The sequence below is a fragment of the Micromonospora sp. HM5-17 genome (assembly GCF_003762835.1).
Classification (GTDB): domain Bacteria; phylum Actinomycetota; class Actinomycetes; order Mycobacteriales; family Micromonosporaceae; genus Plantactinospora.
Window position 1 is genome coordinate 57,672 of the sequence record NZ_RJWA01000009.1, and the last position, 57,671, is coordinate 115,342.

The 57,671-nt window shown below is 73.3% G+C and carries 44 protein-coding genes, 1 tRNA gene and 4 pseudogenes (2 of these 49 cut by a window edge); 31 read left to right on the plus strand and 18 right to left on the minus strand.

The window, feature by feature from the left end; genetic code table 11:
• A protein-coding gene (locus EF879_RS22370; protein ID WP_233604668.1) for an MFS transporter crosses the window boundary here: on the plus strand, positions 1 to 466 show its final stretch. 1,025 nt of this gene lie to the left of the window's left edge; 466 of the gene's 1,491 nt are visible here — the last part of the coding sequence; its start codon lies beyond the left edge, outside the window; the stop codon is at positions 464 to 466.
• A gap of 48 nt (positions 467 to 514) precedes the next feature.
• Here the strand turns inward: EF879_RS22370 and EF879_RS22375 are convergent, their stop codons facing one another.
• The 4 genes from EF879_RS22375 to EF879_RS22390 form a co-directional block, all read right to left on the minus strand.
• Positions 515 to 2,116, minus strand: coding sequence for a glycosyltransferase family 39 protein (locus EF879_RS22375; protein WP_123561789.1), 1,602 nt, complete (start codon positions 2,114 to 2,116; stop codon positions 515 to 517).
• Positions 2,117 to 2,335: 219 nt separating this feature from the next.
• A complete protein-coding gene (leuA, locus tag EF879_RS22380; protein WP_123561791.1) occupies positions 2,336 to 4,087 on the minus strand; it encodes a 2-isopropylmalate synthase in 1,752 nt (583 codons plus the stop codon).
• Between the two features lie 406 nt (positions 4,088 to 4,493).
• Positions 4,494 to 5,039, minus strand: coding sequence for a nitroreductase family protein (locus EF879_RS22385; RefSeq protein ID WP_123561793.1), 546 nt, complete (start codon positions 5,037 to 5,039; stop codon positions 4,494 to 4,496).
• Positions 5,040 to 5,117: 78 nt separating this feature from the next.
• Positions 5,118 to 6,143, minus strand: a complete 1,026-nt coding sequence (locus EF879_RS22390; protein ID WP_123561794.1) for a hypothetical protein — start codon at positions 6,141 to 6,143, stop codon at positions 5,118 to 5,120.
• Positions 6,144 to 6,494: 351 nt separating this feature from the next.
• Here EF879_RS22390 and EF879_RS22395 point away from each other — a divergent pair, with 351 nt between their 5' ends.
• Positions 6,495 to 7,760 (plus strand): aspartate kinase, encoded by a 1,266-nt coding sequence (locus EF879_RS22395; protein WP_123561796.1) that lies wholly within the window; start codon positions 6,495 to 6,497, stop codon positions 7,758 to 7,760.
• A 6-nt stretch (positions 7,761 to 7,766) separates the two neighbouring features.
• Positions 7,767 to 8,831 carry an aspartate-semialdehyde dehydrogenase gene (locus tag EF879_RS22400; RefSeq protein WP_123561798.1) on the plus strand — a complete coding sequence of 355 codons (1,065 nt, stop codon included), beginning with the start codon at positions 7,767 to 7,769 and terminating at the stop codon, positions 8,829 to 8,831.
• A 100-nt stretch (positions 8,832 to 8,931) separates the two neighbouring features.
• Here the strand turns inward: EF879_RS22400 and EF879_RS22405 are convergent, their stop codons facing one another.
• Positions 8,932 to 10,368, minus strand: a complete 1,437-nt coding sequence (locus EF879_RS22405; protein ID WP_123561800.1) for a diguanylate cyclase — start codon at positions 10,366 to 10,368, stop codon at positions 8,932 to 8,934.
• Between the two features lie 549 nt (positions 10,369 to 10,917).
• Between EF879_RS22405 and EF879_RS22410 the strand changes: the two genes are divergently transcribed.
• The 5 genes and pseudogenes from EF879_RS22410 (at position 10,918) to EF879_RS22430 (ending at position 14,406) form a co-directional block, all read left to right on the plus strand.
• Positions 10,918 to 11,367 carry a hypothetical protein gene (locus EF879_RS22410; RefSeq protein ID WP_123561802.1) on the plus strand — a complete coding sequence of 150 codons (450 nt, stop codon included), beginning with the start codon at positions 10,918 to 10,920 and terminating at the stop codon, positions 11,365 to 11,367.
• A gap of 51 nt (positions 11,368 to 11,418) precedes the next feature.
• Positions 11,419 to 11,907, plus strand: a complete 489-nt coding sequence (locus EF879_RS22415; RefSeq protein WP_123561804.1) for a GNAT family N-acetyltransferase — start codon at positions 11,419 to 11,421, stop codon at positions 11,905 to 11,907.
• A 287-nt stretch (positions 11,908 to 12,194) separates the two neighbouring features.
• A complete protein-coding gene (locus EF879_RS22420) occupies positions 12,195 to 12,521 on the plus strand; it encodes a hypothetical protein (RefSeq protein ID WP_148086522.1) in 327 nt (108 codons plus the stop codon).
• Between the two features lie 475 nt (positions 12,522 to 12,996).
• A pseudogene (locus EF879_RS22425) lies at positions 12,997 to 13,257 on the plus strand (LuxR C-terminal-related transcriptional regulator); the annotation flags it as partial.
• Positions 13,258 to 13,485: 228 nt separating this feature from the next.
• A complete protein-coding gene (locus tag EF879_RS22430; RefSeq protein WP_123561808.1) occupies positions 13,486 to 14,406 on the plus strand; it encodes a peptidoglycan-binding protein in 921 nt (306 codons plus the stop codon).
• 169 nt (positions 14,407 to 14,575) lie between these two features.
• On the opposite strand, the pseudogene EF879_RS22435 reads toward EF879_RS22430, so the two are convergent.
• The 3 genes and pseudogenes from EF879_RS22435 to EF879_RS22445 form a co-directional block, all read right to left on the minus strand.
• Positions 14,576 to 15,250: pseudogene (locus EF879_RS22435) on the minus strand (XRE family transcriptional regulator); the annotation flags it as partial.
• A 334-nt stretch (positions 15,251 to 15,584) separates the two neighbouring features.
• A tRNA-Pro gene (locus EF879_RS22440) sits at positions 15,585 to 15,661 on the minus strand.
• Positions 15,662 to 15,884: 223 nt separating this feature from the next.
• Positions 15,885 to 16,778 (minus strand): metallophosphoesterase, encoded by an 894-nt coding sequence (locus EF879_RS22445; RefSeq protein ID WP_123561810.1) that lies wholly within the window; start codon positions 16,776 to 16,778, stop codon positions 15,885 to 15,887.
• Between the two features lie 25 nt (positions 16,779 to 16,803).
• On the opposite strand from EF879_RS22445, the gene EF879_RS22450 reads away from it, so the two are divergent.
• Complete coding sequence (locus EF879_RS22450; protein WP_123561812.1) at positions 16,804 to 17,262, plus strand: GatB/YqeY domain-containing protein; 459 nt, start codon at positions 16,804 to 16,806, stop codon at positions 17,260 to 17,262.
• 205 nt (positions 17,263 to 17,467) lie between these two features.
• Here the strand turns inward: EF879_RS22450 and EF879_RS22455 are convergent, their stop codons facing one another.
• Positions 17,468 to 19,918, minus strand: coding sequence for a transglycosylase domain-containing protein (locus tag EF879_RS22455; RefSeq protein ID WP_123562029.1), 2,451 nt, complete (start codon positions 19,916 to 19,918; stop codon positions 17,468 to 17,470).
• A gap of 409 nt (positions 19,919 to 20,327) precedes the next feature.
• Here EF879_RS22455 and EF879_RS22460 point away from each other — a divergent pair, with 409 nt between their 5' ends.
• Positions 20,328 to 20,645, plus strand: a complete 318-nt coding sequence (locus EF879_RS22460) for a WhiB family transcriptional regulator (protein ID WP_123561814.1) — start codon at positions 20,328 to 20,330, stop codon at positions 20,643 to 20,645.
• A 20-nt stretch (positions 20,646 to 20,665) separates the two neighbouring features.
• Here EF879_RS22460 and EF879_RS22465 read toward each other — a convergent pair whose 3' ends face one another.
• From EF879_RS22465 to EF879_RS22475, 3 genes are all read right to left on the minus strand, one after another.
• Positions 20,666 to 21,814 (minus strand): ArsA-related P-loop ATPase, encoded by a 1,149-nt coding sequence (locus tag EF879_RS22465; RefSeq protein WP_123561816.1) that lies wholly within the window; start codon positions 21,812 to 21,814, stop codon positions 20,666 to 20,668.
• Positions 21,815 to 21,986: 172 nt separating this feature from the next.
• Positions 21,987 to 22,979, minus strand: coding sequence for an ArsA-related P-loop ATPase (locus EF879_RS22470; RefSeq protein ID WP_123561818.1), 993 nt, complete (start codon positions 22,977 to 22,979; stop codon positions 21,987 to 21,989).
• Positions 22,980 to 23,005: 26 nt separating this feature from the next.
• Entirely contained in the window at positions 23,006 to 23,434 is a 429-nt protein-coding gene (locus tag EF879_RS22475; RefSeq protein ID WP_233604669.1) for a hypothetical protein, read from the minus strand.
• A gap of 1,060 nt (positions 23,435 to 24,494) precedes the next feature.
• On the opposite strand from EF879_RS22475, the gene EF879_RS22485 reads away from it, so the two are divergent.
• The 8 genes and pseudogenes from EF879_RS22485 to EF879_RS22520 all read left to right on the plus strand — a co-directional run bounded on the left by EF879_RS22485 (position 24,495) and on the right by EF879_RS22520 (position 33,160).
• Positions 24,495 to 24,650: a DUF4177 domain-containing protein gene (locus EF879_RS22485; protein ID WP_123561824.1), complete on the plus strand. Its 156-nt coding sequence runs from the start codon at positions 24,495 to 24,497 to the stop codon at positions 24,648 to 24,650.
• Positions 24,647 to 25,108: a RidA family protein gene (locus EF879_RS22490; RefSeq protein ID WP_123561826.1), complete on the plus strand. Its 462-nt coding sequence runs from the start codon at positions 24,647 to 24,649 to the stop codon at positions 25,106 to 25,108. The genes EF879_RS22485 and EF879_RS22490 overlap by 4 nt, the downstream gene beginning before the upstream one ends.
• Positions 25,109 to 25,148: 40 nt before the next feature.
• Positions 25,149 to 25,970, plus strand: a complete 822-nt coding sequence (locus EF879_RS22495) for an MBL fold metallo-hydrolase (RefSeq protein WP_123561828.1) — start codon at positions 25,149 to 25,151, stop codon at positions 25,968 to 25,970.
• A pseudogene (locus tag EF879_RS28885) lies at positions 25,967 to 27,541 on the plus strand (adenylate/guanylate cyclase domain-containing protein); the annotation flags it as partial. The gene EF879_RS22495 and the pseudogene EF879_RS28885, both read left to right, overlap by 4 nt.
• Positions 27,542 to 27,667: 126 nt before the next feature.
• Positions 27,668 to 29,686: pseudogene (locus EF879_RS28890) on the plus strand (adenylate/guanylate cyclase domain-containing protein); the annotation flags it as partial.
• A gap of 320 nt (positions 29,687 to 30,006) precedes the next feature.
• Positions 30,007 to 30,459 (plus strand): hypothetical protein, encoded by a 453-nt coding sequence (locus EF879_RS22510; RefSeq protein ID WP_123561830.1) that lies wholly within the window; start codon positions 30,007 to 30,009, stop codon positions 30,457 to 30,459.
• A 61-nt stretch (positions 30,460 to 30,520) separates the two neighbouring features.
• A complete protein-coding gene (locus tag EF879_RS22515; RefSeq protein ID WP_199736571.1) occupies positions 30,521 to 32,260 on the plus strand; it encodes a serine/threonine-protein kinase in 1,740 nt (579 codons plus the stop codon).
• A 120-nt stretch (positions 32,261 to 32,380) separates the two neighbouring features.
• Complete coding sequence (locus EF879_RS22520) at positions 32,381 to 33,160, plus strand: transporter substrate-binding domain-containing protein (RefSeq protein ID WP_123561834.1); 780 nt, start codon at positions 32,381 to 32,383, stop codon at positions 33,158 to 33,160.
• Between the two features lie 342 nt (positions 33,161 to 33,502).
• Here the strand turns inward: EF879_RS22520 and EF879_RS22525 are convergent, their stop codons facing one another.
• Both EF879_RS22525 and EF879_RS22530 read right to left on the minus strand, forming a co-directional pair.
• The gene (locus EF879_RS22525) at positions 33,503 to 34,381 is read right to left on the minus strand and encodes a DMT family transporter (RefSeq protein ID WP_123561836.1); all 879 of its coding nucleotides are present in this window, start codon (positions 34,379 to 34,381) and stop codon (positions 33,503 to 33,505) included.
• 209 nt (positions 34,382 to 34,590) lie between these two features.
• Entirely contained in the window at positions 34,591 to 35,268 is a 678-nt protein-coding gene (locus EF879_RS22530) for a Crp/Fnr family transcriptional regulator (RefSeq protein ID WP_123561838.1), read from the minus strand.
• A gap of 352 nt (positions 35,269 to 35,620) precedes the next feature.
• On the opposite strand from EF879_RS22530, the gene EF879_RS22535 reads away from it, so the two are divergent.
• The 6 genes from EF879_RS22535 to EF879_RS22560 all read left to right on the plus strand — a co-directional run bounded on the left by EF879_RS22535 (position 35,621) and on the right by EF879_RS22560 (position 41,673).
• Positions 35,621 to 36,367: an adenosylcobinamide amidohydrolase gene (locus tag EF879_RS22535; protein ID WP_123561839.1), complete on the plus strand. Its 747-nt coding sequence runs from the start codon at positions 35,621 to 35,623 to the stop codon at positions 36,365 to 36,367.
• A gap of 285 nt (positions 36,368 to 36,652) precedes the next feature.
• A complete protein-coding gene (locus tag EF879_RS22540) occupies positions 36,653 to 37,714 on the plus strand; it encodes a CapA family protein (RefSeq protein ID WP_123562030.1) in 1,062 nt (353 codons plus the stop codon).
• A gap of 202 nt (positions 37,715 to 37,916) precedes the next feature.
• The gene (nth, locus tag EF879_RS22545) at positions 37,917 to 38,735 is read left to right on the plus strand and encodes an endonuclease III (RefSeq protein WP_123562032.1); all 819 of its coding nucleotides are present in this window, start codon (positions 37,917 to 37,919) and stop codon (positions 38,733 to 38,735) included.
• 50 nt (positions 38,736 to 38,785) lie between these two features.
• Complete coding sequence (locus EF879_RS22550) at positions 38,786 to 39,553, plus strand: redoxin domain-containing protein (RefSeq protein WP_370375547.1); 768 nt, start codon at positions 38,786 to 38,788, stop codon at positions 39,551 to 39,553.
• Positions 39,550 to 40,317: a CoA pyrophosphatase gene (locus tag EF879_RS22555; protein WP_123561841.1), complete on the plus strand. Its 768-nt coding sequence runs from the start codon at positions 39,550 to 39,552 to the stop codon at positions 40,315 to 40,317. Before EF879_RS22550 ends, EF879_RS22555 begins: the two co-directional genes overlap by 4 nt.
• 177 nt (positions 40,318 to 40,494) lie before the next feature.
• Positions 40,495 to 41,673 carry a MarP family serine protease gene (locus tag EF879_RS22560; protein ID WP_123561843.1) on the plus strand — a complete coding sequence of 393 codons (1,179 nt, stop codon included), beginning with the start codon at positions 40,495 to 40,497 and terminating at the stop codon, positions 41,671 to 41,673.
• Positions 41,674 to 41,728: 55 nt separating this feature from the next.
• Here the strand turns inward: EF879_RS22560 and mycP are convergent, their stop codons facing one another.
• Together mycP and eccCa are read right to left on the minus strand one after the other, a co-directional pair.
• The gene (mycP, locus tag EF879_RS22565; protein ID WP_370375548.1) at positions 41,729 to 43,027 is read right to left on the minus strand and encodes a type VII secretion-associated serine protease mycosin; all 1,299 of its coding nucleotides are present in this window, start codon (positions 43,025 to 43,027) and stop codon (positions 41,729 to 41,731) included.
• Positions 43,028 to 43,173: 146 nt separating this feature from the next.
• Positions 43,174 to 47,136: a type VII secretion protein EccCa gene (eccCa, locus tag EF879_RS22570; protein WP_123562038.1), complete on the minus strand. Its 3,963-nt coding sequence runs from the start codon at positions 47,134 to 47,136 to the stop codon at positions 43,174 to 43,176.
• 290 nt (positions 47,137 to 47,426) lie between these two features.
• On the opposite strand from eccCa, the gene eccD reads away from it, so the two are divergent.
• Complete coding sequence (gene eccD, locus EF879_RS22575) at positions 47,427 to 48,857, plus strand: type VII secretion integral membrane protein EccD (RefSeq protein ID WP_123561847.1); 1,431 nt, start codon at positions 47,427 to 47,429, stop codon at positions 48,855 to 48,857.
• 134 nt (positions 48,858 to 48,991) lie between these two features.
• Here eccD and EF879_RS22580 read toward each other — a convergent pair whose 3' ends face one another.
• A complete protein-coding gene (locus EF879_RS22580; RefSeq protein WP_123561849.1) occupies positions 48,992 to 49,498 on the minus strand; it encodes an inorganic diphosphatase in 507 nt (168 codons plus the stop codon).
• Between the two features lie 834 nt (positions 49,499 to 50,332).
• On the opposite strand from EF879_RS22580, the gene dacB reads away from it, so the two are divergent.
• From dacB to EF879_RS22600, 4 genes are all read left to right on the plus strand, one after another.
• On the plus strand, positions 50,333 to 51,784 hold the full coding sequence (gene dacB / locus EF879_RS22585; protein ID WP_233604672.1) for a D-alanyl-D-alanine carboxypeptidase/D-alanyl-D-alanine-endopeptidase: 1,452 nt from the start codon (positions 50,333 to 50,335) through the stop codon (positions 51,782 to 51,784).
• 109 nt (positions 51,785 to 51,893) lie between these two features.
• Complete coding sequence (locus tag EF879_RS22590; RefSeq protein ID WP_123562040.1) at positions 51,894 to 52,964, plus strand: zinc-dependent metalloprotease; 1,071 nt, start codon at positions 51,894 to 51,896, stop codon at positions 52,962 to 52,964.
• Positions 52,965 to 52,972: 8 nt separating this feature from the next.
• Complete coding sequence (gene tilS / locus EF879_RS22595; protein ID WP_123561853.1) at positions 52,973 to 53,989, plus strand: tRNA lysidine(34) synthetase TilS; 1,017 nt, start codon at positions 52,973 to 52,975, stop codon at positions 53,987 to 53,989.
• 250 nt (positions 53,990 to 54,239) lie between these two features.
• Entirely contained in the window at positions 54,240 to 55,883 is a 1,644-nt protein-coding gene (locus tag EF879_RS22600; protein ID WP_123561855.1) for a gamma-glutamyltransferase family protein, read from the plus strand.
• Between the two features lie 75 nt (positions 55,884 to 55,958).
• On the opposite strand, the gene EF879_RS22605 is transcribed toward EF879_RS22600, so the two are convergent.
• Positions 55,959 to 56,954, minus strand: a complete 996-nt coding sequence (locus EF879_RS22605) for a GlxA family transcriptional regulator (RefSeq protein ID WP_123561857.1) — start codon at positions 56,952 to 56,954, stop codon at positions 55,959 to 55,961.
• Positions 56,955 to 57,141: 187 nt separating this feature from the next.
• Between EF879_RS22605 and EF879_RS28540 the strand changes: the two genes are divergently transcribed.
• Together EF879_RS28540 and hpt are read left to right on the plus strand one after the other, a co-directional pair.
• The gene (locus tag EF879_RS28540) at positions 57,142 to 57,276 is read left to right on the plus strand and encodes a hypothetical protein (protein WP_255420934.1); all 135 of its coding nucleotides are present in this window, start codon (positions 57,142 to 57,144) and stop codon (positions 57,274 to 57,276) included.
• A gap of 102 nt (positions 57,277 to 57,378) precedes the next feature.
• Positions 57,379 to 57,671 carry the 5' portion of a hypoxanthine phosphoribosyltransferase gene (gene hpt, locus EF879_RS22610; RefSeq protein ID WP_123561859.1) on the plus strand. Its footprint extends 283 nt past the window's final position, so 293 of the gene's 576 nt are visible here — the first part of the coding sequence; it begins with the start codon at positions 57,379 to 57,381; the stop codon falls past the right edge of the window.

Below are 57,671 nucleotides of genomic sequence, written 5' to 3' on the forward strand. Positions count from 1 at the left end.
CGGGCCGGTCCTGGCCGCCGCCGGGCTGCTGCTGCTCCGCGAGGTCCGACGCGGAGCCTCGTACTGGACCGACGTTCTGCCGGGGATCGGACTCTTCGGGCTCGGCATGACCCTGGTGGTGGCCCCGTTGACCGCCTCGGTGCTGGCCGCCGCGCCGGACCGGTTCGCCGGTGCCGCCAGCGGACTCAACAACGCGGCCTCGCGAGTCGGCGGGCTGCTCGCCGTCTCCGGACTGCCGCTGCTGGTCGGCCTCTCCGGCGGCGGCTACCGGGTGTCCGGGGATCTCGCCCCGGCGTACCGGGCCGCGCTGCTCTGGTGCGCCGGGCTGATGCTCGCGGGTGCGCTCCTGGCCGCGGTCCTGGTGCACCGCCCCGGGCGCCCGCCGCAACGCTCCCGGCCCTGTCCGGGACTGCCGGCGCCGCTGCACCCCGAGCCGGGCCCGGTCGGCCGCCCCGGCGACCGGTAGCGGAGGTGTGGGGCCGGACGTTCCGGGCGACGGAACGGAAAGAACCTCTCATCGTTTCCGGACCAGCTCCAACACCCGGATACGGGGAAATTCCGCGACCCGTGCCACGGTGAAGCGGTCCCGCAGCAGCTGACCCCGGGCACCGGGCTCCCGATCCAGCGGGTTCGCACCACCCCGGACGGTGACCAGCCAGATCCGCTGCACGTCACCGAGACACTCGGCCGAGCGGGGGCACTCCCGGTCGTGGTACCAGCCCCGTTCCCGGGCGGGCACCGCCAGGAAGACGTCGATCGGCCGGGGGTGGTGGCGGAGTTCGTACGCGATGGCCCGGCGCAGGTACCGGTACCCGCTGTACGCGATCCCGTCGCCCGGCCGGGCCTCGGCACGGATGAAAATGGCGACCTGTCGGAACGCGTACTCGTCCTCGACCAGGTCGTGTCGGACCGCCCGGTGTTCGGGCAGACCGAACCCGACCGCCACGGCCACCGCGACCGCCCCGGCCAGCACCGACCGCAGCACCGGCCGGCGCAGCGGTGCCGTGGCGGGCGTGCCCAGCCGGGCGACGAACAGCGTTCCCGCGGCAGCCAGCAGCACCCAGGCCGGCATGGTGAACAGCAGGTAGCGGGGGTAGAAGATCTGCATCTGGTCGGAGACCAGGTAGGCCGTCACCGGTGCGGGCAGCGCCCAGGCGGCCAACGCCAGGCCGGGCCAGCGGGAGACCGCGAGCCCGGCGAGCGCCAGGCAACCCAGCACGGTCGCCACCTCCCGGCCGCCGAGAAGGGCGCCCGGCAGGCGGAGCAGGTCCAACGGCTCGGGGCGGGGGATCCAGTCGATCTGGTGGCGCTGCTGGCCGGCCTGATAGACGAGGGGCGCCACCACGACGCACCCGGCGGCGGCCGCCACCAGCCACGAGCGGAACAGCCGAAGCACGGTCCGGCGCTCGTGGGCCCGTACCTCGGCGAGCAGTAGAACCGCGTGGGCGGCGAGCACGGCGAGGGCGACCAGGTGGCTCAGGCCCACCGCGGCGACCCCGAGGGCATAGCCTGCCCAGCGCCACCGGCCCGGCCGGTCGACGGCACGGAGCAGGAGCAGCGTGGCGCCGATCGTGACCGCGACGGTCTGGGCGTAGGGGCGGGCCTCGGCGGCGTACCGGGAGACGGTCGGCAGGACGGCGAAGAGCAGCCCGGCGACCAGCCCGGTCGGGGCGTCGTAGAGCCGGCGGCCGAGGAGCGCGAGCAGGGCCGCCGCGACCGACATCCACAGCAGCGACGGAAACCGGAGCGCGAACGCGGAGTCGCCGAAAACGGCCGTCCAGATCCGCAGGTAGCCGTAGTACGGCGCGAAGACGATGTCGACGTTGCGGAGCAGCGCGACCAGTTCGGGGATGGTCAGTTGGGTCGTGGCCCACCAGGTCGCGTGCTCGTCCCGCCACAGTTGGCGGTCGCCGAGCCCCACGAGCCCGCAGACCAGGGTCAGGAGCGCCGGTGCGCCCGCGACCAGCAGTGACGCGGATCGGCGCTGCCCACGCCCGGATCGGCCGGCAGCCGGCGCGGCGGGCGGGGTGGAGTCCTCCGATCCGGAGGGTGCCGAAACGGGGACGTCGGCGCTGTCACGGTCGGTCTTCCGTCCCCGCACGGCGCCGCTCGGCATCGATGCTCCTCGCCCTCGTCGGTCCGTACGCCATCATCGTGGTCGATGTTATGAGCGTACGGTGACGCGGAGAAGCGATCACGGCGCGTGAAGATTACGCACCCCTGCCAAGGGGGGCGATTGGTACGGGTCGCACCGGGGCGACCGAGGTGGCGGCGCCCTCGGGTCGTGTGGGATGCGCGGGCCGGCCGGGGTCACCGGCCGGCCCGCGCCGCCGACTCAGCGCAGGGCCCGGTTGACCGCGCTGGTCACCGCCCGGATCGAGGCGGTCACGATGTTGGCGTCGAGTCCGACGCCCCAGACTGTCTTGCCGTCCACCTCGCACTCGACGTACGCGGCCGCCTGGGCGTCGCCGCCCGAGGACATCGCGTGCTCGTGGTAGTCGAGAACCCGAACCTGGACGTCGACCGCGTGCAGCGCGTTGACGTACGCGTCGATGGGGCCGTTGCCGGTCGCGGTGAGGGTGCGGCGTTCGTCGCGGAAGTGGGTCTCCGCCTCGATCTCCACCTTGCCGTCCCCGGTGCCGATGGTGTAGCCCTCCATCCGCAGCACCGGCTGCGGCTGCTGGTCCACGAGGTACTCCGTGGCGAAGAGCTCCCACATCCGAGCCGGCTCGACCTCGCCACCGGCGTCGTCGGTCACCCGCTGTACGACCCCGGAGAACTCGATCTGGAGCCGGCGCGGCAGGTCGAGGTGGTGTTCGGTCTTCATGATGTACGCCACGCCGCCCTTGCCGGACTGCGAGTTGACCCGGATCACCGCCTCGTAGCTGCGGCCCACGTCCTTCGGGTCGATCGGCAGGTACGGCACCGCCCAGGGGTAGCGCTCGACCGGCACGCCGGCCGCCGCGGCGTCCGCCGCCAGTGCCGCGAAGCCCTTGTTGATCGCGTCCTGGTGCGAGCCGGAGAAGGCGGTGTAGACCAGGTCTCCGGCATACGGGTGCCGCTCGTGCACCGGGAGCTGGTTGCAGTACTCGACGGTCCGCTTGATGTCGTCGATGTTGGAGAAGTCGATCTGCGGGTCGATGCCCTGCGAGAAGAGGTTGAGGCCCAGGGTGACCAGGTCGACGTTGCCGGTCCGTTCGCCGTTGCCGAAGAGGCAGCCCTCGACCCGGTCGGCGCCGGCCAGCAGGCCCAGCTCGGCGGCGGCGACCCCGGTCCCCCGGTCGTTGTGCGGGTGCAGGGAGAGCACCAGGCTCGCGCGGCGTGGCAGGTGGCGGTTCATCCACTCGATCGAGTCGGCGTAGACGTTGGGGGTCGCCATCTCCACCGTGGCCGGCAGGTTCACGATCAGCGGACGGTCCGGGGTCGGGTCGACGACCTCGATCACCGCCGCGCAGATCTCCAGCGCGTAGTCGAGTTCCGTCCCCGTGTAGGACTCGGGGGAGTACTCGTAGTAGATGTCGGTGTCCGGGGTGTGGATCTCGGCGTACTTCTGGCAGAGCCGCGCGGCGGTGGTGGCGATGTTGGTGATACCGGCCCGGTCCAGGCCGAAGACCACCCGTCGTTGCAGGGTCGAGGTCGAGTTGTAGAAGTGCACGATGGCTCGTCGCGCGCCGCGCAGCGACTCGAAGGTGCGGTCGATCAGGTGCTCCCGGCACTGGGTCAGCACCTGGATGGTGACGTCGTCCGGGATCAGGTCCTGCTCGATCAGCTGGCGGACGAACTCGTAGTCGGTCCGGCTCGCCGAGGGGAACCCGACCTCGATCTCCTTGTAGCCCATCTGCACCAGCAGCTGGAACATCCGCCGCTTGCGCTCCGGCGACATCGGGTCGATCAGCGCCTGGTTGCCGTCACGGAGGTCGACGGCGCACCACCGGGGGGCCGCCTCGATACGCCGGGTCGGCCACTGCCGGTCCGGCAGGTCGACGGTGAACTGCTGGTGGTACGGCTGGTACCGGTGGTACGGCATCCGGCTGGGCCGCTGACGAGCTATCGGATCGGCGGCGGTGGCACCGGCTGGCTGTGACATGGTGGAGAACTCCCGTGGTCATGTGGCGGCGCGGCTCGGTCGCCGCGTGAACGGCGACGACGGGTCGGGCGCCGGGTCAGTGGGTCGTGAATGTGTGAGTGACGTGACTGGCCGCAACGGGGATCGGCCGGGGAAGAAGGACGGCGCGCATCAACTCCGCGACGAGGTGCCGGTCCGGTTGGCCTCGTCGCGGCAGCGAAGGAGGAGCGCCTGCCACATGACATTCGGGACCTTACGCGTTCTGCCTGCCGACCGGGAAGCGTAGTCCGCAATATGGGAAGTGCCCAGGTCGCGGCACCTGTCCGCCGCCCCGCGCCGCTCGGCTGACGGCGTACTGCCGGCCCGCGAGGCCCGCGTCGGGGAGACGGACCGGGCGTCCCGGCATCGCCGCCGACCGGATCGGCGCTCAGCCCAGCATCAGCTCGGCGACCGGGCGACGCTGGCGTAGCCCGACCTCCCGGACCCGCAGATCCTCGGGGAGCGAGTACGGGTCGCCGAGCCGGCCGATCGCGACCACGACGTGGGGGTGTACCTCCGGCGGAAGGTCCAGGTCCGCGCGGAGGCCCGCCTCGTCGAACGCGGCGGTCTGGCGTACGTGCAGCCGCAGCGAGGTGGCCTGGACCGTCAGGTGGGCCACGGCCTGGCCGAGGTCGTACGCGGCGTACGTCAGCGGGGCGCCGACCGCATCGGCGGTGACGTGCGCCGCGAGCAGCAGTGCCGAGGCCCGACCGGCCCACCGTTGGTCGGCCGGGGAGACGTTGGTCAGGATCCGCTTGTACGCCTCGTCGTCGCGCCGGCCGAGCAGGAAGCGCCACGGCTGGCTGTTGCCGTGGGAGGGAGCCCAGCGGGCCGCCTCAAGCAGCGACGCCACCTCGGCGTCGGTCAGCTCGGCGATCGGGTTGAAGGCGTGTGGACTCCATCGGGCCGCCAGTAACGGAGAGAGCTGGGCCATGGTGTCGAGTGTGCCGTATCGGCCAGGATGTCCGTTCGGCGGGGTCACCTGACGTGATCGGACACACCCGTACCGTGATCAACTGGTGGGCTCGGTCGGAGCGGCGATCGACAGCGGGACGCGGTCGACCAGCGGTCCGGGCAGCGCGATCGTCGCGGGCGCGGGCGCCGGCGCGCCGACCAGGCGGAGGTCACCGGCGGGGAGCCGGGCGGCCGTGAGCGTGCCGTCGGGTTCGTAGCAGTAGATGCCGGGGTCCAGCGGCGGGCTGACCGACGCGGACGTGACGTCGACGGCGAAGCAGTGGCCGCGGGCGCCGGCCAGCTCGGCCGTCGAGACCGCGAGCGGTGCCTGGCGGTCGGTGAAGACCTCGGGCCAGTCGGTGAAGAGGTGCTGGAGCCGTGGGTCGATACCGGGGTCGAGCGGCTGTCCCAGGCCGGCCACCCGTACGCAGCCGGCCGGATCGGGGCTGCCCGCCGAGGCGAGCTGGCACTGGAAGAGGCCCTCGGCGGTCTGTGCCATCGACACGTCGGCCTGGCCGCCGAGTGCCCCGCCGGGGATGTCCACCCGCCACGAGCCGTCCATGGCCCGGGTGACCGAGATCGTGCGGTCCGGCCCGTCGGCGACCGAGAGGACGTACGTCGCGACCAGCCGGCGGTCCTGGGCAGCGGCGGCGTACGCCGCGAGCTGGTCGCGCGGCTCGGTCGGCGGCGCCGGGACGCCGGGAGTGGTCGGCGGCACCGTCGGCGTCCCGCTTCCGCAGCCGGCCGGCGCGGCCACCGCGGTGAACAGGAACAGGCCGAGCGCGCCCCGGACGACCAGGAAGCGGCGCCGCCGGCCGCGGGTCAGGGCGGCGGCCAGCCCGCGTGCGTGACCGGCGGCCGTGCCCCGGTCCGCGACCGTGGAGTGGCCCCTGGCCGTGCCCCGGTCCGTGACCGTGGGGCAGACCGCGGTCGTACTGCGGTCCGTGACCGTTGGGTGGGCCGCGGCCGTGCCGTCGCCCGGGGGAGTCGTGTGCCCTGCCGGAGCCTCGGGGTGGGGAGGACCACCACCGGGCCGCCCGAGCCTGCCGAGGCGTGCGGGGAAACGGCACGTGATTCCGGGCACAGGCCGACCGCTGACCCGCCGGGGGTGAACGGCGGGGTGAGGAGGACTCACGGGGCGCATCCGGCCATTCTCCGGGCGAATCGCCGAACCAGGTGGTCAGCCCAGTTGCCGTCGCGTGTCGGGCCGGCGGTCCGGACCGCCGGCCCGGACCGCCGGTGGCCGGGTCGCCGTACCGGCGCCCGGACGTCTGCTCCGGCCGGCACTGGTCGGATGGTGGGAACGCCTGGTCGGAGCGGCAACGCCGGCCGGTACCCTGAGGGAGTCTCACAGAGCGCCGCCGGCCTCGACCGGCGGCGTTGGCACGCTCAGGGCCGGTGCGCGTGTCCGGCCTGCGGGAAGGGGTGGACCGTCGTGGCACTGGTGGTGCAGAAGTACGGCGGATCCTCGGTTGCCGACGCCGAGCGGATCAAGCGGGTAGCCGAGCGAATCGTCGCGGCCCGCAAGTCCGGCGACGACGTGGTCGTGGTGGTCTCCGCGATGGGCGACACCACCGACGAACTGCTCGACCTGGCCAACCAGATCACTCCGCTGCCTCCCGGGCGCGAGCTGGACATGCTGCTCACCGCCGGTGAGCGCATCTCGATGGCACTGCTCGCGATGGCCATCCACAACCTCGGCTACGAGGCACGGTCGTACACGGGCTCCCAGGCCGGGGTGCTGACCACCTCGGCCCACGGCCGGGCCCGGATCATCGACGTCACCCCCGGCCGGCTGCGCGGCGCGCTCAACGAGGGCGCGGTGGTGATCGTCGCCGGCTTCCAGGGGGTCGCCCAGGACACCAAGGACATCACCACCCTGGGCCGCGGCGGCTCGGACACCACGGCCGTCGCGCTGGCCGCCGCGCTCGGCGCGGACATCTGCGAGATCTACACCGACGTGGACGGTGTCTTCACCGCCGATCCGCGGATCGTCTCGAACGCCCGGCAGATCAAGACCATCACCTACGAGGAGATGCTCGAACTGGCCGCCTGCGGCGCGAAGATTCTGCACCTGCGGAGCGTGGAATACGCCCGACGGGCGGGGTTGCCGATCCGCGTCCGTTCGTCATACTCGACCAACACCGGAACTCTGGTGACCGGATCGATGGAGGACCTACCCGTGGAGCAGGCACTAATCACCGGGGTCGCCCACGATCGGAGCGAGGCGAAGATCACGGTCGTCGGCGTTCCGGACGAGCCGGGGGCGGCGGCTCGGATCTTCGAGACCGTGGCCAGCGCCGAGATCAACCTCGACATGATCGTGCAGAACGTCTCGACCGAGGGAACCGGGCGTACCGACATCTCGTTCACCCTGCCCAAGGCCGACGGGCCCACCGCGATGGCGGCGCTGAGCAAGGTGCAGGAGCAGGTCAAGTTCAAGGGGCTGCTCTACGACGACCACGTCGGCAAGGTCTCCCTCATCGGTGCGGGGATGCGCTCGCACCCGGGCGTGGCGGCGAGCTTCTTCGCGGCACTGGGCGAGGCCGGGGTCAACATCGAGATGATTTCGACCTCCGAGATCCGGGTGTCGGTGGTCTGCCGCGACACCGACCTCGACGTCGCGGTCCGGGCCGTACACGAGGCGTTCGACCTGGGCGGCGACGAGGAAGCGGTGGTCTACGCCGGGACCGGGAGGTAGCTCGGGATGGCTTCGCTGCCCACGCTGGCGGTGGTGGGGGCCACCGGCGCCGTCGGCAGGGTCATGTGCGAGCTGCTCTCGTCGCGCAAGAACGTCTGGGGCGAGATCCGGCTGATCGCCTCCGCCCGCTCCGCGGGGCAGACGCGGATGTGCCGGGGTGAGGAACTCACCGTCCAGGAGCTGACCGCCGAGGCGTTCGACGGCGTCGACGTCGCGATGTTCGACGTGCCGGACGAGGTGGCCGCCGAGTGGGCGCCGGTGGCGGTCGCTCGCGGCGCGGTCGTGGTCGACAACTCCGCGGCGTTCCGGAGCGACCGGGACGTGCCGCTGGTGGTGCCGGAGATCAACCCGGAGCAGGTGCGCAACCGGCCGAAGGGCATCATCGCGAACCCCAACTGCACCACCCTGGCGATGATCATCGCGGTGGCACCGCTGCACCGGGAGTACGGCCTGCGGGAACTGGTACTCGCGTCGTACCAGGCGGTCTCCGGCGCGGGTCAGGCCGGCGTCGACACCCTGCACGACCAGCTGTCCAAGGTCGCCGGCGACCGGGTGCTCGGCTCCCGGCCCGGCAACGTTCGGCAGGCGATCGGCGACGACCTCGGCCCGTTCCCCGCCCCGATCGCGCTCAACGTGGTGCCGTGGGCCGGCTCGTTGCGCGACAACGGTTGGTCGTCGGAGGAGCTGAAGCTGCGCAACGAGTCGCGCAAGATCCTCGGCCTGCCGGACCTGAAGGTCTCCGCCACCTGCGTCCGGGTGCCGGTGGTGACCGGTCACTCGGTGGCCGTACACGCGGTCTTCGCCACCGAGGTGGACGCGGAGGACGCCCGGGAGGCGCTGCGCAACGCGCCCGGGGTGATCCTGGTCGACGACCCGGCGGCGGGCGAGTTCCCGATGCCGATCGACGCGGTCGGGACCGACCCGTCCTGGGTCGGCCGGATCCGCCGCTCGGTTGACGACCCGCGGGCGCTGGACCTCTTCGTGACCGGCGACAACCTGCGCAAGGGCGCGGCGCTCAACACCGCGCAGATCGCCGAACTCCTCGCCGCGGAGCTTCACGCGGCCCGCTGAGCCGGACCCGGACGGGCGTCGGCTCGAAACTCCGCCGCTCCCGCCCCGGCCGTACCCGCCCCGGGGCGCCGGTCCGCCCGCCGGTACCGGGTGCGAGGGCTCAACCGGCGGCGAGGCCGACGCCGTCGCGGCCCTGCCGCTTCACGCTGTAGAGCGCCTCGTCGGCCCGGCGTAGCGTCCGGTCGGGCGACTCGCCGTCGCGGCGTACCGCCACCCCGACGCTGATCGTCCGGCCGGTCCGCCGGGCCGCCTCGACCAGCCGTTGCGCGATGCCGACCGCCTCGTCGGCCCGGAGCACGTCGACGACCGCGACGAACTCGTCGCCGCCGGTACGGTACAGCTCGTCACCGTGCCGCAGCGCCCCCTGCAACGCCCGGGCCAACTCGACCAGGGCGCGGTCGCCGGCCTGGTGGCCGTACGTGTCGTTGATCGACTTGAAGTCGTCGACGTCGATGGCGAGCAGGGCCGTCCGTCCCTGCGGCCGCAGGTCGGCGATCCGCTCGCCGAACGACCCCTGGTGCCGCAGTCCGGTCAGCGGATCGGAACTGGCCCGTTCCCGCAGTTGAGCCAGACCGCGCAGGCGTTCGAGACAGATCCACGCCTGGGCGGCGAGCAACTCGACCAGGTTGACGGTGGTCGGGTCGGGATGCAGCGTCCGGGTGTCGCCGACCAGCAGCACGCCGCAGGACTCCGCCGGCCCCAGCGGTACCGAGATCAGTGTCCGGACTCCGGCCGCGATCAACAGGTCCTGGTCCGGCGTGGTCGGGTGGCCGTCCTCGCCGAGGGTGTAGGAGGCACCGTGCCGCTGGGCCTGGGCCCGGAGTCGTTCCAGCACCGGTCGTCCGGCACCGACGAGCGCGGCGTGCACCCGCGACTCCAGCCCGTCCGGTACGACGCTCGGGGTGGCCAACCGAGGCCCGGTCGGGCTGTCCAGGACGAAGACCGCGGACGCGAGCCCGGAGACGTCCCGGGCCGCCTGGACGGCCACCGTCATCAGTTCGGCCTCGGTGGTGGCGGCGGTCAGCGCCGAGGCGTGCCGGAGCAGCTTCTCGCTCCGGGTCTCCGCGGGGGGCCCGCCGAGCGCCGTGATCCGGGCACCGAGCCGGCCGGCGATCCGTTCGGCGGTATCCCGCCAGGCGTCCAGGTCGACCTCGGCGGTCCACTCCAGGTCGAGCACGCCGACCGGTCGGCCGCCGGCCGAGTCGACGATCGGGACGCAGAGTTCCGCCAGCAGGTCGGGTCGCAGGGCCACGTGGTCCGGATCGAGCCCCAGCACCGGGATCACCTCGGTCTTGCCGGAGGCGTAGACCCGGCCGACCGTCCCGTGGCCGGCGGGCGCCGAGGCGAAGACCTGCCAGGAGCCGGTGGCCGCGACACAGCGGAGCCGGTCATGCACCCAGAGCAGGACGGCGATCCGGGCCGGGGCGTGTCGGGCCAACGCCGCCACGGCCGCCCGGCACGCCTCGACGGCGGTCGAGGCTGTGGCGAGTCGGGTGGCGACGTCGCGGACGACACGCGGGTGATCGAGGGGAGACACCGTTCCGATCCGGGGAAGAGGGTCCGGGAGGTGCCGGGCCGAGGGGTAGGTAGGGACAGGGGTCGGCCGCCCGGCGCCCGGGCGGGTGGCGTCGCTGCGCCCGGCGGCCGGGCGCCTCCGTCCCCCGGCCGAAGCCGGGGAACGCCTCCGGCGGTGGCCGGCGGAACGCCTGTCCAAGATTACTCAGTGTGTCGAGAAAACGCTGGACACGGCGTGTGGGAGCTGTCCCCCGCCGTCGCCTTTGGCGGCTGACGCGGCATTTCCGGGGCGGTCCCGCTCATGTGATACGTGCCATCCCACCGCCGCCCCGGTCACCATAGAACGTCGCGAGGAGTGACCGCACGGCATGAGCGGTCACCCCTCACCGCCGGAGCCGTCCGCCCGGTCGTCCGGCGCTACGGAATCTGACCGATGGATGTTGCTCCCCGGTCATGGCGGGACGACCCAACACGCCGGCAGAAACATCGGGAACGCCGGTACGAACCGGGCTAGGATCGCCGAGGTCTGGGCGATCATGGTGACGGAGCCGGAGACGACGGAGAGTCGAAGATGACGAGGCTGCCCGACGAGGTGGTGGCCGCAGTTGGTCGCGTCACGATCGCGGCTGGCGACCTGGAACTCATTCTCGCCTGGATCGGGGCGGACCAGGCTGGCGGCAACGCGTTCGAGGTCCTGGCCCGGCCGGGGGAGCCGGTCCGGGCGGCCCGGGACTCGGTGGAGTTCGCGGCGCCGCACTATCGCGAGGCCTACCAGCCAATCATCGAGATCGCGGCGAAGCTGCTCGCGAAGCGGCACGCGGTGGTGTCGGCGATGTGGGTCAGCGAGGCGCCCGAGGAGTCGGCGCAGCGCTGGGAGCTGCTCGACGAGAAGACCCACATCCGACAACTCGTCGACCCCCGGGCGTTGGACGAGCTGGCCCGGCAACTCCTCCAGACGCGCAACCGCCTGGTGGAGATCGTGACCGCGCAGCTCAACAACGAGCCGGTCCCGGCGTCCTGACACCTGCCCGACGTTGACGCGGCCCGACGACCCGGCACGGGGGAGGCGTACATGCTGAGGGACATCCGCATCGAGCAGGTCGGACCGGACCGGTGGACGACGTGGCGTGACCTGCGGCTGCGGGCCCTACGCGGCGACCCGGACGCGTTCGGCTCGACGTACGACCGGGAGGCGGGGTTCGACGAGGCGACCTGGCGCTCCCGGGTCGACGGCACGACCGGACCCGCGCTCCTCGCGTACGCGGCGGACCAGCCGGTCGGGATGGGCGCGGGCCGGTGCGACGAGCCGGGCTGGCTGATGGTGGTCGCGATGTGGACCGAGCCGTCGTGGCGCGGCCGCGGGATCGGCCGGCAGATCCTCGCCCACGTGACCGGCTGGGCCGGTACGCGGGGGCTGCGCTGCCACCTGTGGGTCGCCGACGGGAACCCGGCCGCCCGTGCGCTGTACGAGCGGTACGGCTTCCGCTCGGACGGCGAGACGATGCGGCTGCGGGAGGACAGCGAGCTGACCGCGCACCACCTGGTACTCGCCGCCGGGTGAGGCGCCCCGCTTGGGTAACCGGCGTCGCCGACGGGCGGCGTTGAGCACGTCAGACGCTCTGTCGGGCGAGCGGTCCGCGCGGCGATCCTGGGCGCACCAGCGGATGCGCCTGGGAACGCGTCGCACGGGGTCGCTGGGGTCACGCGTCCGAAACCGACGGCAGGCGGCCTGTGCACCGGGCCCTGCCGCGGTGCCGGTCGCCGGCGGTCTCCCGGGGACAACGCCCACTCCCAGGCGCGGGCAACGATGCGCCCGGAGGAGGAGCGGCACGTGAGACGACGTACACGATGGAGCGGGGCGCTCGCCAGGTGCCGCCCGGCTACCGGAACGCCGCCGCGGCGCCCCCGAAGGCGGGTACGGCGGCGACCTGTTCGGTGAACAACGAACCGGATCCGCTGGTCCTGAACAGTTTCGACTGGGTCTATCTGGACCGGGGCTACATCAACGCGACGGCCGACCCGGAGCGGGGCTGCCTCTTCGTCGTCTCCGGGTGGTACCTGGAGTCCCGCTCGGCGCGTACGCCACCGTGCCGTTGGGGCTGCGTTCGACCGGTGGTTCGTCTACGACACCGGCGGTGGCGGCCTGCCGTTCCTGCCGTGGCCGGCGGTCGGTGACATCGTCTTCGGTGCCAGCAACGGCTCGGACCTGACGACGAAGGACTCGCTCATCTTCCTCACCGTCTGGCCCGGTCGGCAGCGGCTCGCCTACGCCGGGCCGCGCGGTCGGCCCGATTCCGCCGGCCCGATTCCGCCCGACCGTGCGGTCGCCGGCGCCCCTCACGGGACCGGCCGTCGTTCCCCTCCCGCCAACTCGTCCGATCGGTTGAGTGTCCGCCCATCGAGTTGTGGCAATGTCGAGGTGGTCGGGTGGCCGCGGGAGGTGCTCGCTGGATGCGACAGTGGCCGTTCGAGGGACGTGAGCCGGAGCTGGCGGCGATCGAGGCGGCCTTTGCCGGGTTCACGAGCAACGCCGTTGTCGTGACCGCGCCGGCCGGACTCGGCAAGACCCGGCGCGGGCCGCCAGTCCGGCGGCGCGGACGCCCCTGTTGGCCGACGACGACCTGGCCGGCCTGCTCACCCCCGGGAGCGGCAGATCGCGCTGCTGGCCGTCCGGCACACCAGCCGACAGATCGCCGAGCGGCTCGGACCGTCCGTCCGAACGGTCAACAACACCCTCGCCCGGGCGTACGCCAAGCTGGGCGTCACCGGACGGGCACAACTGCGCACCCTGCTCGGCATGGCGGACGACCGACCGGCCGCGACAGTGGGTGACCAGCAAGCCGGGGCCGGCATCCCGGGCAGGTCATCGGCCCCGGGCCGGCACTCCCCGGGCAGGACGGCCGAGCCGTGACCCACGACCTCCGGCCCGCGAATGTCGCTGGTCAGCGCCGTAACGCGTATCCGCCGGCCGCCATGTCGCCCCAGGTCCCGGCTCTGCTGCCGGCCGGCTCACCGGCGGGATCATCCGCGCGTACGCGGGGAGCACTCATCCGGGCCGCATCGCCGCGCCGCTGTCAAGTGATCACCGGCAGGGTGGCACGCCGGGTGCTGATCGTCGAAGTCCTAGGAGGAGGGCCTGATGCCGACGTACGCGCAGCTCCAGGCCGAGCGGTGGTGGGGCCGGGAGGTCGTCACCGACGAGATGGACTGGCTCGGCGACGAACTCTGCCGGCGGACCGGCCGGCCCCGGGCCGCGGTCGGGATCAAGGGCGACAACCTGCACCTGCGGGGGGCGCACCGGTCGCAGGAGTGGATCCTCAGGTCCCGGTACGCCACCTCCCGGACGTACACGGTCCAGTCTGGGCTGACCGCGACCCAGGCCCGGCACATCGCCGGCCTGGACTTCAACCCCGGCAGCACGTCCGAGATGATCCGCCAGTCCACGCGGATCATCGCCGCGATGAAGGCCGGCCGGCTGGACGAGATCGTCGAGTTCTTCGGCACCACCGATGGCCGGACTGTCGACGGCTGGAACACCCGGAAGAACCGGAGGCTCACCGCCGACTCCAGTCATCTGTGGCACTGGCACCTGAGCATTGATCGGCGGCACTGCGCCGATCGGCGACTCATGGAGCGGATCCTCGCGATCGTGCTCGGAGACGACGACCCAGGAGGAGACGACATGCTCGGAGTCAGAAGAGGCGACCAGGGAGACCGGGTGCTGGCGCTCCAGCACACGCTGATCGAGGCCGGATTCGACCCGGGGAAGCCGGATGGCGTGTACGGGGAACGGACGGCCAAGGCCGTCTTCGAGATGCGGAAGGCGGCTGGCAGTGTCGCCGCCAAGGACGGCAACGAGATCACTCCCGCGACGTACGCGCAGTTGCTCAAGATGGTGGCGAGGCGGAACGGCGCCGGGAGGCAGGGGCCTGCCGGCCCGCAGGGTCCCGCCGGCCCGCCGGGGCCGCGGGGCGAGCCCGGGCCGCCGGGCGAGATCGACTACGTACGGCTCGTCGATGAGCTGCTGCGCCGGCTCGCCGCGCAGTCCGGGCAGGAGTGACCGTGGATCCCCGCCACCTGATCGGATGACCGGCCCGGGGCTGGACTCCGCAGGCACCCCGGGCCGGCGGGGCGCCGGTCGGCTCGTACACGCCGACCCGGCGCCCATCACGGAGGACCGTAGAGGTGATCACGAAACGCCACAGGGACAAACCGTCCCCCCGGGGCGGCTACCCGTCGAGGCCGATCGCGAGCGCCAGCTCCCGCGCGTCCTCACCGACCGTGCCCCGCCGGCCGGCGAGCTCGAGTACCGCCATCCGGGCGTGCGGCCGATGGCGGACGGTATCGACGCTCTCCCGCAGGGCCCGGCCGAGGAGGTGCACGGCCGCGACGTCCTCGCCGCGCATCAGGTACGCGCGGGCCGCATCGATTAGGTGGGTCGCCCGGCGAGTATGGGACGGCAGGGACGAGTAGTCGGTGGCGGTGGCCCGCCGGATGGCCTCCCCGGGGCGCACGAGGTCGATCTCCACCGTCACGCCGTAGGCGGCAACGGCGGCGGGCCCGAACATCAGCCAGGGGTGGGCGTACCTGTCCCCGAGCCGGGCCGCCGTTGCCTCGGCGGCGTCCCACGCCCGCCACGCCTGCCCCGCCCGACCCGCCTTGGCGTGCCCCAGCGCCAGGCCGAGGTGGAGCTGTCCCCAGCGGGCAGCCTGCTCCGGACCGCCAGTGGGGTCGAGCATCGAAGCAGCGTCGGTGAGCACCTGCTCGGCGGCGTCGACCTGGTTCGACGCCCGGTACACGTGGGCGTAGTACCAGGCCGCGACCGCGATCGCGCCCGGGTCGTCCGCGTCCTGCGCGGCGATCATCGCCCGGTCGGCGGAGAGCCAGACTTCGGGGCGGGGCCGCCACTTCGGACGGTACACCGCCCGGCCCGGCGTGTAGAGCTTGTAGGCGTACGGCTCGCGGCCCACGCTGGACCGGTCGCAGCGGCCGGACGTATTCGATCCCTTATCGAGGCTTTACCGCCACTTGGCGCTTGGGTGATCTTAGCCTTACGTTCCGTCAATTTCAAACGTGTGTTCGATCGGATCTTGATCGCAGCCCATGGGGACCGAAGTATCCGATCTGTGGCAACCAGTCGCGCTTGCGTCACTCGGGCGGTGACTCATGGCTGACTCACGATCTTGTAGGAAGATCAAGAAAGCCCCAGATCAGAAGGCTCTGACCTGGGGCTTTTGCTGGTCGGGGTGGCCGGATTTGAACCGACGACCTCTTCGTCCCGAACGAAGCGCGCTACCAAACTGCGCCACACCCCGAAGCGTGCTGAGTCATAGTAGCCCACCCGTCCCGTCGGGCAAATTCGGTATCCCGCCCGCTGCGACGGGTCCCACACCAGCCCGCCCAGCAGCCCGGTCGACGGCGGCCGACGGCCCAGCTGACGACGGCGACCGGCTGCCCCGATGGTCCGGCCGGGCGGCCGCGCGGCTCGGGCGGGGCGATCGGCGAAGCCGCCCCTGCCCGGCCGCGTCGGCGTGACGGTCAGCGGGGGATCAGGGTCAGCAGTGACGCCTCCGGCCGGCAGGCGAACCGGACCGGGGCGGTCGGGTGGGTGCCAAGCCCGGCGGAGACGTGCAGCCAGGCGTCCGACCCGGGCCAGCGGTGTAGGCCTCGGGCCATGGACCGGGGCAGGCCGCAGTTGGTGGTGAGGGCACCGACGAACGGCACCCGGACCTGGCCGCCGTGGGTGTGCCCGGCGAGCAGCAGGGTGAAGCCGTCGGCCGCCATGTCGTCCAACACCCGGGGCTCCGGCGAGTGGGTAACCCCGATCGCCAGGTCGACCGCCGTGTCCACCGGCCCGGCGACCGCGCCGTAGTCGTCCCGGTCGACGTGCGGGTCGTCGACGCCGACCAGCTCGATCGTCCGTCCGCCGGCCTTGATCGTGGTACGGGCGTTGTTGAGGTCCGCCCAGCCCGCCCCGACCAGCACCTCTCGGAGATCCTCGACGGGCAGCTCGACGCCCTGGACGTACTCGCGCTCGGGCAGGAGGTAGCCGAACGGGTTCTTCCAGACCGGCCCCCGGTAGTCGTTCGAGCCGAAGACGAAGGCACCCGGCAGGTCGAGCAGGGGTTGCAGCGCACGCAGGGCCCCGGGGACCGCCTCGGGGTGGGCCAGATTGTCCCCGGTGACCACGACCAGATCCGGGTCGGTGCCGGCGAGCGCCGCCACCCAGTTCTGCTTGCGCCGCTGGTCGGGCATCATGTGCATGTCCGACAGGTGCAGGATGCGCAGCGGTTCGGCGTCGGCGGCGAGTACGGGTACGTCGTACCGGCGCAGGGTGAACATGTTGCGCTCGATCAGCGAGGCGTACGCCAGGGTGGCTCCGCCCGCCACGACGGCCCCGGCGGCGAGCCGGAATACAGTGCGCTTTCGCATGGTGCTCAGGGTAGTTTGGCCATTCATGAGCACCTTGAAGGACCTCCTCACCGCCGACATGCGCAGCGCGTTGAAGGCCCGCGACGAGTTGACCACCTCCACCCTGCGGATGGCGCTGGCCGCGATCGGTAACGCCGAGGTCGCCGGCGCGGAGAAGCGGGAACTCTCCGATGACGAGGTGCTGGCGGTGCTGACCCGGGAGGCGAAGAAGCGCCGGGAGGCGGCCGCTGCCTTCGCCAACGCCGGCCGCACCGAGCAGGCGGACCGGGAGCGGGCCGAGGGCAAGGTGTTGGAGCGCTACCTGCCCAAGCAGCTCTCCGATGAGGAGTTGGCCGAGGTGGTGGCGGGAGCGCTGGCCGCCGGCGGGTTCACCGGGCAGCGGCAGATGGGCCCGGCGATGAAGGCCGCGCAGGCCGCGGTGGCCGGCCGGGCCGAGGGGAGCCGGGTGGCCGCCGAGGTACGCCGCCAGCTCGCCGCCGGCTGAGAGCTGCGGGGTACGCCACCGGCGGACGGCCGGCTCGACAGCCGACGGCCCGGGTTCGGGCCACGACACGAGGCGACGACCGAGGCCACGGAACCAGGCCAGGGAACGAGGCGGGCGGGCACCCAGTGCGGGTGCCCGCCCGTTCGTCGTACCCGATCGGCGGCTGGCGGTGCGGTGACCTGGCGGCGGGATCCGCCGGTTAAGCTCAGCGGCCCGGCGGTCGGGGACCCCCGGGTCCGCCCGGTCCACCGGGACCACCCGGTCCGTTCGGTCCGCCCGGTCCGTCGCCGTCGGACGGGCTCTGCCCGTTGCTGACCAGGATCGTCACCGGCCCGCCCTTGATGGTGCGGCCATCGGGGCTGGTCCCGGCGGCCGTGCCGGCCGGGCACCGGGAGTTGACCCGGGTCGGGGAGATGTCGACGTCGAAGCCGGCACCGCGCAACCGCGACCGGGCGGTGTCGATGGACTGGCAGGTGACGTCGGGAATCGAGCGCTGCTCCCCGTTGACCAGCTTGCCGCTTGGCGGGGTGAACTCGATCGCCTCCTTACCCTTCATCGCGTCCCGCAGCGTCTGGTAGACGGCGTGGTTGACCCCGCCGGGCTCGTTGTGGCCCATCCTCTGGGTCGTGTCGGCCCAGTCCGGGTCGGCGAGGATGCCGGCGACCGCGAGCTGCTTGGTCATCACCACCAGCGAGGCGGTCTTGTCTCCGTCGGTGGTGCCGCTCTTGCCGGCGACCGGCTTGCCGACGATGCCGCGGACGTTGCCGGCGGTGGCGCCGGCGCACCGGCTGGTGGCGGAGCGGTCCCCGACCGGGCAGCGGGCGGCGTCGACGGCGGCCCGGGCCACCTCGGTCTTGATCCTCTGCTCGCAGCGCGGGTTGGCGATGTCGAGCTTGTTCCCCTCCTGGTCGCGAATCTGCTGCACCGGGATCGGTTCACAGTACTTGCCGTCGGCGGCGAGGGTGGCGTACGCGTTGGCCAGCTCCAGCGGGGTGGTCTGGGAGACACCCAGGGTGAAGGCGCCCCACTGCCGGGCGGCCTGCTGGTTGTTGGCGAAGCGGGCGTCGTTGCTGGCCCGGAAGGTGATCCCCATCCGCTTGGCCACCTCGACGACCTTGTCCGCGCCGACCCGCTCCTGGAGCGGCACGAAGTAGGTGTTCACCGACTTACCGAAGGCGCTCCACATGTTGTGCCGGCCGGCCATGCTGGCGCTGGCGTTCTTCGGGCAGTACCGGTTGGTGCCCGGACAGGCGGCGGGGGAGTTGTACTCGACGATGTAGTTCGAGCGGTAGACCGGCTTCGCGTCGATCGTCGTCGCGAGAGGGTAACCCGCCTCGAGGGCGGCTACCAGGGTGAACATCTTGAACGTCGAGCCGGCCTGGTAGCCGGTGATGTCCCCACCACCGGTGAGCAGCGGGTTGGTGGTGTTCGGGTAGGTGCCGCGGATCCCCTTCGCCCGCTTGGCCGGGTTGCTCGACAGCTTGTTCTTCGGGTGCTCCGGGTCGTCGAGCTTGTAGTTCCGGTTGACCGCCAGGGCGCGGACCCGCCCGGTGCCGGGCTCGACCACCGCCACCATCATGGCTTCCTTCTTGCCCGTCTTGACGTTGCGCTCGACGGCCTTCTTGGCGGCGGACTGCACCTTGGCGTCGAGGGTGGTGACGATGCTGTAGCCGCCGCTCTTGAGCCGCCGCTCCCGGTCGTACGGGGTGGCGCCGAAGGTCTCCTGCTGCATCCACCAGCGGTAGAAGTAGTCGCAGAAGAAGCCCCAGTCGTTCTTGTTGGCCGCGACGCAGCCGTTCGGGGTGCGCTTGTCCTTGACCACCAGCTTGACCGCCTTGGCCGCGGCGGCTTCCTCCGGCGTGATCGCCCCGGTGTCGACCATCTGGTCGAGGACCCAGTTGCGCCGATCCACCGCCGCCGGGTAGCCGGCCTTGGTGGTCGGGTCGTTGTCGGAGGGGGCCTTGACCATGCCGGCCAGCATCGCGGCCTCCTCCAGCTTCAGGTCCCTCGGATGCTTCCCAAAGTAGACCTGGCTGGCGGCGAAGATGCCGTACGCGCCGTTGCCGAACGGGGCGATGTTGAGGTAGCCCTCGAGGATCTGTTCCTTGGTGAGGTCGGCCTCGAGCTGGAGCGCGTACCGCATCTCCCGCAGCTTCCGGGCGCTGGTGTCCTCGGTCGCCGCCACCACGTCCTGGGGGTGGGTGGCGGAGTAGGCGATGCTGAGCCGGACGTATTGCATCGTCAACGTCGAGGCGCCCTGGGTGGTGACGCCGGCCTGGTTGTTGGCGACGAAGGCGCGGGCGATACCGTTCATGTCGACGCCGTTGTGCTCGTAGAAGCGTTTGTCCTCGGCGGCGATCAGCGCCTTCTGCATGATGGGGGCGACGTCCTTCAGCGGCACGTCGCGCCGGTTCTCGTCGTACATGGTGGCCAGCGGCGTCTTGCCGTCCGACGCGTAGAGGTAGCTGATCTGCGGCGCCTTCTTGACGGTCAGCTCGGTGGGGAGCTTGTCGAACGTCTCCGCGCCGGCCTTCGCGGCCAAGCCGGTCATCGCCACCGCGGGGAAGGCGGCCGCGGCGACCACGACGCCGGCCAGTAGCCCACAGATCAGCAGCGACGCGGCGTTGGTGAAGACACTGTGGTCACGCTTCCGCATCCAGGTCACCTCGACAGGGTACGTGAGTCAGCACCGAGGCCGCCTCCGGCGTACTTTCCCCCATTTCCTGCGGGCGCCGGCCTCGTTGTGCTAAACGCACGACCCCTGGTGTGCGGTTGCGGGCTTCTGCTGCCGAGTCTCCTCCATCCGACGAGTCTCCGCAGCGTTTTCTCGGATCGTCGCCGGGTAGTCAGGGCCGGATTGCCGGACAGAGCATCACGGACCGTCCGGGTTGATGGATTTGGCTGACAACGTTGCGTAATCGGATGACTACAGAGCATGATGGTCGGGCGAGAGAATCGCACGTCGTCCGTGGTGCCCGGGGGGAGGGCGCCGCGGGTGGCCGGGGGGTTATCGCCGGCTGACCGGCTCTGGTCGGTAGCGGGACTGCAAGGGGGGACAGAAACAGATGGGCATGATCACAGACTGGCCCACGTTGGCGGCGTGTCAGAACGGTGACCCGGATGCGCTGTTCGTGCAAGGCGCCGAGCAGAACGTGGCGAAGCGGATCTGCCGCAGCTGCCCGGTCCGGTACGAGTGCCTGGCCGACGCGCTCGACAACCGCATCGAGTTCGGGGTCTGGGGCGGCATGACCGAGCGGGAGCGTCGGGCGCTGCTGCGCCGGCACCCCAACGTGCCCAGCTGGCGGAAGATGTTCGAGGCGGCGATGAAGAGCAAGGACGCGGCGACGAAGAAGAAGGACAAGGTTCTGGTCAACGCCGGCTGAGGCGCCGGACCGCCGGGCCGTCAGCCTCGGCTGATCGCGGCACCGATCGTGCGGAGCCCGTCGACGTCGTGCACGTCGGCGGGCTGTGCCGTGACCGCCGCCGTCGGCACCTGGGGGAACGCGTCGGTGAAGACCCGCGCCACCCGGCGCTCCCGGGCCGCCTGCTGGGCCAGCGCCGCGTGTGCCCGCAGCGTCTCCACCGTCGCCTCGTGCCCGCCCAACTCGGCGAGCCGAGCGGCGGCGGCCAGACTCTGCTCCGCGGTCGGTACCTCCACCGCGGTCCGGTGCACCCGGTTGAGGACCAGGCCGGCCAGCGGCATCCGCTCCTCGCTCAGCCGGCCCGCGAAGTAGGCCGCCTCCCGGATCGCGTCCGGCTCCGGCACCGCGACCAGCAGAAACGCCGTCTCCCGGGCCTGCAGGACCCGGTACGTCTGCTCCGCCCGCTGCCGGAAGCCGCCGAACATCGAGTCCAGCGCCGCCACGAAACCGGACAGATCAGTGAGCAACTGGGCGCCGAGCACCTTCTGCACCACCCGGGAGAACATCCCGAACGAGGCGGTGACCAGGCTGAACATGCTTCGCCCGCCGCTGCGGGCGGGGGCGAGGAGCAGCCGGAGCATCCGGCCGTCGAGGAACCGGGAGAGCCGGGCCGGCGCGTCGAGGAAGTCCAGCGCGGAGCGGGACGGCGGGGTGTCGACCACGATCAGGTCCCACTCGCCCCGGGCGTGGAGCTGGCTCAGCTTCTCCATCGCCATGTACTCCTGCGTACCGGCGAAGGTCGAGCTCATCGCCTGGTAGAACGGGTTGGCGAAGATCTCTGCGGCCTTCGCGGGATCGGTGTGCGCGAGCACCACGTCGTCGAAGGTCCGCTTCATGTCCAGCATCATGGCGTGCAGCTCGCCGCCGCTGGCCTCGGCGTCGATCCCCTTGACCTGCCGGGGCGTGTTGTCCAGCTCGGTCAGGCCGAGCGACTGGGCCAGCCGCCGCGCCGGGTCGATGGTCAGCACGACCGTACGCCGACCGTGGCGCTCCGCCGCCCGCAGCGCGAGCGCGGCCGCCGTGGTGGTCTTGCCGACCCCACCCGCGCCACAGCAGACCACGATCCGTATGCCGCGATCGGCGAGGATCCGGTCGATGTCCAGCTCCGGCGCTGGGTGATCGGAACGCACGAAACGAGCGTATCGGGACCGGGTGGCCGCGACGGCCTGCTGGCGCTCAGGTGTGAGTCAGTCGGCTCCGTCCCACCCGTTCGGGCGCTCCGGTCCGCCGCGCGGTGACCCGACCCACCCGCCGGTCAGGAGCCGCGGCGCACCGGCCGGTCGGGGGAGATTCACCCGCGGATCAGGAGGAGGCGGCCAGCAGGCTGTCGGCGATGACCTCGAGCCCGGCCCGGTCCACTCCCTCGGCGAGCAGCGGCAGCCGGACCAGCGGCAGACCCAGCTCGACCAGGTCGGCCCGGAGGGACTCCTCGAGGTTACGGCGGATGGCCTGGTCGCGGGCCTCGGCGTGAAGCCCGGCGATGGTCGCCCGATCGGTCGGGAGCCCGACCGCGGCCAGGCCCCGGCGGAGTTCGGCCTGGGTGACCATGCCGGCGAGCAGCGGCGGGCGGGTCGCGTTCAGGATCAGGCGGCCGACCGGGATGCCCAGCTTGCCGAGCTCGGCGATCGCGTCGATCGTCTCCTGGACCGGCATCTCCTCCAGCAGCGTCACCAGGTGTACGGCGGTCATCGGCGAGCGGAGCAGCGCCGCGACCCCCTCGCTCTGGGTCTTGATCGGCCCGACCTTGGCGAGCCGGGCGGTCTCGGCGGTGACGTTGAGGAACGGCCCGATCCGACCGGTCGGCGGGGCGTCCAGCACCACCGCGTCGTACACCCGGCGTTGGTTCACCGTCCGGGTGGTGGCCTCCTTGACCTTGCCGGTGAGCAGGACGTCGCGCAGGCCGGGGGCGATGGTGGTGGCGAAGTCGATCGCACCGAGCTTGCGCAGTGCCCGGCCGGCGGCGCCGAGCTTGTAGAACATGTCCAGGTATTCGAGGAGTGCCTCCTCGGGGTCCACCGCCAGCGCCCGGACCTCGCCGCCGCCCCGCGCCGTGGCGATCGTCCGTTCCTCGTACGGCAGCGGATCAGTGCCGAAGAGCTGGGCGATCCCCTGCCGGCCCTCGACCTCGACCAGGAGGGTACGTCGGCCGTTACGAGCGAGCGCGAGCGCCAGCGCGGCGGCCACCGTGGTCTTGCCGGTCCCGCCCTTGCCGGTGATCACGTGCAGCCGGGCGGGCCAGGTGTTGCCGGCCCGATCGGCGGCGGCCGGCTCGCCCGGCTCCTTGCTCGCGCGCACCCTCTGAGGGTAGCCAGCCGGGCTGGTCAGATCACGTCGCAGACCCACCAACCGGTCTTCTCGACCACGATGAACCGGAGCTGCTGCTCCGTCGTTCGTTCGTCCGCCGTCAGCACGGTGAGCGTGGTGGAGACGACGGCCCGCTCGGCGTCCTGCTCGTCCAGTTGGGGCTGCGTCCACCGGAAGCGCGGATCGGCGTACGTCTCCGCGTAGTCGGCCACCTCCTGGATCTTGCTCTCGATCCGTTCGGTGTCGCGGGCCTCCGAGCAGACCAGGCTGGCCGCCTTCTCGGCGTTCTGTTCGGTGTACACCGCCTTCAGGAAGCCGTCGACCGCGGCCACCGGGTCGGCGGCGCCCTCGCCGGCGTCGAGGTTGCGTACCACCAGGAAGGCGGAGACGCCACCGGCGAGGCACAACAGCAGGGTCACGGCGAGGACGACCGACGCGACGAGCACGGCGCGTCGTCTCCGAGGCGGCACCGGTACCGACCCGACCGGTGGCGGGCCGGGGAGAGCCGGATGGGGCGGACCGAACTGACCGGGAGGGAGCTGGTGTGGCGACACCTGGCCGGGGGGTGGCTGGTGGGGCGGTGCGGCGTACCCGGGGGGAAGAGGGGTCGTCGCAGCCGGTCCGGAGACCGGGGCCCTCACCTCCGCGCCGGCGGGTACGGTCGGCGCCGGGTCAGGAGGCCGGGGCGGCTCTACCGGTGCCGGCTCCGCGGGTACGGCCGCAGCGGCGGCACTCCCGTCGGCCGGGATGCCCGGGTCTGGCCGGACGGCGGACTCCGTCGCTCCTGCCGGCGACGTGCCGTCCGTGGGGTCCGGGCCGCCGGCCGGGGCAGCGTCGCCCGCGGCGTCGGCCGTGGTCGCCGGGTCTGCCGAGCGCGCCCCGGGGTCCGTGGCGGTCGCGGCGTTGTCGGGCGCGGTCGCCGCGGCCTCCGCACCGCTTGCGGCCTCGGGCTCCGCATCCGTGGCCTCGGGCTCCGCGCCGCTCGCGGTCTCGGGCGCCGTTCCGCCCTCGCCGCCCGTCGCCGTCCCCGCGTCCTCTCGGTCGGCCTTCGGCTCCGCTGCTCCGGTCTCGGCACCGTCCGGAAGCGCCGTGTCGCTCTCGGCACGGTCCGGCTCCGCGTCCGTTGCCGGGTCGGATCGGGATCCGTCCGGTCCGCTCCGCGGCCCCGGGACCGCCGGAGTCGGGGCGGTGTCGGGTTGGGTCCCGGCCGCCGCCTCGTCGCCCTTGGGCGGTTGTGTCATGGTGTCCCCCATCCCGGACAGACGTGACTGCGGTGGTGGAACCCGGCCGACCGGCGGGCCGCCCGGGGCTGGCGTGCCTGCTGAGTGTGGCGGAAGAGCATAGTGGGGCCGACGCGGCCAGAGTAACCTGCCGCCGCGAGCCCGTCGGGGCACCGGGCCGGTCGGACGACACCACCGGTGGCCCCGCCGGGAGGCCCACGTCAACCCGCCGGCCCAGCCCGTAGGCTGTCGCCGACGAAGCCCGAGACCGAGGAGATCTCTAGCCATGCAGAAGTGGGAGTACGCCACGGTGCCACTGCTGGTGCACGCGACCAAGCAGATCCTCGACAACTGGGGTGAGGACGGCTGGGAGCTGGTGGCCGTGGTGCCCGGACCGAACCCGGAGCAGCTTGTCGCCTACCTCAAGCGGGCCAAGTCGTGACCACGGGTCCGCACGGCAAACTCGCCGAACTGGGGTTGACCCTGCCCGAGGTCGTGCCGCCGCTGGCCGCGTACGTGCCCGCCGTGCAGTCCGGGCGCCTGGTGTACGTCTCCGGCCAGCTGCCGATGGTGGACGGCAAGCTCCTGGCCACCGGCAAGGTCGGGGCGGGGATCTCCGCCGAGCAGGCGAAGGACCTGGCCGCCCGGTGCGCCCTCAACGCGCTGGCCGCGATCGACGCCCTGGTGGGGCTGGAGAGCGTGGTGAAGATCGTCAAGGTGACCGGGTTCGTGGCCTCGGCGGAGGGGTTCACCGGGCAGCCGGGCGTGGTGAACGGCGCCTCCGAGCTCTTCGGGACCGTCTTCGGCGAGGCGGGACGGCACGCCCGTAGCGCGGTCGGGGTCGCCGAACTGCCCCTCGGCGCACCGGTCGAGATCGAGGTCATCGTCGAGGTGGCCTGAGCCCGGGCCGCTGTCAGGTGCCGGTCGTACCATCTCAGCCATGACCGGGCATGTGACCGCGCCGGCGGCGGCCCTGGCCGACCAGCTCCCGAGCTGGGTGACGCTGGTCCGGGCCCCCAACCCGGGTCCGATGACCCTGGAGGGCACCAACACCTGGGTGCTGGGGGTCCCGGGCGCGGCCGGAGTGGTGGTCGTCGATCCCGGCCCGCTCGACGAGGCACACCTGGCGGCGGTGGCGGCACGGGGGCCGGTCGCCGGGGTGCTGCTGACCCACGGCCACCCCGACCACGCCGAGGGGCTGGACCGGTTCCTGGCGTTGACCGGCGCGGAACGGCTCGTCGTCGGCCCCGACCGGTCCGCGGTCGAGGTCGCGGGCCTGACGGTCCGACCGCTGGTCACCCCGGGCCACACCGCCGACTCGCTCTGCTTTCTGATCGAGGCGAACGGCGAGCGGGCGGTCTGCACCGGGGACACGATCCTCGGCCGGGGCACCACCGTGGTCGCCCACCCCGACGGCGACCTCGGGGACTATCTCGACAGCCTGACCACGCTGACGACGTACGACCGGATTCCGGCGCTGCCGGGGCACGGCCCGGCGCTGGCCGACTGCGGCGCCGCGGCACGGTTCTACCTGGCGCACCGACGGGCCCGGCTCGACCAGGTCCGGCAGGCGGTGGCGGCCGGGGCGAGCACCCCCGCCGAGGTCGTGGCGGCGGTCTACGCGGACGTCGACCCCGTGCTCTGGCCGGCGGCCGAGTGGTCGGTCCGGGCCCAGCTCGCCTATCTCGAGCGGGAGCGGCGTGAAACCAGTCACCCGAACCGGGAATCTGGCCCGGGGGCCGGTGGGTTGGACCCAGCGTGACCTGCCCGGTGTGTGGAACCGTCGCCGTACCCGGTGCGCGGTTCTGCCACAACTGCGGAGTCGCGCTCCCCGCCGCCGCCACCCTTCCGGAGGCGGAGCGGCGGGTGGTAACGGTCCTTTTCGGCGATCTGTCTGATTTTACCTCCTGGTCCGAGGACCTGGACCCGGAACGGGTCAGCGCGGTCACCGACCGGGTCCTCGCCGCGCTCGCCGGCGCCGTCAAGACCTTCGGCGGCCACGTCGACAAGTTGACCGGCGACGGGATCATGGCCGTCTTCGGCGCCCCGGTCGCCCACGAGGACGACGCCGAGCGGGCGGTCCGGGCCGCGCTGTCGATGCAGCGCGCGGTGCGGCGGGTCCTCGACGACGAGCGGGGCGGCGGCGCCCCACTCGGGCTGCGGGTCGGGCTCAACACCGGCGACGTCGTCGCCGGCATCCAGGCCTCCATCGAGTACACCGTCATCGGCGACACCGTGAACACCGCCGCGCGGCTGGCCGACGCCGCCGCCGTCGGCGCGGTCTACGCCGGCGCCCGGACCGCGGCGGCGACCCGGCGGGTCGCCTCCTGGCGGCAGCTCCGCCCGCTACGGCTCAAGGGCAAGCGGGAGCCGGTCGAGGCGTACGAGCTGCTGGGTCTGCTGGACGCCCCGGGCACCCGCTCCGGCCTCGGTGACGAGGCGCCGTTCGTCGGTCGGGAAACCGAGATCGGCCGGATCGCCGGCCGGCTCGCCGAGGTCATCGACCAGGGCCAGCCCCGGGTGCTGCTGATGACCGCCGAGGCGGGGATCGGCAAGAGCCGGTTCGCCGCCGAGGTCGAGCGACTGGCCGCCGGCTACGAGGTCGGCGCCGGCCGGTACGCGACCCACACCGGTGCCCGGGTCCTCTCGGTGAAGTGCGCCGCGTTCGGGGAGCGGCGCCGGCTCGCCCCGCTGGCCGACCTGGTCCGCGCCGCGGTGGGTCTGCCCGACGGCCCGGCCAGCGCGCTCACCCGGCCGGTGGTCGAGGAGCGGCTGCGCCGGCTCGGCCAGCGGCTCGCCCGGCACCGGCCTGACCCGCCGCCGGTCGCCGTCGACCTGCTGCTGGCCCTGCTCGGTTACGCCGAGCTGCCCCCGGCCACCGGCACCGTGCCGGCCGGCCCGGCCGAGTGGTCGGCCAACGAGGCCGCCCCGGCCGCCGACGCGATCCCCGGCGCCGTCGCCGAGCTGCTCAGCGCGCTCGCGGCGGAGACACCGCTGACCGTGATCGTCGACGACCTGCACAACGCCACCCCGGAGACCGTGGACGCGCTCGGGGTGACGCTTTCCCGGCTCACCGGGCCGGTGCTGGTGCTGCTGCTCGGCCGGCCCGAGCTGGTCCGGGCGGCCGGCGCGCTGACCCGGGTCGCCGACGCCGAGGTGCACGCGCTGCCGCCGTTGCGCGGTGCCGACGCGGCCCGGCTGCTCACCGCGTACCTCGGCGGTGGACGGCTGCCCCAGGCCGACGTGGACCGGCTGCTCGCCACCGCCCAGGGCAACCCGTTCTACCTCGCCGAGCTGGTCACCCTGCTGATGGAGCGGGGAGCGCTCACCACCGTGCTGGAGCCGTCCCGCCCGGTCGACCCGACGAGGTCCGGGCTGCCGGGGGCGACCCCCCGACCGTCGACCGGGTCGGGCCGCCGACCGGGCGGCGCGGAGGCCGGGACGCCGGGGGTCGGTCCGGGGCCCGGCACGCCCTGGCGGCTGGTGCCCGGCTCGCTCGGCAGCCGGCTGCTTTCCCGGGACCTCGCCGCGGTGCTGGCGGCCCGGATCGACGCGCTGCCTCCCGACGCCCGGGCCGCACTGCGGGACGCGGCGGTGGTGGGGGACACGGTGCCGGCCGGGGCGTTGGAGATGCTGCGGGAACGCCGGGCCGGCCGGGAGGGCCGGCCGGCCGCGGTCGTCGCGGTAGAACTCGAACGTGCCGTGGAGGAGCTGCTCCAGCGGCGCATGCTGCACCGCAACCGGGACGGCTACCTCTTCGCCACCCCGCTGATGCGGGAGGCGGCGTACGCCGGGATCGGTAAGGCCGACCTCGCCGATCGACACGCCGCCCTCGCCGAGTGGGCGGCGCCGGACACCGCCGGCCAGTCCGACCGGAACGGTCAGCTCGGCGCGGGGCCGGCCAGGATGTCCGAGCCGGACCGGGACGCCTTCATCGCCGAGCACGCCGAGCGCGCCGCCGCGCTCGCCGACGAGATCAACCTGCCCTCCGACGCGCCGGCCCGGCGGATCGGACCGGTTGGGGTGGCGGCGCTCACCCGCTCCGCCCGCCGGGCCCTCGCCGCCGGTGAGCCGGCGCTCGCCGTCGAGTACGCCGAGCGGGCTGCCCGGCTCGCCGGTGACGTGGTGCCCGGCGACGCCCGGCTGGTGCACGCCCGGGCGCTGCTCCAGGTGGGGCGGCCCGCCGACGCGCTCGCCCTGGCCGAGAAGATCTGCGTCGACGCCGGGGACGACGTCGCCGTACGCGCCGGGGCACTGCTGGTGCTCGGTCAGGCGTACCAGGCGCAGGGCAACCAGGCCCAGGCGGTGGACGCGTGGCAGGAGGCGCTGCGGGTGGCGACCGAGGCCGAGCTCCCCGGTCCCCGGGCCTCGGCGATGCGCCGGCTGGGGATGGTGGACTTCGTCGCCGGCCGGTTGAGCCAGGCGAGCAGCCGGTTCGCCGGGGCGTACCAGGTCAACCTCGCCGCCAACGACCCGCGCGGCCAGGCCTGGTCGTTGCAGAACCTGGCCTGGGTGACCACCACCCGGGGCGACTTCGCCGGCACGGACGCCGTACTCGACCGGGCGAGCCAGCTCTTCGCCGAGATCGACGACCCGGTGGGTGAGGCGTGGGTTCGTGGCACCAGCGCCTTCGCCCGGCTCCTCGCCGGTCAGCTCGGCGAGGCCCGCCGGCTGGCCCGGGTCTTCCTGCCGTTCGGCGAGCGGGTCGGGGAGGCGTGGGCGGTGGGCACGCTCCGGGCGGTCGAGGCGTTCGCCGCCGCCGAGCTGGGCGAGCTGGCCGAGGCCGACCGGGAGGCGCGGCGGGCGTACCGGGACTTCGCCGCGGTCTCGGACGACTGGGGGCGCGGCTTCGCACTGGTCGTCCGGGGGGCGGTGGCGCGCGGGCTGGGCGAGCCGGAGCACGCCACCGACCTGCTGACCGACGCCCTCGGGTACGCCCGGCGGACCTCGCATCCGCTGCTCACCGGGTTGGCCGGCACGCTGCGTGGGCTGGTGGCGCTGGAGCGGGGGGACCCGGCCGCGGCCGCCCGGGACGCCGAGGCCGTGTTGGCGGCCGTGGAGTCCCAGACCCCGCTGGTGTTGGTGCAGCTCGGCCCGCAGCTGCTGCTCGCCGCGAGCCGGCTGGCCGAGGGGAACGCGTCGGACGCGGTACGTCTGCTCGACCCGATCGTCGCGGCCGACGCGCCACCGTCGGTGCTCTTCTCCCGCCGCCATGCCCTGGCGCGGTACGCCGCCGCGCTGCTGGCCGACGGGCAGGTGGCGGCGGCACTGGAGTGGGCCCGGCGGGCGCTCGAGGCCCCCGGGGAGGACATTCGCAGCCGGGTGATCGCCACGGAGGTGCTTGCCGAGGCGTTGGCCGCCGCCAGGCAGCCGGTGGAGGCCTGTGCCGCGGCCCAGGAGGCGGTCCGGTTGGCGTACGCGACGCAGCAGATCAGCGAGCGGGCCGGCGCGGAGCGGCTGCGGGTCCGGCTCGCCGCCGGGGCGCCGCCGGAAACCGAGGCACTGGTTGGGGACGGTGCGCGGCCGGAGGGTGCGGTCGGGGTGCCTGGCGAGGCGTCGGCGTCGGCCGAGGGGGTCGACGCCGACGGGTTGACGTCGGGCTCGGGTGAGCCGGGCGGAGCGGTGATTGTCCGGCAGCGTTCCGGTGCGGTGGAGCCGCGGCGCGGCGTGCTGGACGAGGTGCGGGCCGCCGGTGGTACGGGCTCGTTCGAGCTGGGGGATTCCGCGCAGCCCGGTCAGGCGCTAGCCTGAATCTCTTCCGTCCATAGCGGACGGGGCCGGCTCGGAGGATCCGCCCCATGAAACTGCCCCGCACGGTCGCCGCCTGGACGATCGCGGTCTTCGGCGGGTTGGCCCTGCTGCTCGGCGCCGTGGGCCTGATCAGTCCGGAGGCCGTGCTGGGGATGCTCGGCTTCGAGGTCCTCGCGCCGGACGAGCGGGCGGTCGGGGACTACACCAGGACCTTCGTGATCGCGTCGTCGATGGCCTCGTTCAACATGGGGGTCTACTACCTCCTCGCCGCGGCCACGGAGTGGCGACCGTTCTTCCGGTTCACCGTGGTTTTCCGGCTGGTCACCTTCGCCGTCTTCACCACCGCGGTGCTGACCGGGGTGGCGCCGGCGGGGTTCTTCGGCGTGGCGCTCTGGGAGGGGCTCGGGGCCGTCGCCACCGGGGTCGGGTTGTGGCTCGACCGGCGTCGAAATGGCAACCAGCCGGTAACAGCCAGCGGTGCGGGGGGTCGAACCGTCTGAGGTCTTCGGTATTTTCGATGCTGTGACCGAGACTCCACGAGGCGCCCTGCCTTTGCCCGTCGTGCCCGGTCTGACAGATCTGAACGTCATTGCCCGGGGTGGCTACGCCACCGTCTTCCGGGCCATCCAACAATCCGTCGGCCGCCAGGTCGCGGTCAAGGTGGAGAACCGCACGCTCGACAACGAACGCGACCAGCGCCGGTTTCTCCGTGAGGCGCGGGCGGCAGCTCAGATGTCGTCCCACCCCCACGTGGTCGACCTCTTCGACGTCGGAGTCACCGAGGATCAGCACCCGTACCTGATCATGGAGCTCTGCGACGGGTCGTACGCGGACCGCATGCGAACCTCGCCGCTGACCGCCGCCGAGGCGCGCGACGTCGGCGTCAAGATCGCCGACGCGCTCGCCGACGCCCACCAGCTTGGGGTGCTGCACCGGGACGTCAAGCCGGGCAACATCCTCTACTCCCGGTTTAACGACGCCACGCTGGCCGACTTCGGGCTGGCCGTGCTGGCCGAGGTTCGGGATCCCGCGGTCACCCTGGAGGCGCTCACCCCGGCGTACGCGCCGCCGGAGGTGTTCCGCCACAGCCCGCCCTCCCCGGCGGTCGACGTGTACGCGCTCTGCGCGACCCTCTACGCGGTGATGCACGGGAAGCCGCCGCGGTGGAAGGCCGACCGGAACCCGGGGTTGCTCACCCTGATGGAACTGTTCGCCGAGCCGATCCCCGAGCTGCCGGGAGTGCCGACGAGCCTGCTGGACCTGCTCCGCCACGGGATGGCCAACGACCCGGCGGACCGGCCCACCGCGGCGCAACTGCGCGACCTGCTCGCGGCGGTCTCGCTCGACAGCCCCGACACCGGCGTCCCGCCGATCTCCCCCGCGACCACGGCCGTGCCGGTCTCACCGGGACCGGTCCCGCCCGCACCGGTCTCCGGTGGTCCTGCGGCGCCCGTTTCCGGCGTGCCCGCCACCGTTCCGGCAGCGCCCGTGCCCGGCGCGCCGGGCGAGGCGAGGCCCGACGACGTCACCGAGCCGGTGGGCGTCTCCGGATCGGCGGTGCCGGGCGCCGTCGGGGTCGGCCCGCCCCGCGCCCCCGCTCCGGGCGCCCCGGTCTCCGGGGCGCCGGTGTCCGGCGGCGCACCACCCGCCGTCTACCTCTCCCGTTCCTACACCGCGCCGCAGCCGCGATCCGGCACGCCGTACGCCGATCTGCACCCGACGGTGCGAAACCGTTCCCAGCGCCGCCCCCTCTACTGGTTTCTCGGCGGCCTCGGCGCCCTCGTCCTGCTGGCCGCGCTCGCCGGCGGTTCCTGGTACGCCGCCAGCCGGGCCGCCCCGAACCCGTCTCCGAGCGGCGGGGGACGCAACACCAGCGTTCCGGCGAGCCCCGGTGTCAGCCGGGCCGTTCCGGCGGGCGCGCTGCGTGGCTGCGTGGTGCCGCTCCCCGCGGGAGCGCGCTGTCCGGCCGAGCTGGAATGCTTCGGCCCGGTCGTCGTCCGCCTGGGCCGGGCGGAGGCGGAGATGGTGCCGTGCACCGGACGGCACACCTGGGAGGCGTACGCCGAGGGAGATCTGCCGGCCGGGACCGACCCGACCGACCACGCCGCGGTACGGGCCGACCCGACCGTCCGGGAGGTCTGCAGCCCGCAGGTGTTTCACCTGACCACCCTGCTGATCAGCCTGGACGGATGGCGGTTCGAGGTGCTGCCGCCGGCGGCCGACTCGCCCGACCGGACCTTCCGGTGCCTGGCGGGCCGGGGCGTCGACGGCCTCTCCGGACCCACCCTCGCGGCCGGCTGAGCCCGCGGTCGGTGCACCGCGCTTCCGGGACTCCGCCGCGCCGCTGGTCGCGCTGATCGACCACCAGACTGGACGGTGGCGGCTACGCTGAGTGCTCGCGTTCCTCCGTGGAGGCCGAGGATGAGCGACCAGTCACGCCGTGACCGGATCCAGCAGGTCACCAGGACGCTGGCGGTTGTCGCCACACTGGTGCTCGCCGTCGGGGCGGGCTGCGACAGCCGGAGCACCTCGGAGCTTCCCTCCGTCCAGGACAAGCTCCGGGAGTCACACATCTTCGGCCAGAGCAAGCTGAAGATCGGTGTGGCCAAGTACGAGCCGCTGATGGGTGTGCTGGAAGACGGCGAGTTCGTGGGCTTCGACATCGAGATCGCCCGCTACATCGCGGCCTCGCTCGGGTACGCCGGCGACGACCGGATCGAGTTCATCCAGCTCGCCACCGAGGACCGGGTGCCCGCCCTGCAGAGCGGCCGGGTCGACATCGTGGTGGCGAGCTTCTCGATGACGGAGGAGCGCGAGAAGCTGGTCAGCTTCGCCGGACCGTACTTCGTGACGACGCAGGAGGTGATGATCCCGGTCACGATGCGGGACCGGATCCGGACCATTGAGGACCTGCGTCGCCCCGAGCACCGGATCTGCACCAGCGGCGGCTCGACCACCGAGGCCGAGCTGGAACGGCACCAGGTCAAGGCGCGGGTGGTCAAGACCGTGGAGGACTGCGTGAAGGGCATCCTGGCCGGCCGGTACGACGCGGTCAGCTCGGATGAGACGATCCTCGCCGGTTTCCGCTCGCGGTATCCGACGCAGCTCGGGATCGTCGACATGCCGTCTACGCGCCGGTGCGGTGCCGGTACCAACGACGTTCAGGCGGATGTCACGAACAGTACCCGGACAGGCCGTTGACGCTCATTTGCGCGGATAGTACGTTGTGCGCTACTTCGCGGGGTGCGAAGCCGATGGATGGCTCACTCGACGAGAGGCAGGTCAACGCAGCATGGACGATCCGGTGGAAGAGATCGAGGAGGCTCTCGACGACCTCGAGGACGCGTTGGAGGAGATCGGCCTCGACGTCGAACTCGACGGCGAGTGATCCCGGCGGGGTGATCACCTGATGGTCGGTCACCCCGCTCTCCCGTGCTGGGCCGGGTCTCCGGATCCGGCCCAGGCGATGTCCACAGGAGACGGTACTCCATCCCGCGGCCGTTCGGGGTTCGGGCCGACCCGGCCACCGGTCCGGCGACGCGGCTACCGGTGCGCCGGCCTCCGCTGCGCGAGGGCCACCCCGCCGAGCACCAGCAGCATCCCGCCGAGCATCGTCGGGGTGGTCGGCTCGTCGACGACGAGCGCCCCGAGGAGCACCGCGACGACCGGGAGCAGGTACGTGGTGGTCGAGGCCGCCGTGGGACCCTCGTCGGCTACCAGCCGGTAGTGCAGCAGGTACGCGACGCCGGTGCCGAGGATTCCGAGGATGGCCAGGCTCACCACCGCGTCGGCCCGCCAGACCGGCGGGGTCAGCCCGGCGACCGGTACGGCGAGCAGCGCGAGCCCGGCACCCGCGGCGAGCTGGCTCGCCGCGAGCATGAGCGGTGGGGTTCCCCGGTTGGTCAGGAAGCGTCCCATGTAGACGTAGCTGACGCCGTAGCTGGCGGAGGCGACGAGGCAGGCCAGTCCGCCCCAGCTCGTGATGTCGCCCGCCGACCGCCAGGGCGAGAAGATCAGGAGGGTTCCGGCGAAGCCGAGCGCGATGCCGAGGCCGCGGCGGACGCTGGTGACCCGGTCGGTGCCGGCCAGGAACGCGGTGAGGAGCGTCCAGACCGGCGTGGTGGCGTTGAGCACCCCGGCGACGTTCGACCCGACCGTCCGTTGACCGAGGCCGAACAGCGTGTACGGGATGACGGTGGCCAGCAGGGCGGCCACGCACAGGTGCACCCAGACGCGGCGCCCCGCCGGCGGACGGAGGCCCCGGGCCAGCGCGACCGGCATCAGCACGGCCGTGCCGAGGACGAGGCGGACGACGACGATCTGTACCGGCGTGAAGCCGCGCAGCGACAGCTTGATCCAGAGGAAGCCGGAGCCCCAGAGCAGGGCGAGCAGCCCGAGCCTGACCACACTGCCCCAACCCAACCGGTCTCCCCTCGCCCGGCGGTGCCGGCCCCGCCGTCACGATCTTTGATCGTAGTGGTGGGGAGTGGCGCGGGCCCCGGTCGCACCGCCGCCCGGGTCGGCTACGGACCCGCGGGTGCGTCGCCGCGTCGGCGGGCGGGTACGCCACCGCCGACCGGACCCGCGCGGACCGGTCGGCGGAGTGGCGAAGGACGCTGGGACGTGGCCGGTCAGACCCGGGCGCGCCGGGCCAACCGCTCCGGGTCGAGGATGATGATGCTCTTGCCGTCCAGTCGCAGCCAGCCGCGCGAGGCGAAGTCGGCGAGCGCCTTGTTGACGGTCTCCCGGGAGGCGCCGACGAGCTGGGCGATCTCCTCCTGGGTGAGGTCGTGGGTGACCCGGAGTACTCCGCCGTCCCGGGTGCCGAACCGGCCCGCCATCTGGAGCAGGTTCTTCGCCACCCGACCCGGTACGTCGGTGAAGATCAGGTCGGCCAGGTTGTCGTTGGTCCGGCGCAGCCGACGGGCCAGCACCCGCAGCAGCTGCTCGGCGATCTCCGGCCGGTTGTTCAGCCACGGCCGTAGCGCCTGCTTGCGCAACCGGGCGAGCCGGGTGTCGATCACCGCGGTCGCGGTCGCCGTACGCGGGCCCGGGTCGAAGAGCGACAATTCGCCTACCATGTCCGACGGGCCCATCACGGCGATCAGGTTCTGCCGACCGTCGGCGGCACGTCGACCAACCTTGATCTTGCCGCTCAGCACAATATAAAGGCTGTCGCCCGGCTCGCCCTCGTTGAAGACGACCTCGCCCTTGCGGAACTCGACCGTCTCCATCTCCTTCGCGAGCGCCTCGGCAGCCTCCGGGTCGACACCCTGGAAGATTCCGCTGCGGGCCAGTACCTCGTCCATCGCGCACCTCCGCCTACGCGGGCCGTCGCCCCGGCCGAATCCCGGTCGGTGATCCGCCGCGCGCCGCCAAGTCTAGGCGCATGTGAAGAGTAATCGGAGCCGCACCCCTGGAATCTTGATCTGTGGCGGGTCGGCACCCGCGCCATTGACCAGCGATTACGTCCCGTTCGGCCCGACCTGTCACCGACCGGGAAGCTCGGAGCGCCCCCGGCGTGGGGCGGGCGCGTCGGGAATCGACATTGACCAACGTCGGTGTCCCGTCCGATTGTGGCGGTCGACACGCGGAGGCACGGCGGGAGGGACGCGCGGAGGCGACGGTGGGGTGGATGGGCCGGTCTCGTAGGGTCGGGCCGTGTGGTCCGAACCGGTGCTGACCACCCGCTTCGAGGAGGGGTGGGAGATCCCCGTCCTGGTGTGGCGGCTCGCCACCCCGGCGCTGGCGATCAGTTCCGGCCCGCTCGGCGGCGGGATCGGCGTACGCCACTGGGTGCTGAACGCGACCGTGCCGATGACGTACCGGCGGGACGACCCGGACGTCCACCTGAGTGAGCTGGCCGACCGGCTCGACCTGCGCGGACCCGGCGTCGGGCTGCTGACCGGCGTCGACGTGGCGGAGGTGGTGACCGCGAGCGACACCGGAGTCCGGGTCTGGGCCACCGTCGGGCTCGGTGCCCCGATCTGGGCGGCCGCCCCGGCCACCCCGGTCGACGTCGCCGACCCCCCGACCGAGGCCGGCACCGGCGGATCGACGCCGTCGCCCCGCCCGGACGAACCGGCCCGGCCGGTGGGCACGGTCAACATCGTGGCCCGGCTGCCGGTACGGCTCAGCGAGGCCGCCCTGGTCAACGCCGTCGCCACGATCACCGAGGCGAAGGCGCAGGCGCTCAGGGAACTGGGCCTGCCCGCCACCGGCACCGCCACCGACGCGGTCACCGTGCTCTGCCCGCCCGACGGCCCCGCCGCCCCGTACGGCGGCCCGCGCTCGCGCTGGGGCGCGCCCCTGGCCCGGGCAGCCTGTCAGGCGGTCCGGGTCGGTGGCGCCACGCCCTGCGTACCCTGGTCGGACCAGCCAGCCCGGGCCGGCACCGCCCGCCCGTGAGGGTGGCCGCACGGTGCGCGGCGAGCGCTGCCGGCGGCACCCGGCACCAGCCACCCCGAGCCCGGATTGCGGCACCTGCCGGATCGGAGGTGGCATTCCGGCCTGACGGGTGTCGCCCCGAATGCCCGGTCCAGGTACTGTCTGCGGGCGATGTATGACAACGATCCGACCATGCCGACGTCCCGCCGCCCGGCGCGGCGCTCCCGCCGACAGACCCCGCTGGTGGTCATCGCGGTACTGGCGGTGCTCCTCGGCGCCGGCGTGGCCGGCGTGGCGTTCGTCGACATGACGGGCGACGAGGCGTCCGGGCCGACGACCGCCGCCACCGATCCTTCCGGCTCCGCCGCGCCCTCGCCCAGCGGCGAGTCGAAACCGAAGGTGATCTCGATGTCCGCCACCGGGGACATCGTGATGGGCAACGCGCCCAACCGGTTGCCGGCGAACGGCGGCAAGGGCTTCTTCGACTCGGTCAAGAAGGCGCTCGCCGCCGACCTCGTGATGGGCAACCTGGAGGAGCCGCTGACCGACGACACCGGCACCTCCAAGTGCGGCGCCAACTCGACCCGCTGCTTCCAGTTCCGTGCCCCGCCGTCGTACGCCGCCCACCTGGCCGACGCCGGGTTCGAGCTGCTCAACCAGGCCAACAACCACGGGTACGACTACGGCGAGGCCGGCTACGAGAACACCCAGAAGGCGCTGGAGAAGTACGACCTGCTGCACACCGGCGCGCCGGACCAGATCACCGTGGTTGACGTCGAGGGCGTCAAGGTGGCGGTCGCCGGCTTCTCATCGTACCCCTGGTCGAACAGCCTGATCGACATCAGTGCGGCGAAGAAGGTCATCCAGAAGGCGAGCACCATGGCGGACCTGGTCGTGGTGCAGGTGCACATGGGTGGCGAGGGTTCCGACAAGACCCGGGTACGCCCCGGCACCGAGATGTTCCTCGGCGAGAACCGGGGTGACCCGATCAAGTTCTCCCACGCCATGATCGACGCGGGTGCGGACCTGATCGTCGGGCACGGGCCGCACGTGCTCCGGGGACTGGAGTTCTACAAGGGCCGGCTGATCGCGTACAGCCTCGGCAACTTCGCCGGCGGCGGAAACACGCTCAGCAACAACGGGCGGCTCGGCTGGGGCGCCATCCTCAAGGTGTCACTCGCGGCCGACGGGACCTGGGTCGGCGGAGAACTCATCTCCACGTACATGAACGACGCGGGGAAGCCGACCATGGACCGGCAGAAGCGGGCCCTGGGGCTGGCCCGGGAGCTGTCCGAGGCGGACTTCCCGAAAACCGGCGCCCGGTTCTCGGCCGACGGGAAGATCTCGCCGCCCGACGACGAGACCTGACGACGACGCGTCGGTGCCGGGCGGCTGACGGGCCGCCCGGACCGGCCGGGCGACGGATCGGCGGTGTCCCGGCCGGCCGGGACACGCCGGCAGGGCCGGGAACGGCGGGCCCGGAGGCCGGGCGTGGCGGGCGGTCCCGGCGCGGCGACGTAGGCTGGCCGGCGTGAGCACGACAGACGATTCGGTCGCCCGCGGCGCCGCGGTGGTCGGCGGCAGGGCGGCCCGGGTCGGCTCGCCGCCGTCGCGGCGTACCGTCGAATCCGATCTCGGGCGCAAGCGGCGGGCCCGGCGGATCGGGCGGCTGCTGGCCGAGACCCATCCCGACGCCCACTGCGAGCTCAACCACGAGGGACCGCTGCAACTCGCGGTCGCCACCATCCTCTCGGCCCAGTGCACCGACCAGCGGGTCAACGAGGTGACGCCGAAACTCTTCGCCCGGTACCCGACCGCCGCCGACTACGCCGGCGCCGACCGGGCAGAGCTGGAGGAGATGATCCGGCCGACCGGGTTCTTCCGAAACAAGGCGAATGCGTTGATCAGGCTCGGGCAGGATCTGGTCGAGCGGTACGACGGCCAGGTGCCGGGCAGGTTGGTCGACCTGGTGACCCTGCCGGGGATCGGCCGCAAGACCGCGAACGTGATCCTCGGCAACGCCTTCGGCGTTCCGGGGATCACCGTCGACACCCACTTCCAGCGGCTGGTCCGGCGCTGGGCCTGGACCACCGAGACCGACCCGGTCAAGATCGAACACGCGGTCGGTGCGCTCTTCGAACGGCGTGACTGGACCATGCTGTCGCATCGGGTGATCTTCCACGGACGCCGGGTCTGCCACGCCCGCAAGCCCGCCTGTGGTGCCTGCACGCTGGCGCGGTTCTGCCCCTCGTACGGCACCGGGCCCACCGACCCGGTCACCGCGGCGAAGCTGCTCAAGGGGCCCCGGGCCCGGGAGCTCGCCTCCCAGGCCGGGCTCGACCCCGCACTCGTGCCGGCGAAGGCCGTTGCCGTGGACGACGTGCCGTGAGCCGTCGACCCGCGTACGGTCGCCGGACCGATCGCCGACCGGGCCGGCTCCTGCTGCTCGGTGGAGCGCTCGTCGCCGCGCTGCTGCTCACCACCGGCTGTCCGGGCGCCGACCCGCCGGCCCCGGGATCCGCCGCAGCCACCGAGGACGGCCCGACGACCGGATTCGCCGACTGCACCACGCTGACCGCGCCCCCGACCACGCGGTCGTCGGGGCCGGACGGGAGCCCCGGGCCGGAGCGGCGCATCACGCCGGACGGCAGCGTCGCGCCGCCGGCCGGCGGGACGACCGCGTCCGAGAACGCCCGGCCGGCAACCGGCGGGGACGGTCCGGGCGGTGGCGCCACCCCGCCGACGACCGTCGGAAGCACCGGACCGACCGAGGTCACGCCGGTGCGGTCCCTGCCGACGCTGTCCCTGCGTTGCCTCGTCGGCGACACCGAGATCCAGGTGGGTGCGTTGCGGGGTCCCGCCGTGATTAACCTCTGGGCGTCCTGGTGCCCGCCGTGCCGCAAGGAGTTGCCGGCGTTTCAGCGCCTCTTCGCGCGGGCCAACGGAGCGGTGGGCGTGATCGGCGTGAACACCCGGGACGACCGGGCCGCGGCACGGTCGATCGGTGAGGACCTCGGCCTCCGCTTCCCCAGCCTCTTCGACCCCGACCAGCGACTGTTGCGCCACGCCGCGCGCCCGCTCCTGCCGGTCACCTTCTTCGTGGACGCGCAGGGCCGGATCCGGCACCAGGACCAGACGGGTGCGCTCGATGACGCGAAACTCGCCCGCCTGGTGCGGGAACATCTGGGGGTGACGGTGCCGTCGTGACCGAGCGCCACCTTCCCACCTGGTGCGAGCCCCTGCTCGCCCGGGTCCGGTCGGCCCGGGCCGAGGACTTCACCCGGATCCGTACCCCGCGTAGCGGCGGGCGGCCCAGCGCCGTCCTCGTCCTGCTCGGCGAGGATACGGCGTACGGGCCGGACGTGTTGATCATGCAGCGGGCCGCCACGCTCCGGAACCATGCCGGTCAGCCCGCCTTCCCCGGTGGGGCCTGCGACCCGGGTGACGCGGATGCGGCGGCGACCGCCCTGCGAGAGGCGTACGAGGAGGTCGGGCTCGACCCCCGGAGCGTCACCGTCCTGGCCGAGCTGCCCCGGCTGTGGATTCCGGTCAGCAACTTCGTGGTCACCCCGGTGCTGGCCTGGTGGCACCGCCCCCATCCGGTGCATCCCCGGGAACCCGCCGAGGTGGCGCACGTGGTCCGGCTCCCCGTTGCCGAACTGGTCGATCCGGCCAACCGTGTCCGGGTACGTCACCCCAGCGGCTGGATCGGGCCCGCCTTCCAGGTGCGCGGCATGTTGGTCTGGGGGTTCACCGCCGGAGTGCTGGCGGCCCTGCTGGAGATGGCGGGGTGGGCCCGGCCCTGGTCGCCGGACCGGGTGCTGGACCTGCCACCGACGACCGGTGCGACGGCAGCGGTGGCCGGCGCCGAGCCGAGCGGTCCGGCGTCGTCGGTGACCGGCGGCGGAACGCCGACCGGCTCGGGGACGTCGGCGACCGGCGTGGAGGCACCGACCGGCACCTCGCACTGACCGGCGTCGCGACACCGACCGGCACCTCGGGCCGGCGGGTGGCGACACCGTCCGGCAGACCGGCTCCGGGAACGGTCGGGCGTCCGCGTCGCCGTCCGTGCCCGGCGGGCCGGGCGGTTCCGGGCCGGCTGGCTCGCGGCTGGGTGAACTCCCAGTTTTCCCCCGTACCCTGAACGGGTGTCGGTGGTGGATGTCGTCCTGATCCTGCTCATGCTGCTGTTCGCGATCAGCGGATATCGGCAGGGCTTCGTCATCGGGCTGCTCTCCTTCACCGGGTTCTTCGGCGGCGCGCTGGTCGGGCTGCAGATCGCCCCGTTCCTTGCCGAGCGGTTCTCCAGCGGCGCGCTCCGGGTCGTGGTGGCCCTGGTCGCGGTCTTCGGGCTGGCGGTCCTGGGCCAGGCCGCCGCCGGCTGGCTCGGCTCACACCTGCGACACGCGATCAGCAGCAGGACCGGCCGCACCCTGGACGACATCGGCGGCGCCATCGTCTCGATGCTCGCCGTACTGCTGGTGGCGTGGCTGGTCGCCGTACCCCTGGCCTCCTCCTCGCTTCCCTGGCTGAACAGCGCCGTACGCAACAGCGCGCTGCTCGGCGTGGTGGACCGGAGCCTGCCGCCGCAGGCCGAGGCCCTGTCCCGGGCACTGCGGGACGCGGTCGACACCAACGGCTTCCCGGAGGTCTTCGGCGGGCTCGCACCGACCCGGTCCCGCGAGGTGGCGTCGCCTGATCCGGCGCTGGCCGGTTCGCAGGTGGTGGTGAACGGTCGGCGCTCCGTGGTCAAGGTTCTGGGGAACGCGCCCAGTTGCTCCCGGCGGATCGAAGGCTCCGGCTTCGTCTACGCCCAGGAACGGGTGATGACGAACGCGCACGTCGTCGCCGGCACCCGCAGTGTCGCGATCGAGGTGAACGGCGACCGGTACAACGCCCGGGTGGTCGTCTACGACCCGGACCGGGACCTCGCGGTGCTCTACGTACCCGACCTGTCGGCGCCGGCCATGCCGTTCGCGACGCGCCGGGCGGCGGTCGAGGACGACGCCATCGTGCTCGGGTTTCCGCTGGACGGACCGTACAACGCGCAGCCGGCCCGGATTCGTGACGTCGGCGAGATCCCAGGCCCGAACATCTACGAGTCGGGGCGGGTGGTCCGGGAGATCTACACGATCCGGGGCCTGGTCCGCAGCGGCAACTCGGGTGGGCCGCTGGTGGCCCCGGACGGCAAGGTGCTCGGGGTGATCTTCGCGGCGGCGGCCGACGACCGTAACACCGGGTTCGCGGTGACCGCCGACGAGGCTCGCCCGGCCGCGGCGGCCGGGCTGGACCGGACCCGGGCAACCAGCACCGGCGCCTGCACCTGAGCGGACACGCCGGTACTCGTTCCAACCCGCCGGCGCCGGGCGGTGCCCGGCGAGGTCAGTCGGTCGGGCGCCGGCCGAGGCGGCGGACCGCGAGGGTGGTGCCGACGACCACGAGGATCACGAGGCCGCCTCCGGCGGCCAGACCGGACAGCCGACTCCGGTCGGTCGCCGGCTCCGCGGTCCAGGTGGCCGAGCGACCGGAGGCCGCGGTGCCGACCTCGCCCCGCCGGTCGTCCGCGTGCTCCGTGGTCGACTCGTAACCGGGCGCGGCGCCGAAGCCGGCGACGCCCGGCGGCGCCGCGCCGTCGTCGAGCGGGTTGCGATCGACGGCCGAGACCTCGCCGTTCAACGCGGCGACCGGATCGACGACACCGAAGCCGAACAGGTCGTCCCGACCGGGGGCTCCGATGTCCCGGGCGGTGCTGATCAACCGGTTGACCACGTCGGCGGCGGACATCTCGGGCCAGTGCGAGCGGACCAGCGCGGCGGCGGCGGCCACCAGCGGCGCGGCGAAGCTCGTCCCCTGGATCCGCCAGAACCCGCCGGGTCGGGCGCCGGTCAGGCCGGTCGCCGGGGCCGAGAGGACGGTCTCCGGGCCGGTGATCGCCCCGGACCAGAGAGCGTCGCTCTGCCGCTCAAGCCCGGTCACGGCGACAACTCCCGGCTCTCGCGCCGGATACCAGACACCCGTGCCGGACGACGAGCCGATGTTGCCGGTGCAGGCGACCACCACCACGTCCCGGGCGAAGGCGTAGTCGAGCGCGGCGGCCAGCGCGGGACTGTCGCCGGTGCCGCCGAGAGACAGGTTCACCACCCGGGCACCGTTGTCCACCGCCCACCGGACACCCTTCGCGACGATCAGGGCGTCGTCGTAGCGGTTCTCCTCGTCGAGAACCCGGACGGGCAGGATCTTGGCCTGGGGAGCGAGCCCGACCACGCCCCGGCTGTCGTCGCCGCGACCGGCGATCAGCCCGGCCACCGTGGTGCCGTGTCCGACCGGATCGTTCCAGCCGTTACCCACCCCCGCGACCAGGTCGATGCCGGGCAGGACCTGCCCGGCGAGGTCGGCGTGGCTGGCGTCCACCCCGGAGTCGATGACCGCGACTATCACGCCCTTGCCGGTCGACACCCGCCAGGCGTCCCTGGCGTGGAACAGGTCCAACTGCCACTGCTCGTCGCGGATGGCGTCGGTCCTGACGGGTAGCTCGACGGGCCGCACCGGCACGGCGGCGGGGTGCGACGGCGCGGCGACGACCGCCGGAGCTGGGCCGGCCAGCGATGCGACGATCCCCACCGTGGCGAGCACCGCCGTCCCGGCGAGCCGGGCGGCAACACGGTGGTGTTGATGCGGCAGCCTGGTCACAGCCTCGCCATTTCACCCCGCGGGACACATGATGCACGGAGGTTACCCCGTTTCACCCCCGTCGCGGGGCGAAACCTCGGGACTTGCTGGGACGAATCTGCCCGCATCCCCCTTCCGTGTGCCACATCGGCGCCGGCTCACGACGGTGGCAGGTACGCGAGCTGGACGAGTCGTACTCCTTCCTTCCGGGTGACCATCCGGCCCCGGCCGGGCGGCATCGGCGTCGGCCGTACCCCCTGGATCAGCGCGCCCTCGTCCTTGTTGCCGGACATCACCAGGCCGGGCGAGTCGAGTTCCCGGAGCCGCTGGATGATCGGCTCGTAGAGGGCCCGGGACGCGCCGCCGGAACGCCGGGTGATCACCAGGTGCAACCCGACGTCCCGGGCCTGCGGGAGGTACTCCGCCAGCGGCATCAGCGGGTTGTTCGGGCCGGTGGCGACCAGGTCGTAGTCGTCGACCAGCACGAACAGCTCTGGCCCCTGCCACCAGGACCGGTCCCGCAGCTGCTGCGGGGTGACGTCCGGGCCGGGCAGCCGGCGCTGCATGTAGCCCGCGACGGACTCGATCAGCTCGGACGTGCCGGCGGCGGCGGTGCCGTAGCCGATCAGGTGGTCGGTCTGGATCGCACCCAGCAGGCTGCGCCGGTAGTCGACGAGGATTACCCGGGCCTGCTCGGGAGCGAACCGGTTGGTGATCGAGACGGCCAGCGCCCGCAGGAACGACGACTTGCCGCACTCCGCGTCGCCGAAGAGCAGGAAGTGCGGCTCCGTGGCGAAGTCGACCACCACCGGCTGGAGGTCCGTCTCGGCGATGCCGATCGGGATCCGCAGTCCGGAGGTCCCGCTCATGTCCAGGTCGGTGTAGGACAGCACCGGCGGGAGCAGCCGGACCCGTGGCGCCCGGGCGCCGCTCCAGTTGCTGGCGACCGCCTTCACCAGCGCCGGCGTCTGCCCACCGAGGCTGGCGAGCTCCGGCAGCGCGGTGAGGAAGTGCAACTGCTCGGCGGTGATGCCCCGACCCGGGATCTGCGGCACGTTCGCCGCCGCCCGACGGCCGATCACCGAGTCGGTCGGGTCACCGAGGCGCAGCTCCAGCCGGGATCCGAAGAGGTCCCGGATCGCCGGCCGGAAGTCCATCCAGCGGGGCGCCGTGGCGACCACGTGCACACCGTAGGAGAGACCACGGGTGGCGAGGTCCGTGATCGGCCCCTCCAGGTCCTCGTACTCGCCGCGCAGGGTCGGCCAGCCGTCGACGACCAGGAAGACGTCGCCGAACGGGTCAGCGCCGACCCCGACCCCGCCGGCCGAGGCCCGCCGCTTGCGGTACGCCGCCATCGACTCGATTCCCAGCTCGGCGAAGCTCTGTTCGCGGCTGGCGAGCAGGGTGGTGATCTCGCCGACGGTACGCCGGACCGCGGCGGCGTCCATCCGGCCGGCCACCCCGCCGACGTGCGGCAGGTCGCGGAGCGAGCCGAGCGAGCCACCGCCGAAGTCGAGGCAGTAGACCTGGACCTCGGCCGGGGTGTGGGTCAGCGCCAGCCCGCAGATCAGGGTCCGGAGCACGGTCGACTTGCCGGACTGCGGGCCGCCGACCACGGCGACGTGCCCGGCGCTCCCCTCCAACGAGAGCCAGAGCAGGTCACGCCGCTGCTCGTAGGGCTTGTCGACCAGCGCCACCGGCACCTGGAGGGCGCCGTGCAGCTCGGGGTTGCCGAAGGTGAGCCCGCGGACCGGGTCGGTGACCACCGCACCGAGGATCTCGTCGAGGGCCGGCGCCTTGGACAGCGGCGGCAGCCAGACCTGGTGGGCCGGCGGACCCTGGCCGACCAGCCGGTTGACCATGACGTCGAGCAGGGTCGGCGCGGTGGGGTCCTCCTTGGCCGGCTGCGGCTTCTCGGGCTCCGCCGGCTTCGGGATGGGGACGTAGTGGGTCGAGTACGACAGCAGCTTCGGCCCGGTGTAGCCCTGGGCACCGGGGCCGCCCGCGCTGGCCTTCCGGTACGGGCCGGAGACGTACGCCGCCTTGAACCGCTGGAGCGGCTCGGTGCCGTACTTCAGGTAACCGTGGCCGGGCGCGCGGGGCAGCTCGTACGCGTCGGGGACGCCCAGCACCGCCCGGGACTCCAGGGCCGAGAAGGTCCGCAGACCGATCCGGTACGACAGGTGCGTGTCCAGACCGCGCAGCCGGCCCTCCTCCAACCGCTGCGAGGCGAGCAGCAGGTGTACGCCGAGCGACCGACCGACCCGACCGATCTGCACGAAGAGGTCGATGAAGTCGGGCTTGGCGGTGAGGAGCTCGGAGAACTCGTCGCAGATGATCAGGAGCGAGGGAAGGGGCGCGAGCGCGGCGCCGCCGGCCCGGGCCTGCTCGTACTCGATGATGTTGGGGTAGTTGCCCGCCTTGCGGAGCAGTTCCTGCCGGCGGTTGAGCTCACCACTGATCGCGTCCACCATCCGGTCGACCAGGGGTAGCTCGTCCGCCAGGTTGGTGATGACGGCGGCGGTGTGCGGCAGCCGGTCCAGCGAGGCGAAGGTGGCGCCACCCTTGAAGTCGACCAGGACGAAGTTGAGCACCTCGGAGGAGTGGGTGGTGGCGAGGCCGAGGACGAGGGTGCGGAGCAGCTCGGACTTGCCGGAACCGGTGGCGCCGATCAGCAGGCCGTGCGGGCCCATACCGTCCAGTGAGGACTCTTTGAGGTCGAGTTCGATGGCGCCGCCCTCCGCGCCGACGCCGATCGGCACCCGCAGCTTGTCACGGTTGGGGCGCGGCGCCCAGGCCTGCGCGACGCTGAAGTTCTCCGGGTCGCCGATGCCGAGCAGCTCGCCGAGGGTCATCTCGGTGGCGAGCGGGGCGTCGGAGGAGGCCTTCGAGGCGGCGGCGAGCCGGAGCGGAGCGAGCCGCCGGGCGACCGCCTCGGCCTCCTCGACGCTGAGCCGGTCCGGGGTGCCGACCTCGGCCTGGCCGTCCATCGAGTAGGTGTGCAACCGGCCGCCCGCGATCTCCAGGACCAGCATCGCGCGGTCCAGCAGCCGCGGCGGCGGGCTCTCCAGGTCGATGATGGTGACCGCGTCGATGCCGCTGTCGCCGCCGAGGTAGCTGGCGCCGTTGAGGTCGCCGCCGTCGAGGATGATGACGACGTGCGGGCCGTCGGTCGCCGGGCCGGAGAGGCTGAACCGGGACCGGTTGCCGACCACGTCGTCGATGAGCTTCTCCAGTTCGGCGCCGGAGCTGGCGACGAGGCGGACCGGGCCGAGCGCGTCGACCTCGGTGGGGTGGTGGGCGTGCGGCAGCCACTTGACCCACTCCCAGCGGGCCCGGCGCTCCGGGCCGGCGCAGACCGCGATCAGCAGTTCCTCGGGGGCGTGGAAGACCGCGAGCTGGGTGAGCATCGCCCGGGCCAGCGCCTGGGCCTCGCCGCCGGCCGGGTCGCGGTGACCGGGGCCGCTACGGATGAAGACCCGGGCGAAGCCCCGCATCGAGAGCGCCACCGGCAGGTCGGGCACCACCGAGTACGCGTCGAGGAACCGGCGCAGCGCGCCGGCGGTCATCGGTTCGAGGTCCTCCAGCGGCCGGGTCACCGGCGGCACCAGCGGCGTGGCGAGGGTCTGCGGGCCGACCGCGACCCGGACCACCCCGAAGTCCGCGTCACCGGGGCGGCGTTCCCAGACCCGGTAACTGCCCACGGTGGACCAGAGCTGGGCCGGGTCGGGGTGCCGGTAGAAGAGGCCCTCCCGTTGCTTGGCGGCGGTTTCCCGGACCTTGCGACGCAGGGTCGCCAGGTGCCGCAGGTACTCCCGGCGGGCCGCCATCATCTCCGACTTCTTCGGCGAACCCGAGGCGCTGCCCCAGGACGACGCCACCATGGCGAGCGAGGAGATGCCGAACATCGCGCCGACGATGTACGAGTAGGTGCCGCCGCCGCGCCCGAACATCATCGCCATGGCGACGGAGCCGCCGAGCATCGGCAGCACCATCATCAGCTGCTGCCAGCGGCCGCCGGTGGTCTGGGGAATCTCCGGTGGCGCCTCCACCACCAGCTCGCCGGTCGGGATCTCCGGGGCGGGGCGGCGCGGCGGGCGCTTGATGACGATCGTGCTCACCACACACCTCCGCCACACCGACCTGCGGTTTCGCGCTGTGACCGGGCGTGCGTCCCGGGCGCCGTACCGCGCCGTCGGGCGCACCCGGCATCGCCCGGCCGCGGGTTCCCCGTGTCCATTAAGACCTCCCCTTAAGCCGCGCCGTTAGAGCAGTGATCCGGTGCCGGCGGGCGAATGCGACGCCTCGCGTCGCGGATGTCCTGGTGCTCGGTCGGACGAGCGAGCACCATCCTAGGTAAAGTGCGGTCGTCCGTGCAGCCATGGGTTGCCCCCTCGATGGAGGACTGTCGATGAGTACCGGGCTTGCCCGCGTCACGATCAGCGCGCCGCAACGACGGATCGACGTCGCGCTGCCCGAGCACCTGCCGCTGGCCGAACTTCTCCCCGAGGTGCTTCGGCACGCTGGCGAGGGCCTCGCCGACGACGGCGAGAAACACGGCGGCTGGCTGCTGCGGCGTACCGACGGCGAACCGCTCGCCCCGGGCAAGGCCCTGCTGCCGCAGGGCGTGCGCGACGGTGACGTGCTGCACCTGGTGCCGGCCCGGGCGCAGTGGCCGGAGTTGGAGTACGACGACGTGGTCGAGGCGATCGCCGACGGTGCCCGGCGCCGGGGCAGCGCCTGGGCGGGTCGGAACACCCGGATCGCGACCCTGGGCGCGGCGGGTGGCCTGCTCGCCGTCGGGCTGCTCGCCGTGGTCGCCGGTGGCCCGGGGTGGGAGCTCGGCACGTTCGTGGCGCTCGGCACCGCCGTCCTGCTCATGCTCGGTGCGGTGGTCGCCTCGCGGGCGTACGGTGACGCGATCGCGGGTGGCGCCCTCGGCGCGTACGCGATGCCGTTCGCGTTCTTCGGCGGCGCCCTCCTGGTCGCCTCCGGCGATCCGGTCGGCGTCGTCGGCCCGCTCCGCTGGCTCGGCGCACCGGAGGCGCTGGCCGGTTCGGTGGCCCTCCTGCTGATCGCCGTGCTCGGGATGGTCGGGGTGGCGTCCAGTCTGCGGGTCTTCGCGGCCGGCGTCTCGGTCGGCCTGCTCGGCGCGCTGACCGCACTGCTCGGCTTCGTGCTCACCGCCGGCGGGGCGGCCGCGATCCTGATGGCGGCGCTCGTCTGCGCGATCGGGCTGCTGCCGCTGCTGGCGATCCGGTTCGGCAAGCTGCCGATGCCGCCGATCACGCTGCCGACCGGCGCGGAGGCGGCCGAGGCGTTCACCGCGGCGAGCCCCGGCAGCCAGCTCGGACCCCGGGAGCGGCCGGACCGGGCGCGGGTCTTCGCCGCGGTCGCCCGGACCGAGGAGATGCTCACCGGGATGCTGGTCGGGCACGCGGTGCTGGCGGTCGCCGCCGCGCTGCTGCTGGTCGTCTCGGGCGGACTCGCCGGCCGCCTGATGGTCGCGGTCTCGGCCGCCGCCCTCCTGCTGCGGTCCCGACTCTTCGTCACGATCCGGCAGCGGGTCCCGCTGGTGGCCGCCGGGGTGGTCTCCTCGGTGGTGCTCGGGATCGCGCTGCTGCTGCGGGTCGACCAGACCGGCCTGCTCCTGCTGGCGGCCGGGGGGCTGGCCACGGCGCTGGTGGTGGTCGCCGCCGGGGCGACGTACTCCAAGCGTGAGCCGGGTCCGTACCTCGGCCGCGCCGCGGACATCCTCGACACCCTCATGGTGGTCGCGGTCGTGCCGATCGCCTGCGCGGTGCTGGGCCTGTACGGCCGGGCCCGCGGCCTGGTCGGCTGAGCCGCGGCGGACTCTGGCGCTGGGGCGGTCCGGCTCTGGGTCACCCGCCCAGGCGGTCGGGAAGAACGAGATCGGCCGGCGAACCCACGTGGGGTACGCCGGCCGATTCGTCGTCGGGTGGCCGGGTTGGCGGTTCAGTGCGCCTTCTTGCTCCGTTCGAGCGCCTCCTGGTGGCGGCGGAACGAGGTGCGGATCTCCGCCTCGGCCTCGGTGCGTCCCACCCAGGTGGCGCCCTCGACCGACTTGCCCGGTTCGAGATCCTTGTACACCTCGAAGAAGTGCTGGATCTCCAGCCGGTCGAACTCGCCGAGGTGGTGGATGTCCCGGAGGTGCTCCTGACGCGGGTCCTCGTACGGCACGCAGAGGACCTTGTCGTCACCGCCCTTCTCGTCGGTCATCCGGAACATGCCGATGGTCCGGCAGCGGATGAGGCAGCCTGGAAACGTGGGTTCGGGCACCAGCACCAGAGCGTCGAGAGGGTCGCCGTCCTCGCCCAGCGTGCCCTCGATGAAGCCGTAGTCCGCCGGGTACTGCGTCGAGGTGAAGAGCGTCCGGTCCAGTCGGATTCGGCCAGTGGCGTGGTCAACCTCGTACTTGTTGCGGTGACCCTTGGGGATCTCAACCGTGACGTCGAAATCCATCTCGCACGCTCCCTCGTTTGCCGGCGCTGGCCAACGGAACCACATCGGCGCTCGCCGGCGCGGGTGATCGGGCGATTTCGCCGACCGCGGCGGCCGCCGTGCGGTGTTTCGGACCAAAGTAGTGTCGCCTAGGCACGTTTCGACGGTGAGGAGGGGCCGGTGGGGAGTGAAGATTCACACTCGGGCCTGACGGGCAACGGTACGACGGAGCCGCCGGGGCCGGGTCACGTGACAGCTCCCGCGGCAGATCCGCCGAACGCGGCGTCCGGGACAGATCCGGACCCGGACCGGACGGTTCCGCTGCCCACCGATCGGACGGTTCCCCTGCCCACCACGGCGCCGGTTCCGCCCGCGGCGTCCGCCCAGCCGTCCGGCGCGTCGCCGCACCCGGGCCAGCCCGGCCAGGCGCCGCCCAGGTGGCCGGCCGAGCCACCGCCCCCCTGGCCCGGGGTCGCAGCCGCCGGACGCCCGCCCTCCGGGCCCGTGCCCAGCGCGACCCAATCCACCCCGCACGTGCCCGGGGCGGCCCCGTTCGGCGGAGTATCCGGGCCGGTACCGCCGGCCTGGCCCGGCCAGGCTCCGGGGTCTCAGGCCGGCCAACCCGTTCAGTCCGGCCAGGGAGCGGGGCATCAGCCCGTCCAGCCTGGCCAGCCCGTCCAGCCTGGCCAGCCCGTTCAGCCTGTTCAGGCTGGCCAGCCCGTTCAGCTCAACCAGGAGCCGGGGCATCAGCCCGGCCAGTTCGATCCGGCGGCGCCGCGGCGGCCCGACCCGTCCGGCCAGGCGTCACCGCCGGCCGAGCCGCCCGCGGGCGGCCCACCGGCCGCGGAGCCGCCGGTGCCACGCCGGCGGGCCCGGCTGGTCGCCGGGCTCGCCGGGGTCCTCGTGTTCGGCCTCGCCGCCGCCGGAGTGGCCGTGGTCCGGCCGGGGCCGGTCGCCGGTTGGCTGGGCGCCGAGCCCGGCGCCCCGGCCGCCGAGGCCGACCCGACCGAGCCGCCGCCCCCGCCGGTGCTGGCGCCGGCCGGCGGGACCGCGCCGGCACCGACCCCGGAGGGGGTACGCGCCGCACTCGACTCCCTGGTCCGGGGCGGCGCCCTCGGCGACACCGTGAACATCTCGGTCGTCGACCTGGTCAACGGCGAGGTGCTCTTCGCGCAGGGCCAGGACGCCCCGACCGTTCCGGCGTCCACCACGAAGCTGGTCACCGCCGCGACCGTGCTGGCCACCCGCGGGCCGGCGTACCGCATCACGACGCGGGTGGTCGCCGGGACCCAGCCGGGAGAGGTGGTGATCGTCGGCGCCGGGGACCCGACCCTGGCGGTCAACGGCACCGGGTGGTACCCGGGAGCCGGCCGGCTCGACCGCCTCGCCGAGCAGGTGAAGAAGGCTCTCGGCGGCACGAAGCCGACCCGGGTGCTCGTCGACGGCAGCCTCTACCCCGGCCCGGAGACCGGACCCGGCTGGGACGCCGACGCCGCGATCGGCGGGTTCGGCGCGAGGATCACGGCGTTCATGACCGACGGTGCCCGGATCACCCCGAAGTACCACGGTCCGGGTGGGCAGGCCCGCCATCCGGATCCGGACCTGGCCGCCGGCCGGGCCTTCGCCAGGGAACTCGGCCTGCCGGCCTCGGCGGTGGCGGAGGGGTCGGCGCCGGCCGCGCCCGGGTCGGCGTCCGCCGGGCCGGGCGGCGTCCCCGCCCCCGGCACCGAACTGGGCCGGGTGGAGTCGCCGCCGGTGGTCCGGCTGGTCGAGTTCATGCTCGAGGACAGCGACAACGTGGTCGCCGAGGCGCTGGCCCGGCAGGTGGCGCTGGCCCGGGGCAAGCCGGCCTCGTTCGAGGGGGCGGCGGCCGCGATGGACGAGGTCGTCGCCGAGCTGGGGCTTCCCGCGCAGGAGAGCGACCTCGCCGACGGCAGCGGTCTCTCCCGCTCCAACCGCCTCACCCCCCGCCTGCTGACCGACCTGCTCACCCTCGCCGCGAAGGGCTCCCGGCCGGAGCTGGGCAGCCTCTTTCCGGGCCTGCCGGTGGCGGCCTGGTCGGGTTCGCTCAGCACGCGTTTCGACCGCTCCGACGGCGCGCACCCGACCACCGTCGGCGCCGGGGTGGTCCGGGCCAAGACCGGCACCCTGAGCGGGGTGCACGCGATCTCCGGGACGGTGACCACCGCCGACGGCCGGCTGCTCGCCTTCGCGATCCTCGCCAACAAGGTCCCGGGCACCACCGACCAGGCTCGGACCGCGCTGGACCGGATCGCCGCCGCCCTCGCCGCCTGTGGCTGCCGCTAGCGCGTACGGGGCCGCGGCGGCCCGGACGAGGGCTGCCCCGCCGTACCGCCGGGTCCGGCGCTCGTCGCGAGCCGGAGTGGGGGTACCCCGGGCCGGGTACGGTGGGGCCATGGCGCAGTTCGTGGACTGGGATCTGGCCGCCGCCACCGCCGGGGCGTTGGGGAAGTCGGGGCCACGGGTCTCCTACGACGAGGCCACCGCGGTCGTCGCCGACCTGCGGCGGTTGACGGACGAGGCCGCCGGCCACGTGCTGGAGTACACCGGACTGCGCCCACAGGTCGACCACCCGCCGGTGCGGGTGGTCGACCGGCGGGACTGGGCGGCGACCAACATCGCCGGACTGCGTGAGGTCATCACGCCGCTGATCTCCCGTCTCGCCGGGGACAGGCCGCCGGGGATCTTCACCGACGCGATCGGGTCGCGGCTGACCGGCGTACAGGCCGGGACCGTGCTCGCCTACCTCTCCGGCCGGGTGCTCGGCCAGTACGAGGTCTTCTCGGCCGACCCCGGCCAGCTGCTGCTGGTCGCACCGAACATCGTCGAGGTGGAGCGGAAGCTGCAGGCCGAGCCGCGGGACTTCCGGCTCTGGGTCTGCCTGCACGAGGTCACCCACCGCACCCAGTTCACCGCCGTGCCCTGGATGCGCGGGCACTTTCTCGGCGAGGTGCAGGCGTTCGTGGACGCGTCGCAGGCCGGCGGCGAGAACTTCCTGGACCGGCTTCGCCGCGGCATCGGTACGCTCGCCGACGTGGTCCGGGATCCGGAGAGCCGGGCCAGCGTGCTGGACATCGTGCAGACTCCCGGCCAGCGGGCCGTCCTCGACCGGCTGACCGCGCTGATGACGCTGCTGGAAGGGCACGCGGAGTTCGTGATGGACGGGGTCGGGCCGGAGATCATCCCGAGCGTCGAGACGATCCGGACCAAGTTCAACCGCCGCCGCGAGTCGGGCAACCCGCTGGAGAAGGCGGTCCGCAAGCTCCTCGGCATCGACGTGAAGCTGCGGCAGTACGCCGAGGGGCGCAGGTTCGTCCACGGGGTGGTGGAGCGGGTCGGGATGGATGGGTTCAACAAGGTCTTCAGCTCGCCGCTCACCCTGCCCCGGCTCGACGAGCTCGGCGACCCCGACGCCTGGGTGACCCGGGTGCACGGCCCGGTCGGTCCGGTCGCCGCGACCGGTTGAGCGGCGCGATGGCGACGGTACCGCCGCCGGTGGCGGCTGTCCGGGTTGCCGTCCGGCGGGCGCTGACCGGCGTACCTCCGGGGCGGCCCGTCCTGGTCGCCTGCTCCGGCGGGGCGGACTCGCTGGCCCTGGCCGCCGCGACCGCGTTCGTCGCCCCCCGGCTGGGGATCCCGGCCGGGTTGGTCAGCGTCGACCATGGCCTGCAACCGGGCTCGGCCCAGCGGGCGACGGCGGTGGTCAAGTGGGCCGCGGAGCAGGGTTTCTCCCCGGCCGAGGTGGCGACGGTGGAGGTCGCCGGCCGGCCCGGCGGACCGGAGGCGGCGGCGCGCGAGGCGCGCTACCAGGCGCTGCTCGAGCTGGCCCGCGGGTACGGCGCCTCGACGGTGCTGCTCGGGCACACCCGGGACGACCAGGCCGAGACGGTGCTGCTGGCGCTGGCCCGGGGAGCCGGACCACGCGGTCTCGCCGGAATGCCGGAGCGCCGGGAGGTGTCCGGCGTGGTCCTGTCCCGCCCCCTGCTGGAGGTCTCCCGGGAGCAGACCCGCGCGGCGTGCGCACTGCTCGGGCTGACCCCGTGGGAGGACCCGCACAACACCGACCCCCGGTACGCCCGGGCCCGGGTCCGGGCCGAGGTCGTGCCCGTGCTGGTCCGGACGCTGGGCACGGGGGTGCTGGACAACCTGGCCCGGACCGCCCGGCTGGCCGCGGCCGACAACGCCGTGCTGGACGACCTCGCCGCGGCGGCGTACGCGCGGGCGCGGCTCGGGGCGGTTCCGGGGCCGGACGGGGGGGACGGGCCGCCAACCGCGCTGACCGTCCCGGTCCTGGCCGGGCTGGCGCCCGCGATCCGGACCCGGGTCCTGCACCGGTGGGCCCGGGAGCTGGGTGCGGCCCCGGCGGCCCTGTCGTACCGGCACGTCGCCGCGCTCGACGCCCTGGTGACGGCCTGGCGGGGCCAGGGGCCGACGGCGCTGCCCGGTGGTATCCACGTCGCCCGGCGCGGCGACGCCCTGGTCGCCGGCTGATCGCGTACCCGGCTGCCGCCCCCCTCGCGCCGCCGCTCGGCGTGGCCCATGGCCGGCCGACCGGCGTGGGCCGGCCTGAGACGGCGCCCGGCGTGGGCCGGCCGGTGCGCCGCCCGGCGCGCGTCGGTCGGGGAGCGGTCGGCGCTGACCGCTGACCGCAGGCAGAGCCGGACGTGACGCACCACGACGATGGCGAGGCGGGGCAGGCGGAGATCGTCAGGGCTGGCGCAGGGGGAGTAGAACAGGTCGCATGCCGCACCCTCGCCCACCTATCCACGCACCGCACGGCGTGGTCGCCACCAGCCAGCCGCTCGCCGCCGCCGCCGGACTGGCGGTGCTGCGCCGGGGCGGCAACGCGGTGGACGCCGCGCTCGCGACCGCGATCACCCTCACCGTCGTCCAGCCCGGCTCGAACGACATCGGCGGCGACCTCTTCGCCATCGTCTGGGACGGCCACCGGCTGCACGGGCTGAACGCCTCCGGGCGGTCGCCCGCCGGGCTCACCCGGGATGTGGTGCTCGCCGCCACCGACGGGCGGGGCGCCGCACCCACCCCGGCGCACGGCGGCGCCCAGTCGACCGGTCCCGCGATGCCGGCCCGGGGCTGGCTGTCGGTGACCGTACCGGGCGCGCCGGCCGGCTGGCGTGACCTGCACGACCGGTTCGGCCGGCTTCCGTTCGCCGACCTCTTCACCGACGCGATCGGCTACGCCGAGCACGGCTTCCCGGTCTCGCCCCGGGTCGCCGCCGGCTGGGCGCGCTCGGTGTCGACGTACGCCGACCTCTCCGGAGCCGAGTACGCCGAGTGGGGCCGGGTCTTCACCGTCGACGGGCGGGCGCCCCGGGCCGGGGAACGGTGGCGGAATCCGGAGGCCGCCGGCACCCTCCGGCGGATCGCCGCGACCCGGGCCGAGGCGTTCTACACGGGTGAGATCGCCGAGTCGCTCGCCCGGTACGCGGCGGCCACCGGCGGCCTGCTGACCGCCGACGACCTGGCGGCCCACGAGTCGACCTGGGTCGAGCCGGTGGCGGCGCCGTACCGGGGGCACGAGGTGTGGGAGCTGCCGCCGAACGGGCAGGGGCTGGCGGCGCTGCTGGCGCTGCACATCCTCGACGGGGTGGACCCGACGGCACTGGCCCCGGCGGAGTGGCTGCACTGGCAGATCGAGGCGATGAAGCTCGGCTTCGCCGACGCGCACGCGTACGTCGCCGACCCGGCCCGGGTCGACGTACCGACCGCCGCGCTTCTCACCCCGGAGTACGCCGCCGCACGACGGGCGCTGGTCACCGGACAGGCCGGCACCCCGGCTCCCGGTGACCCGGTCCGGGGCGGCACGGTCTACCTCTGCGCCGCCGACTCCTCCGGGATGATGGTGAGCCTGATCCAGTCAAACTACCTGGGCTTCGGCTCGTACGTGGTCCCGCCGGGCCTCGGCTTCGGCCTGCAGAACCGGGCCGCCGGGTTCAGCCTGGACCCCGCCCACCCGAACGTCGTGGCCCCGGGCAAGCGGCCGTTCCACACCATCATCCCGGGCTTCCTGACCCGGGGCGGCGAGCCGGTCGGCCCGTTCGGGGTGATGGGCGGGCACATGCAGCCCCAGGGGCACCTGCAGCTCGTCTCGTCCACACTGGACGCCGGGCTCGACCCGCAGGCGGCGCTGGACCGGCCGCGCTGGTACTGGCACGCCGGGCGGTCGGTGCTGGTCGAGCCGGGGCTGCCGGCGGAGTATCCGGACCAGGACGTGCTCGCCGAGCTGCGTTCGCGCGGTCACGAGATCGCCGTCGAGGCCGAGGCGTCGGGTTTCGGGTACGGCCAGGCGATCTGGCGGCTGCCCGAGGGCGGCTACGTCGCCGGCTCGGAGCCACGCGCCGACGGCTGCGCCGTCGGCTACTGATCACCCCCTCGGTACGCCGTCACCTCGCAACGCCGGGTTCTCGCGGGCTGCCGCAGCCGGCGTACCGGCCGGTGCTCAGCCCCGCACGCCGCCGGTGACCAGCCCCCGGCCGCCGGTGGCGTCCCGGTCGCGGAACGTGGCACGGTACGCCTGCGGGGTGGCGCCGACCCGCCGGCCGAAGTGGTGCCGCAGGGTGGCGGCGTCACCGAAGCCGGCGCGGACCGCCACGGCCTCGACGCTCAGCTCCGTCTCCTCGAGCAGGCGGCGGGCGAGCAGCACCCGCTGGTTGGTGAGCCAGTCGTGCGGCGTGGTGCCGGTCTCGGCGCGGAACCGGCGGGCGAAGGTCCGGGGCGCCATGTGCGCGCGGGCGGCCAGATCGTCGACGGTCATCGCGCGGTCGAGGTTCGCCATCATCCAGGTCAGCAGGGGGGTCAGGGTCGGCGCCTCCGGGGTGCGCGGGATCGGGGCCTCGATGTACTGCGCCTGCCCACCGTCGCGGTGTGGCGGCACCACCATCCGCCGGGCGAGCTTGGTGGCGATCGCGGAGCCGTGCACCTGGCGTACCAGGTGCAGGCAGGCGTCGATTCCGGCGGCGGTGCCGGCGCTGGTGAGCAGCGTGCCGTCCTGGACGTAGAGCGAGTCGCACCGGACCCGGGCCAGCGGGTGGCGTCGGGCCAGCTCGTCGGCGTGCCTCCAGTGGGTGGTGCACTCCCGCCCGTCGAGCAGGCCGGCGGCACCGAGCGCGAAGGCGCCCGAGCAGACGCTCAACACGTACGCCCCGCGTTCGTGGGCCTGGCGCAGCGCGGTGAGGACGACGTCCGGGATCGGGGAGCCGGGAGCGTGGCTGGGTACCGCCACCAGGTCGGCGTCTGCCACCGGCGCCAGGTCGCTGTGCGGTGTGATCAGGAACCCTGCCGCGGACCGGACCGGACGACCGTCGGCGGTGCAGAGATGGAACTCGTAGGAGGGGAAGCCGTCGGCGGTCCGGTCGGTGCCGAAGACCTCGCAGAGCACGCCCAGCTCGAACGGGGCCACTGGTTCGAGGGCGATCACCGCCACCGTGCGCAGCATGCGTCCAGGCTACCCGGGAAGTGGCAGAAAATCGTTGCTGTATGGCATGACTGCCACTGTCCGGTCCCGACGAGCCGCGGAAGACTGGGAGTCGACAGCCGGTGCGCACCGGCGGCGAACCACACATCCTCGCTCCGGCCCGGTGGCCGGGCGGGGAGACGACCCAACCGGGAGAGGTCACGCCGCCATGGAACTCGTTGTCCCACTCGCCTTCTTTGGTCTTCTTGCCCTCACCTCGGCGCTCGGACTCACCGCCGACAGCCGCGACTCGGCCGACTGGCGGTCCAGCGACGGTGGCTGGCGCGTCTCGCCCTGGCACTGATCCGGGTGCGGCCGGTGCCCGCGTGGCCAGCCGGGGCGGCGACCTCACGAAAGGGGCCGCCCCGGCGACGGGCCCGAACGGGCGTACGGCAGGCTAGGCAGCATGGCTCAGGGCTCCTGGTACGACGCCGACATCGACCACGTGATCATTTCTGAGGAGCAGATTCGGGAAAAGATCGCGGAACTGGCCAAACAGGTCGCGGCGGACCACGCCTCGGTGGATGACGGTCTCCTGCTGGTGGGGGTGCTCAAGGGTGCGGTGATGTTCATGGCCGACTTCGCCCGGGCGCTCGGCCGGTACGGACCGCCGATCGAGATCGAGTTCATGGCCCTCTCCTCGTACGGCCAGGGCACCACCTCGTCCGGGGTGGTGCGCATCCGCAAGGATCTCGACCG

Excerpts from the sequence above, each read along its gene's own strand:
- EF879_RS22450 (WP_123561812.1), top strand. The coding sequence starts at position 16,804 with ATGAGCACCTTGAAGGACCTCCTCACCGCCGACATGCGCAGCGCGTTG.
- EF879_RS22445 (WP_123561810.1), bottom strand. The coding sequence starts at position 16,778 with ATGCGAAAGCGCACTGTATTCCGGCTCGCCGCCGGGGCCGTCGTGGCG.
- EF879_RS22400 (WP_123561798.1), top strand. The coding sequence starts at position 7,767 with ATGGCTTCGCTGCCCACGCTGGCGGTGGTGGGGGCCACCGGCGCCGTC.
- EF879_RS22420 (WP_148086522.1), top strand. The coding sequence starts at position 12,195 with ATGGAGCGGGGCGCTCGCCAGGTGCCGCCCGGCTACCGGAACGCCGCC.
- EF879_RS22455 (WP_123562029.1), bottom strand. The coding sequence starts at position 19,918 with ATGCGGAAGCGTGACCACAGTGTCTTCACCAACGCCGCGTCGCTGCTG.
- EF879_RS22430 (WP_123561808.1), top strand. The coding sequence starts at position 13,486 with ATGCCGACGTACGCGCAGCTCCAGGCCGAGCGGTGGTGGGGCCGGGAG.
- EF879_RS22605 (WP_123561857.1), bottom strand. The coding sequence starts at position 56,954 with ATGCTGCGCACGGTGGCGGTGATCGCCCTCGAACCAGTGGCCCCGTTC.
- EF879_RS22580 (WP_123561849.1), bottom strand. The coding sequence starts at position 49,498 with ATGGATTTCGACGTCACGGTTGAGATCCCCAAGGGTCACCGCAACAAG.
- eccD (WP_123561847.1), top strand. The coding sequence starts at position 47,427 with ATGAGTACCGGGCTTGCCCGCGTCACGATCAGCGCGCCGCAACGACGG.
- EF879_RS22590 (WP_123562040.1), top strand. The coding sequence starts at position 51,894 with ATGGCGCAGTTCGTGGACTGGGATCTGGCCGCCGCCACCGCCGGGGCG.
- EF879_RS22495 (WP_123561828.1), top strand. The coding sequence starts at position 25,149 with ATGACCGGGCATGTGACCGCGCCGGCGGCGGCCCTGGCCGACCAGCTC.
- EF879_RS22510 (WP_123561830.1), top strand. The coding sequence starts at position 30,007 with ATGAAACTGCCCCGCACGGTCGCCGCCTGGACGATCGCGGTCTTCGGC.
- EF879_RS22415 (WP_123561804.1), top strand. The coding sequence starts at position 11,419 with ATGCTGAGGGACATCCGCATCGAGCAGGTCGGACCGGACCGGTGGACG.
- EF879_RS22460 (WP_123561814.1), top strand. The coding sequence starts at position 20,328 with ATGGGCATGATCACAGACTGGCCCACGTTGGCGGCGTGTCAGAACGGT.
- EF879_RS22530 (WP_123561838.1), bottom strand. The coding sequence starts at position 35,268 with ATGGACGAGGTACTGGCCCGCAGCGGAATCTTCCAGGGTGTCGACCCG.
- EF879_RS22520 (WP_123561834.1), top strand. The coding sequence starts at position 32,381 with ATGAGCGACCAGTCACGCCGTGACCGGATCCAGCAGGTCACCAGGACG.
- EF879_RS28540 (WP_255420934.1), top strand. The coding sequence starts at position 57,142 with ATGGAACTCGTTGTCCCACTCGCCTTCTTTGGTCTTCTTGCCCTCACC.
- leuA (WP_123561791.1), bottom strand. The coding sequence starts at position 4,087 with ATGTCACAGCCAGCCGGTGCCACCGCCGCCGATCCGATAGCTCGTCAG.
- EF879_RS22385 (WP_123561793.1), bottom strand. The coding sequence starts at position 5,039 with ATGGCCCAGCTCTCTCCGTTACTGGCGGCCCGATGGAGTCCACACGCC.
- EF879_RS22485 (WP_123561824.1), top strand. The coding sequence starts at position 24,495 with ATGCAGAAGTGGGAGTACGCCACGGTGCCACTGCTGGTGCACGCGACC.
- EF879_RS22600 (WP_123561855.1), top strand. The coding sequence starts at position 54,240 with ATGCCGCACCCTCGCCCACCTATCCACGCACCGCACGGCGTGGTCGCC.
- EF879_RS22410 (WP_123561802.1), top strand. The coding sequence starts at position 10,918 with ATGACGAGGCTGCCCGACGAGGTGGTGGCCGCAGTTGGTCGCGTCACG.
- EF879_RS22375 (WP_123561789.1), bottom strand. The coding sequence starts at position 2,116 with ATGCCGAGCGGCGCCGTGCGGGGACGGAAGACCGACCGTGACAGCGCC.
- EF879_RS22540 (WP_123562030.1), top strand. The coding sequence starts at position 36,653 with ATGACGGGCGACGAGGCGTCCGGGCCGACGACCGCCGCCACCGATCCT.
- tilS (WP_123561853.1), top strand. The coding sequence starts at position 52,973 with ATGGCGACGGTACCGCCGCCGGTGGCGGCTGTCCGGGTTGCCGTCCGG.